Source organism: Massilia sp. AB1 (assembly GCF_018119385.1).
GTDB lineage: Bacteria > Pseudomonadota > Gammaproteobacteria > Burkholderiales > Burkholderiaceae_D > Telluria.
This window is the reverse complement of the sequence record NZ_JAGKSG010000008.1, coordinates 56,263-113,933: the sequence shown is the minus strand read 5'-3', so window position 1 is coordinate 113,933 and position 57,671 is coordinate 56,263. Positions and strand designations below refer to the sequence as shown.

Genomic DNA, 57,671 nt, shown 5'->3' with positions numbered 1-57,671 from the left:
TCACCATGCCCGAGCCGGAAAAGGAAAAGCGCGAATCGGGCAAGGTCATCGACCTGGTCGCCCTGCTCCAGGCCAGCCTGGGCAAGAAGCCCGGCAAGGCGGCCAGCGCGGACGATGACGACGACGACGAACCGCCGCCGCGCAAGTCGCGCAAGCCCGAGGCCGAGCAAGAGGAGGAGGAAACCCCGCGTCCCCGCAAGGCGCCTGCGCACAGCACCGAGCGCGTGGCAGCCAAGCGCACGACGGCTTCGAAATCGGCCGCCAAGCCGGCCGCGAAGAAGGCCACAGCGAAAGCAGCTCCCGCCGCCAAGGCGCCGGCGCGCCGCAGGAAGGCCGCCTGAAGGATGGATGGATTCATCGACTTCCTGCAATGGCCCGCCATGGCGGTGACCCTGTTCGCCGCCTACCTGATCGGCTCCAAGCGCGCGGAGCGGCGCGTGTTCGGCTTCTCCATGTTCATCCTCAGTAATGTGCTGTGGATCGTATGGGGCGTCCACGACGAGGCCTGGGCCCTGATCGCGCTGCAGGCGGCGCTGATGGTGACCAACATCCGCGGCATCTTCAAGAACGAGCAGTGAGGTGCTAACACTTTGCCGCTCATCTGTATTGTAAAAACCTATCGAAATAATTAAATCAATTAGCTTTTTCTTTCTGGCACCACCGCCTAGAATCTCTTTCATTGACGTTCACACATCAACGAGGAGATTTCCGCATGACCCAGCCCCGCCTGACCACCGCTTCCGGCATCCCGGTCGACGACAACCAGAATTCGCTGAGCGCCGGCGCCCGCGGCCCGCTGCTGCTGCAGGACTTCCACCTGATCGAAAAGCTCCAGCACTTCAACCGCGAGCGCATTCCCGAGCGCGTGGTCCACGCCAAGGGCTCAGGCGCCTACGGCAGCTTCACCGTCACCCACGACATCCGCCACTTCACCAAGGCCGCGCTGTTCGCGGAGCTCGGCAAGCAGACCCCGGTCTTCCTGCGCTTCTCGACCGTCGGCGGCGAGAAAGGCAGCGCCGACACGGAGCGCGATCCGCGCGGCTTCGCCCTGCGCTTCTACACCGAAGAAGGCAACTGGGACCTGGTGGGCAACAACACGCCGGTGTTCTTTATCAAGGATCCGATCAACTTCCCGGACTTCATCCACACCCAGAAGCGCGACCCGCAGACCAACCTCAAGTCGGCCAACATGATGTTCGACTTCTGGAGCAAGGCGCCGGAGAGCCTGCACCAGGTGACGATCCTGTTTTCCGATCGCGGCACGCCGGACGGCTACCGCCACATGGACGGCTTCGGCAGCCATACCTACAGCCTGATCAACGCCGGCGGCGAACGCCATTACGTGAAGTGGCACTTCAAGACCCGCCAGGGCATCAGGAACCTGAGCGCGGCTGAAAGCCAGCGTATCGCCGGCACCGACCCGGACCACGCCCAGCGCGACCTGTTCGAGGCGATCGCGCGCGGCGACTTCCCGCAGTGGGACGTCAAGCTGCAGGTGGCGAGCGAGCAGCAGCTGGCCGAGTGGAGCCAGCGCACCGGCTGGAATCCCTTCGACCTGACCAAGGTCTGGCCGCATGGCGACTTCCCGCTGCTGCCGGTGGGCGTGCTGGAGCTGAACCGCAATCCGGCCAACTACCACGCCGAGGTCGAGCAGGCCGCGTTCTCGCCGGCCAATGTGGTGCCCGGCATGGGCTACTCGCCGGACAAGATGCTGCAGGGGCGCCTGTTCGCCTACCACGACGCGCAGCTGTATCGCGTGGGTACCAATCACCAGCACCTGCCGGTAAACGCCCCGCGCTGCCCCTTCCACAACCACCAGCGCGACGGCGCGATGGCGATCGCCAACGGCGGCGCGGCGCGCAACTACCACACGCTGGACGCCGTGGGGCACGGCGCCACGGGCATGGGACACGGTGAACGCGAGCTTGCCATCGAAGGCAATGCGGGACGCTTCGATTTCCGCGGACGGGAAGACGACTTCACCCAGGCCGGTAACCTGTTCCGCCTGATGACGGCCCAGGAACGCCAGAACCTGTGCGACAACCTGGCCGGTCCGCTGAGCCAGGTGGATGCGGAGATCCTGGAGCGCCAGCTGGGGCATTTCGACAAGGCGGACCCGGCGTATGGACGCGGGGTACGGACGTCGCTCAAGGCTCTTGGTCGAAACGTCGACTAACCGTCACGCTGGGCTGTTTCACTCGCCTGGCCTCTAAACCGTCGTCCCGGCTTAGGCCGGGATGACGTGTTTTAGCTGCGGGGGATGGAAGCAGGTTGGTGTTCGTGGGCTCTTACGGCTCGAACCCCATCTTCTTCATCGCCTTCGCCAGGGTCTTCGCCGCCTTAGAATACCCCTCCCACGGCGTATTTCCCTTGTCCAGGCGCGTGTGCGCGTTCGTGATATCCCACTGCGTGCTCGACTTCAGTCCTTCCAGCTCGTCCCAGGCCAGCGGCACCGAGATGCCCAGTCCCGGCCGCACGCGCGCCGACCAGGCGCACACCGTGGTCGCGCCCTGCCCGTTGCGCAGGTAGTCGATGAAGATCTTGCCCACCCGGTTCTTCGGCCCGCTCTTGAACGCGAAGCGCTCCGGGAACACCGTGGCAAGATGCTTCACGATGGCCTGCGAGAAGCTCTTCACCGTATCCCAGTCGTAGCCGCCCTTGACCGGCACCACGACGTGCAGGCCCTTGCCGCCGCTGGTCTTCAGGAAGGACGGCAGCCCGAGTTCGTCGAGGAAGGCGTGCATCAGCTGCGCCGCCTCCTGCATCGTGTGCCACTCCACGCCCTCGCCCGGGTCGAGGTCGAACACCATCCGGTCCGGCGTCTCATAGGCCTTGCGCGTGGCGTTCTGGGTGTGGATCTCGACCACGTTCCACTGCGCCGCCGACAAGATGCCCTGGACGCTCGCGATCTCCAGGAAAGGCTGGTGCTCCGGGTCGAGCTCCTGCGGCATGTGCTTCACGCCCGGCATCTTGGCGACGTCGGCGTGCTTCTGGAAGAACAGCTCCCCGCCCACGCCCTCCGGCGCGCGCACCAGCGACACCGGCCGCGCCTTCAGGTGCTCCATCATCAGTTCGCCCACCAGCGCGTAGTAGCGGATCAGGTCCAGCTTGGTCGAGCCGGTCTGCTTGTCGATCACGCGCTCTGGATTGGTCACCTTCATGGTGGCGGGCAGCTTGCTGGTCACGCTTTCCTTCATGTCCTTCTCCTTGTCGGCGGCCGGCTCGGCCGCCATGTGCTTCGGCACTTCGCGCGTGATGTTCTTCGCCGGCTTGTCCTTGCGCAGCCCCTGGAACACGGGATGGCGGATCGAGCCGGTCGCCGTCCATTCGGAGAAACTCACCTCCGCCACTAGGGTCGGCTTGACCCAGTGGTGCTTGCGGCCCGGTACGGAGCGCGGCGGGAAGGGGCTGTCATCGGTGCGCAGCTTTTCAAGTTGCGCGCTGATCGACTTCAGCGAGGAGTGGTTGAAGCCCGATCCGACATTACCGACATAGCGCAGCACCCCGTTCTCGTCGTGGGTGCCGAGCAGCAGGGAGCCGACGCCGGTGCGCGAACCCTTCGGGTCGGTGAAGCCGCCGATCACGAATTCCTGGCGCAGGCCGCATTTGAGCTTGATCCATTCCGGCGAGCGCGCCGACACGTAGCGCGAGCTGCGCCGCTTGCCGATCACGCCTTCCAGGCCGATGCGGCAGGCGGCCACCACCAGTTCTTCCGGATTGGTGCCGAATTCGGCCGAGAAACGCACCCGGCCTTCCTCATGGCCCTTCAGTGCTTTTTCCAGCAGCGCGCGCCGCTCGACCAGGGGCACGTCGCGCAGGTCGTAGCCGTCGAAGTAAGGCGCGTCGAACAGGAAGTACAGGATCTCGGCGCCGCGCGTGCCGTCGAAGGCCAGCTGCAGCATGCCGAAGTTCGGCTTGCCGTTCTCGTCGTGCACGACGATCTCGCCGTCGTACCAGCCGTCCGGCAGCTGCATGCGCTCGATCTCTTCCTTGAGCGGCAGCAGGCGGTCGGTCCAGTCGTTGTCGTTGCGCGTGATCAGGCTGACCACGCCTTGCTCGATCCGGGCCAGCATGCGGTAGCCGTCGAACTTGACCTCGAACACCCAATCCTCGGGGTCGGGCGGCGGCGCATCGACCAGGGTCGCCAGTTCCGGCTTGAAGTGTGCGGGCAGCGCGGCTTTCACGGCGCCCTCCGGCATATCCGTGGCGCCGCGCTTTTTCGCCGGCGCCTTCTTTGCCGCGCCCTTTGCCGCGCTCCTGGTCGCGCTCTTTGCCGCCGGGGCCGCCTTCCTGGCGGCCGTGCGCTTGGGCGGCGGCGCTTCCTCCTCTTCTTCCTTCAGCGCCTCGACCTTGCGCTCGGCCGGCCGCTCCGGCATGGGCAGCGCTTTCACGCTGTCGGGCATTTCGTCGACCACCGAGAATTCCTCGCTGGAGCGCATGTACTCGTCCTTCTCCTTGATCAGCAGCCAGGGTTCCTGGCGGTCGTCCTCGTGGCCCTTCAGGCGCACCAGGGTCCAGCGCCCGTGCATCTTATGCCCGTGCATTTCGAACTTGATGCTGCCTTTCGCGAAGCCTTTGTGCGGATCCTCCAGCGGCGTCCAGGTGCCCTTGTCCCAGATGATGACCTTGCCGGCGCCATACTGTTTCTCGGGAATGGTGCCTTCAAAATCCGAGTACGAGATCGGATGGTCCTCGACGTGCACGGCCATGCGCTTGTCGCGCGAATCGTAGCTGGGACCCTTGGGAACTGCCCAGCTTTTCATCGTGCCGTCCAATTCCAGACGGAAATCATAATGCAGGCGCGATGCCCAATGCTTCTGGATAACGAAGGTCAAGGCGTCGGCACTGGCCTCGCCGCCTTCGGCGGGCTCCGACGTAATCGCGAAATTGCGCTTGGCTTTATAGAGTTTGAGCGCGTCAGGCATGGTGGCAACCTCCCCGGCAATCCGATGTCCTGAGTCTAGGGCGGTGAACCCGGCGCGACTGTTCGGCAGCGAACCTAGCCTGCAGCAACATGGGATCAGGGCATTTGTAAGCGGATGTAAATGCGTGATCAACGCGTCAACCGTGCGCCAAACCTCCACGTTGATAGCTCAGTAACACGGGAAACACCTCCCACCTTGTCATCCACCAAAACGAAGGAAAGACACTATGAGCAAAATCGTCGCTACCCTGATTGCCGGCCTGTTCGCTACTTCCGTGTTCGCCCAGACTCCCGCTGCCACCAGCACCAGCACCACCACGCCGGAAGCCAAGGCAGAAGCCAAAGCCGAGAAGAAAGAGGCGAAGGCCGAGGCCAAGCACGACAAGAAAGTGGCTGCGGCGGACGCCAAGGCCGCGAAGGCCGAAGCCAAGGCCGACAAGGCGGATGCGAAGGTAGAAAAAGCTGCCGAGAAGGCGGATGCCAAGGTCGAGAAGACCGCCGAGAAAGCCGACGCCAAGATCGAGAAGACCCACGCAAAAGCTGAAGCGAAGGCAGACAAAGTCGCTGCCAAGACCGAAGCACAACACAAATAACAATCCCCGAGAGCTCAAGCCCCCCTCGCTCGAGCCCCGCCATATTTGACGAAGACAGGCCCGCCCTGTCTTCGCCCCTCTTTTTCCCGATGGCTAGCGCCAGCGCACGTGTTCTACAATGCGGTTTTGCCCGCTGCGAAAGGACACCATGCACCGTATCGTCTTCCTCGACCGCGACAGCCTGATCGCGAACGTACGCCCGCCCGCTTTCGCCCACGCATGGCAGGACCATGCAGCGACCGCCGAGCACGAAGTGGTCGAGCGCCTGCAGGGAGCGACGATCGCCATCACCAACAAGGTACCCTTGCGCGCCGCCGCCCTCGCCCAGCTGCCGGACTTGAAGATGGTCGCGATTGCCGCCACAGGCTCCGACAACGTCGACCTCGCGGCCTGCCGCGAGCGCGGCATCGTGGTATCGAACATCCGCAACTATTCCACCGTTTCGGTGCCGGAGCATTGCTTCGCGCTGCTGCTGGCGCTGCGCCGCAACCTGCGCGCCTACATCGCCGACGTCGAGGCCGGCCAATGGGAACGCTCGACACGCTTCTGCCTGCTCGACCATCCGATCGGCGACCTGGCCGGCAGCCGGCTCGGCATCGTCGGCTACGGCGCGCTCGGCAAGCAGGTGGCCCACCTGGCGCGCGCCTTCGGCATGGAAGTGTGCGCGACCTCGCGCTCGCCCATCGGCGACAGCGGCGTGATACAGCTCGAACTCGACGAGCTGCTGCGCACCTCCAGCGTGGTCAGCCTGCACCTGCCGCTGACGGAGCAGACCCGCCACCTGATCGGCGCGCGCGAACTGGGGCTGATGCGGCGCGACGCGCTCCTGATCAACACCGCGCGCGGCGGCCTGGTCGACGAAGCCGCGCTGGCCGAAGCGCTTCAGGCGGGGACGATCGCCGGCGCCGGCTTCGATGTGCTGAGCAAGGAACCGCCGGTGCCGGACAACCCGCTGCTGCGCCTGCGCCTGCCGAACTTCATCCTGACGCCGCACGTGGCCTGGGCCAGCGGCGGCGCCATGCAGCGGCTTGCGGACATGCTGGTCGACAATATCGAGGCCTGGGCGGCCGGGCAAGCGCGCAACGTGCTCTAAGCTGGAGCGACAGGGCGTCCTGCCGCGCGCTCAGGCAGGCGTGGCCTCATCGGCGGCGCGCGCTTCCGGAGCGCAAAGGGGCAGCTCGATCACGAAGGCCGTCCCCTGCCCGATTTCGCTCTCGACGCGGATCGTGCCGCCGAGCAGCGAGGTAAGGATGTTGTAGGCGATGTTCAGCCCCAGGCCGGTACCGCCCTGCCCCATCCGCGTTGTGAAGAAGGGATCGAAGATGCGCGCCAGGTGCTCCTGTGCGATCCCGCGCCCATCGTCGCGGAATTCGATCCGCACCATCGACTCCACCTGCACGGCCGACAGCCTCATCGTGCCACCCGGCTGCTCGAAAGCATGCAGCATCGCATTGTTGATGAAGTTGATGATCACCTGACCCAAGGGTCCTGGGAAGCCATCCATCACGATGCCCGGCGGCACCTCCACCACCAGCCTGTGGCCGGCCAGCCGCACCGTATTCATCATGGTGGCCGCAATCTCGTGGCAGGCCTGGGCCAGGTGGAAGCGGCGGCGCTGGGCGCTCGCCTGGTCGACCGAGACCTGGCGGAAGCTGCTCACCAGTTCGGCCGCGTTGTGCAGGCTGCGCACGATCAGGTCCGATGCCTCGGTGGACGCCGCCATGTACTCGGCCAGGTCGGAACGCTTGAGCTGGGCCTGCTCGAAACGCGTGGCCACCGCATGGGTCTTTTCCTGCAGCGTGCTGGCCATCAGCAGGCTGTTGCCGATCGGCGTATTCAGCTCGTGCGCCACGCCGGCCACCAGGGAGCCGAGCGAGGCCAGCTTTTCGTGCGACGCCAGCTGGGCCTGGGTCTCCTTGAGCTGCTGGTAGGCGCGCGCATTGTCGATCGCCACGCCTACGTAGGCGGCGAGGGTCTCGAGCATATCGAGATGCACCTGGCCGTAGGCATGCAGCTCCGGACTCTGCACAGTCACGGCGCCGATCACCCGCTCGCCCACCGTCACCGGCACGCACAAGAGCGAACCTTGCATCGGGGCGGCCGCCTGGACGGTCGCGCTGTCCGACCCCAGGATCGTCGGCAGCTCGGCTGCCAGATCGCCCACCAGGATTTCACGCGCGCCATCCATGCACCAGGCCACCAGCTCGCGCCGCGGATCGTCCGGGACTTCATGGCCCGGCAAGCGCTGGCCGTCTGCAACCGCGAACGGGAAGCCGATCACCCCGCGCTGGGGCTGGCGCAAAGCCACGGCGAAACCGCGCGCGTCCATCAGGGCGCCCACATGCTCGTACAAGGTACGCATGATCGCCTCGCTGTCGAGGTTGGCCGTCAGCAGGCGGCCGATATCGGACAGCAGCGCGATGTCGCGGTGTGCCCTTTCCACCACCTCTTTCTGGCGTTCGACCTCGCGCTTGCCACGTTCGGCCGCATTCTTTTGCAGCAGCAATTCCGCGGTACGCGCGCCGACTTCGTGTTCCAGCAGCACCTTTTGCCGCACCAGCACCCGTACGCGGAAGCGGTATATCAGGTAGGACAGTGTCAGCACCGTGATGACCGCCAGGGCGCGGAACCACCAGGTCTTCCAGAACGGCGGCGTGATGTGGATCGTGAGGGTGGCCGCCTCCTGGCTCCACAGGCCATCCTTGTTGCTGGCCCGCACCCGGAACACGTAGGGCCCCGGATCGAGGTTGGTATAGGTGGCGAAGCGGCGGCGCGCATCGGTGTCGACCCAGCCCTGGTCGAAGCCCTCCAGCTGGTAGGCGTAGCGGTTGCCCTGCGGGTCCGCGAAATGCAGGCCGGCGAATTCGAGTGCGAATACCGAGTCGCGGTAAGACAGCGTGATCTCCTTCTTGCCGCCCAGGCTGTCCGCGCGCGAGCGGTTCAGCACCAGCAGGTCGGTGATCACCGGCACCGGCGGATACGGATTGTCGCGCACCGCTTCGGGGCGGAAGGAACTCATGCCGTTGATGCCGCCGAAGTGCAGCTGGCCGTCCGGGCTGCGCCAGCCGGAACCGACGAAATAGGAACCGTCGATCAGCCCGTCCTTGGAAGTGTAGTTCTTGATCTGGCCGCTGACCGGGTCGAGCCGCGTGATGCCGACCGTGGTGCTGACCCACAGGACGCCGGTCGCGTCTTCCAGCACGGCGCCGATCGGCAGCGCCTCCTGGCCCTTGGCGAAGGGATAGAAGCGGAAGCGCGTGCGGCCGCCGGCGGTTTCCATCTTGTGCAGGCCGCCCGCGGTGCCGATCCACAGATCGCCGCGCGACGACTCCTTCAGGTAGTACACGCGGCTGTGGCGCAGGCTGTCCGGATCCCGGGGATCGTGGCGGAAGCGGGTGAACACGCCGGTTCGGCGGTCGAAGCGCTCCAGGCCGGTCTCGGTGCCGATCCAGATGATGCCCTGGCGGTCCTCGAGCACCGTGAAGCCGTAGTTGTCGCCCAGGCTGGTGGGATCGTCGGGATCGTGGCGCCAGCTGCGCGAGATGTTGGAACCGGGCGGCAGCGCCGACAGGCCGCCGCGCGTGACCACCCATAGCGTGCCGTCGCGCCCTTCGGCGATCGCCTGGACGAAGTTGGCCGCCGGTCCCGGTCCCAGCGCCACCTGCCCCATGCGCCCCTGCGCGTCGCGCCAGGCCAGGCCCATGGGGGTGCCGATCCACAGCCGGCCACGGGCGCGCGCCAGCGAGGTGACCACATCGCTGGGCAGGCGCTCGTCACGCTGCGGCTGGACGCGGCCGCTGGCACGGTCCAGGTGCAGCAGGCCGGCGCCGGTGGTGCCCAGCCACAGCCCGGCGGCGCCGTCGTCGACGATGGCGCGCACCCTGGTCCGGCCCAGGCCCTGGCTGTCGCCGTAGCGCGTGAAGCCGCCGCTGGCCAGGTCGGTGCGGTTCACGCCGCCGTAATAAGTGCCGACCCAGAGCGTGCCGGTCCGGTCCACCAGGACCGCCGGCACCTGGTTGTCCGACAGGCTGTGCTGGTCATTCTCGACATGGCTCCAGGAATCGAAGCGCCCGGTGGCCGGGTCGCGCCACTTGAGGCCTTCGCTGTCGGTGCCGACCCATAGCTGGGCGCCGCTGTCGTGGTACAGGCTGATGATGCGCACGTCCTGCATGCCTTCGGCGGGGCCGAGGTGCTGGCGCTGCGGACTGCCCTCCCCCAGGCGCCAGGCTTCGAGGCCTGCGGCGGTGCCGATCCAGAGCGTCTCGCGCGGGCCCATGGAGAGAGTCAGCACCGTGTTGCGCAGGGCGTCGTGCGCCGGTTCGACGGCAAAGTGCGTGAAGCGCCCGCTTGCCGGGTCGAGCCTGTCCAGGCCCGCTTCGGTACCGACCCACAGCTGGCCGCGGCCGTCGGTGGCAAGCGAGGTGACGCGGTTGTCGCGCAGGCTGGAGGGGTCGTCGGGATCGTTGCGGTAGGCGCGGAAGCGCTTGCTGGCGGGATCGAAATGCAGCAGGCCGTCGCTGGTCGCCAGCCACAAGGCGCCCTTGGGCGCAGCGGCGATGGCGTTCACGGAGCGATTGCCGCGGCGTTCCAGGTCGTCGGGCGGCACGAAGCGCTCGAAGCGGGCGCTGCGCGCATCGAAGCGCGCGAGGCCGCCCTTGGTGCCGAACCACAGGCGGCCGTCGGCATCCTCGAAGGAGGCGGAGACAAAATTGTCCGGCAGGCTGGAAGAATCGTTGGGGTCGTTGCGGTAGACCGTCATGCGGTAGCCGTCGTAACGGTTCAGGCCGGCCTGGGTGCCGAACCACATGAAGCCCTGGCGGTCCTGCAGCATGGTGAGGGCCGATTGCTGCGACAGCCCTTCTTCGATCGACAGGTGCTCGAAGCGCAGGCTGCGCTGGGTGGCGCCGGCCGCCGTGGCCAGCAGCGCCAGCAGCAGGCAAAGCGCCAGTCCCGGCAGGAGGCGATGCAGGCCGACGCGCGCGGCCCTGGTGAATCCCGACATAGTATTCCGTTCTTGAAACCCGTTCGCCTAATCTACCAGAGGCGATGAAGGCTGAGAAAGAAAATGAGACTTCCGGAAATAAAATGTCGCTGCTATAATGCGTGCCTCGGGCGGCTGTAGCTCAGCTGGATAGAGTACTTGGCTACGAACCAAGGGGTCGTGGGTTCGATTCCTGCCAGCCGCGCCAGAATATGAGGGACCAGATTGAAAAATCTGGTCCCTTTTTTCGTTTTGGCCCACCATGTCCGCTGTCCGTTTTCGCCTTTTCCGCGTGCGATTCCGGCACAAAACTGCGGAGAATGGCGATGAACCTTTGCCAAGATGCGTGTACGCCGCTATAATGCGTGCATCGGGCGGCTGTAGCTCAGCTGGATAGAGTACTTGGCTACGAACCAAGGGGTCGTGGGTTCGATTCCTGCCAGCCGCGCCAGAATATGAGGGACCAGATTGAGAGATCTGGTCCCTTTTTTCATCCCCACCCCGATTTGCGTCGCCCTCCAATAGATCGCTATCCAGCGAGAAGTCGAGCACGCTCTGGGCGCAGTCCTCTGCTCCGGTTTCGTCATGAAACCCGTAGCGAACTTCAAAAAGTTGCGCTTGACCAAGGTCGGCATGTCGCTTTAGACAACGATTGCTTCCCCCAAACATCGACTGCACAAGTGAAGCAAGAATGGCGGACTCACATATCGCAAGGAGAACGCCATGAGCACTGCCGGAGTGCCTATTCAACCGAGGGAATCGCGCGGCTACTTCATGCTGCCCCAGGCGCCGAACAAGCAGGGTATTACGTATATGGAACCCTGCACTATGTTCCCGGAACAGGCGCCCAGGCGCAGTTTGCCCACCCTAATCTGCTCAGCGTGATCTTCAAAGTCGAGCGCGAAGGGCAGGCGATCTGCGACCGCAAATTCGGGATTGGGAACATCAGCATTGCCGGCGGTGCCAAGTTCGACAAGCATGCAACCCACCGCAAAGGCATCGAAATGGATTGCCGTCCGGTCCGCAAGGACCACCTGACCGGCCAAGCAGCCCGCTGTTCGTTCCATGATAAAGCGCTCTACGATCGCGCCGCCACAATCAATTTGATTCAGCTTTTTGTCGAGCATCCATGGGTCAAACTAGTGTTTTTCAACGACCCTGAAGTGCAGATGGCTCTGGGCGGCCGGGTAAGGAGCTGCCCGGGTCACAACGATCACTTCCATGTCGAACTCTTGAAAGGATTTGCATCGTGAACGCGCGCCTGATAATGACCGCCGTCGTGGGAATCCTCGCCATCCATGCGTACGCGCAGCCGGCCAAGACCAAACCGGAAGCCTGGGACGGCAGACCCAAACCGCTCAGAGGCGATTATCAGGTGTACGGCGGGACGCTGTCCGAAGGGATTCCACCTACGAGCAAAAACAGGAAGGTCGCATTCATGTTCATCGGGCCACTAGCGAAGCAGCTGTTCGGCCAGATTGGTCCTGACACGAAAGTCTCTTGCAGCGATGCCGAAGGATATCGTGAACGGCGAAGGGGTGATCTCACATGTACCCAAGATCAGGACGGATACAGTTGCTATTTTGGATTGGACGTCCCGACCGGCAAGAGCACACACGGATCGATCTGCTGATTGTCCGATGTCGCTGACGAACTGTCGGCAATCCCTGCGGCATGCGGCCAACACCGAGTTTGGCAGGTAATCCACGATGAGCCTTTGCAAGACGCGCGCGCGCCGTTATAATGCGTGCATCGGGCGGCTGTAGCTCAGCTGGATAGAGTACTTGGCTACGAACCAAGGGGTCGTGGGTTCGATTCCTGCCAGCCGCGCCAGAATATGAGGGACCAGATTGAAAAATCTGGTCCCTTTTTTCATTTCCGGCCCTGCCCCTCCCCTTCGCCGACCGCGGCATTGCGATACACACGCCAACGCTCCGGTGCTCCAGGAGACGCCAATCCGGGCCGGGGCTTTGCCAAACCAGAACATGCTGCTATAATGCGTGCTTCGGGCGGCTGTAGCTCAGCTGGATAGAGTACTTGGCTACGAACCAAGGGGTCGTGGGTTCGATTCCTGCCAGCCGCGCCAGTTATACCTAAAATGGCTCAGAAGAGATTCTGAGCCATTTTTCTTTTCGAGCTCAGAATATTCATTCTTTCAGCTCTTCCGCGCAGCCCGTCTTTGCGCCCGCTCAGCAATATCGCCGATTTACTCGTCATCCATTGGCGTTCGCTCAATAAGATGCTGACAACTCCCGTTTGCTCAGCACCAGACTCGCCCTCCTCTTCCTGTAGGACTGGCCTGACATAATTCATGCAATTAGGCCGTTTTTTGCTCCTCATCAACGTAATCGGCGCAGCTTCTCCTATGAAGTGCGCCCCTCTCGCATAGCCGAGCGGAAATTTGTTGACGATTGGAATGTAGCGCCCGTGTTGCGCACTGAACGGCGTGTGTCCGTGCTTTTCCATGCTCTTTTGATAGCATGGAGTTCCCCGATTCTTGAAACCCAAGCTGCAGGACGCGGCTGATTCTATGCGAGGAAAGAAATGAAAAAATCTCTGATTGCTGCAATTGTGTTGGCTTCCGCTTCGTTCGGTTCGTCGGCTGTGATGGCACAGGATGTTGTCGGCAATTCGCCTCAGGAACTCAACCTGATCGACAACAGCGCTTTCTTTGGTGATACCTTTGCCGCCGGCAACGAAGGCAACACCTTCGCTGACCGCTTCACCTTCACGGTGGACGGCACCACTGCCCTGAATCTGGATGCAATCATCTCGTCGATCAGCCGTACCGCAGACACCGGCCTGGACATCACCGGCCTGGCTCTGTATGGCGAAGGCGACACCCTGATCACCAACGGTTCCTCGATGATGAGTGGCGAAATGGATGTCTGGAGCATCTCCAGCGACAACCTGGCTGCCGGCGACTACTACCTGCAAGTCAGCGGTAACCTGGTGGGCGACACCGGCGCAAGCTTCGGCGGCGCCGTGATGCTGGCTCCGGTTCCGGAACCGGAAACCTACGGCATGATGCTGGGCGGCCTCGGCGTCCTGGGCTTCCTGGCACGCCGCCGCAAGGCTAAACAGGCGTAACAGCAGCCTGGTTTGAGTTGGGACGGAAGCGCAACATGCGCTTCCGTTTTTTTTCGTCCGTACGTAGCGAGGGAATGGCCGGACGCCCCGCCGCGGGACGCCCGGCAGGCGGGATCAGGTGCGCAGCTTCTTGATGATGCTGCGGTTCCCCAGGATCTCTTCGATCTGCTCGAAGCGCACCGGCTTGACCATGTGGTGGTCGAAGCCCGCCTCGAAGGCCAGCTGGCGGTCCTTTTCCTGGCCCCAGCCGGTAACGGCGATCAAGACCGTCATCGCGCCGCAGGACAGCTTGCGGATGCCGCGCGCCAGGTCGTAGCCCGACATGTGCGGCAGGCCGATGTCCAGGAAGGCGTAGTCCGGGCAGAAACGGGCCGCCGCCGCCAGCGCATCGGGGCCGTTGTGGGTGATCACCACGCTGTGCCCCATCGCCGTCAGCAGCGCGCCGATGCTGTTGACGAAGTCGACGTTGTCGTCCGCCAGCAGGATGCGGTAGCTCTCGGTGCTGATGAAGGTCGCCGGGGTCGGCTTGGTCAGCGGCTCCGGATCGACCACGATCGGCAGGCGCACCACGAAGCGGCTGCCGTGCCCCAGGCCTTCGCTGTGCGCGCTGATGGTGCCGCCGTGCAGCTCGACCAGCTTGCGCGCCAGCGACAGGCCGACGCCCAGGCCCGCATTGCTGCGCTCCAGGGTCGAATCGACCTGCACGAACATCTCGAACACCGAGTCCAGCATGTTCGGCGCCAGGCCGATGCCGGTATCGGCCACTTCCAGCACCAGGGTCTTGTCCTCGACCCAGCCCTTGAGCTCCACCTTGCCGCCGCGGTTGGTGTACTTGGCGGCATTGTTCAGCAGGTTCGACAGGATCTGCGCCAGGCGCGTGGCGTCGCCGTGCAGGAACACCGGGCGGTCCGGTAGGTCCAGCACCAGCTCGTGACCGTGCAGCTCGATGTAGGAACGCACCACTTCGAGCGCATCGTTGACCACCGCCTTGAGTTCGACGCGGCCCATCTTGATGGTGAACTTGCCGGTATTGATGCGCGAGACGTCCAGCAGGTCGTCCACCAGGCGCACCATCTGGCGCAGCTGGCGTTCCATGATGTCGGTGGCGCGCTGGGTGGCCGCCGCGTCGCCGCTGCGGATGCGCAGGATGTCCAGGCCGGTGCGGATCGGCGCCAGCGGATTGCGCAGCTCGTGCGCCAGGGTGGCCAGGAATTCGTCCTTGCGGCGGTCGGCCACGATCAGGGCCTGCTCGGCGCGCTGGCGCACTTCCATCTCGTGTTCCAGGGTGCGGTTGGCGGTCTGCAGCGCTTCCGAGCGGCGCCCGATCTCGGCCAGCATGTCGTTGAAGGCTTCCACCAGCACGCCGATCTCGCCCTTGTTGTTGCCCGGCACGCGCAGGCTGAAGTCGCGCCTCAGCATCACCTGGCGCGCCACATTGGTCACCGCCTCCAGCGGCCGCGTGATCGAGGCCTGCAGGCGCGAGGCGACCAGGGCCGCGATCACCAGGGCGGCCAGCAGAACGCCGCCCAGGATGGCGCCATAGTTCAGCATGCGGTCCAGCAGCCCGTAGCGCGAACGCACGTAGACGCTGCCGAGGATCTCGCCGTTCTCGACGATGTTGCGGAAGATGTGCAGGTCGTCCTGCTCGATGCGGTAGCCGGGCGCCTCGGGCTTGGCCGGGAACACCGCCTCCACGCCCGGCTGGGCGTAGGTGGCGAAGCGCTCCCCGTTGGCGGTGTACACGGCGGCGGCCACGATCTGCGGGCGCAGGCGCAGCAGGCGCAGGTTCTGGGTGGCGCCGGTGACGTCGTTGAAGGACACCGCCGGCGCGGTCACGCTGGCGACGATGTCGGCCTGGGTGGTGAGGTCCTCGACCCAGTAGCGCTGGAAGGTGCGCAGGTCGAGCAGCAGCATGGCGACTCCCGCCGACAGCAGCGCCACCACGGTGGTCGCCACCGCCATCAGGATCAGTTTGCTGCGGACGGAGCCGGTATCGTGCATGGGCATCACGGGGCTCCTTTCTGTACCCGGTTCGCCACCGTCAGCAGGCGCGAACTCAGTTTGACGTTGTTCTTTTCGGCGGCGTCGAGCGAGACGTCGAAGCGCACCCGTTCGTCGACGATGCGGAAATTAATGACGCTGCCGCAATGCTGGGGATTGGTGCACTCGGTGACGGTCAGCAAGGCCGAGGGCGCGGCACGCATCAGCCGGCCCACCCGCGCCGGGTCGGTGCCGGCGATGAACAGCAGGTGCACCGGGATCTGGGTGTCCTGCTCGCGGAACTGGCGTACCACAATCGTGCGTCCGCCGATCATGCGGCCCGCCGCGATGCGCGCCAGTTCCGCCGCCATCTCGTCCGAGCCGACCACGCCAATGGTCAGGGGCGCGGCGCCGTCGGCGAAGGCCTGGGGCGGAAACTCCGCGTAGCCGAGGAATTTATACAGGAAGGCGGCCTTCACGCGCCGTTCGAGCACGCCTGAAGAAGGCGTGTCGGCGCTCGCGGGCGGCGTGGGCAGCAGCGCCAGCAGGGGCAGCGCCAGCAGCATGGCCGCCAGGCGGCGGTGCGGCCGCACCGGCGCCGCCAGGGCGCGGCTGCGCTGTTTCACTGCGTCGTCGAAGGTAGAAAAAATCATGAAGTCCATTGACCAGTCACACGCGGCATGACGTCCCTGGCCGGCCGGATCCCGGCCACTTCCACGGCGACGACATCTGTTTCGACCGCATGATAGCCCGGCATGGGCAGTTGTGGCGTTCGCGCGACGTGCGACAGTGTGGAGCGATGCGTGGTGGTCAAGCGTAGCGGCGACCCTGGGCACATGGGCCGGGCGTGGAACAGCGGCGCGACTCCGGCGCAGTTGGGCAGCGTGTTGGTAGGCATAGTTGCCATCGTAGAACATTTTTGCATGCGCACCAAGCGTGCACTGCTATCGTGCATTGCTTCGCCGCCACAAGATACAACAAACGATGTCACTCAGCCATTATTTGAATAATTGATGACCGTCATTGCAAAGATAAATTGGACTGATTTACCGCAATGCAGCATCATGCTTCCTGTCTCCTCTATTCTCCTCCAAGGAAATAGATTCAGCCCGCTTCGCAGAAGCGGGCTTTTTTTTGCCCGTCGCCCGGGCAGCGGCCGGCCAGGCGCGCACGCTTCGATGCACCGGCGCCCGGGCATTTGGTGTAGGATTCATAAAGTTTTCGTTCCTACAACACACCGCCCATGTTCGAGACCGACAAGACCGCTCGCAGCACCGCGTCCTACGACTGGTCCGCAAGCGCCCTGGGCGAGACCGCGCGCTGGCCGCTGGGCCTGCGCGTCGCCGCCGATCTCCTCCTGAACGCGCCCCTCCCCGGCCTGCTGGTATGGGGACGCGAAATGGTCCTGCTGTTCAACGAGACCTACGGCGCCCTGGCTGGTCCGGGCTACGGCCGGGTCCCGGGCGGCAACGTGCCGCCGGTGATGCCGCCGCCCCTGGCCGCGGCCGGCGATGCCCTCACCCGCGCCTGGAACGGCGAACCGGTCGTCCTGAACGGCCTCGCCCTGTCCTTCCGCCATCCCGAAGGCCCGCGCGAAGAGCGCTGCGACATGCGCCTGACGCCGGTGCGCGACGAATCCGGCGAGGTGCGCGGCGTGCTGCTGCTGCTGGCCCCGGCCACCCCGGCCGCCGTGGAAGAACCCGCCGCGGGCGGCGCGCTGCAGATCCTGGTGGTGGAGGACAACCTCGATTCCCAGTACCTGGTGTGCGAGATGCTCAGGGCCTTCGGCCACGAGGCGGACGGCGTCGGTCATCCTGACGACGCCCTGGCCCTGCTCGGGCGCCAGCGCTACGACCTGCTGTTCACGGACGTCAGCCTGCCCGGCATGTCGGGCGTCGACCTGGCGCGCCGCGCCATCCAGGACCAGCCCGGCCTCCGCGTGATCTTCGCTTCCGGCTACGGCGACACCCTGCTGCGCCACCTGGATTTCCCTTACCTGTCGCTCCAGAAGCCGTACGAACTGGACCAGTTGCAGGATGCGCTCGCCAAGGTGGCGGGCATGCCGGCGGCGCGCGCGTGACAAGCGTGTGGGCCGGCCCCGCTCGGCTGGACTACAATGTCCGACGGACCCTGCCCCGCCGCATGCGGCGCGGCTTCGCCCAAGGCATTCGATGATGATTCCTACTGAGCCCATCGGCAGCATCCCCCGTCCGCCCGCGCTGGTTGCGGCGCTGGCCGCGGCCCTGCGCGATCCCGCCGGCCAGCCCCGGCTTGCGAGCCTGATCGACGAGGCCGTGCGCGCCACGATCGCCGACTTCGAAGCCACCGGCTCGCCGGTGATCAGCGACGGCGAGCAGGCCAAGGTCGAGAATTTCTGGAGCTACCCCGTCTACGGCGCGCCGAACACGGCGCCGGACGGCTTTCGCATCCCGCTCCCGAACGGCCATGGACAACGCATGCCGCGCCTGGTGCGCGGTCCCTTCCGCTACCAGCGCTACGCCGACGACTACCTGCGCGCGGCGCGCCGCCACGCCACCCAGCCGGTCAAGCAGGCGGTGATCTCGCCTTCGGCGCTGGCGCTGATGTACCCGGTCGAGGGCCTGCCCGGCTACCCGCGCGAACAATTCCTCGACGACCTGGTGCGCGAACACGAGACCGAGCTGCGGCGCTGCCTGGAGGCCGGCGCGCACAAGGTGCAGATCGATTTCGCCGAAGCCCACCTGGCGATGCAGCTCGATCCCGGCGGCGCCCTGCTGGCCAGCTTCATCGACCTGAACAACCTGGCCCTGGGCCGCTTTTCGCCGGAAGAACGCGCCCTGATCGGCGTGCACATGTCGGCCACCGGATGGAGCGAGCGCCAATCCGACATGGCGCGCGGCTCCATGGCGGGCTACGCCGAGCTGATCCCGGCCGTGCTCGAACTGCGCGCCGGGAACTTCTACCTGGCCCTGGCCGGCAGCAGCGAACCGGAACGCATCCTGCGCGCCGTGCGCGAGCATGCGCGCGCGGACCAGCGCATCTTCGTCGGCGTCACCGACCCGCACGATCCGCGCATCGAGACCCCGGAACTGGTGCGCGACCGCATCCTGCGCGCCGCCGAATACATCGATCCGGAACGCCTCGGCACCACCGACGACGCGGGCTTCGCGCCTTTCTTCGACGACGCCAGCATCAGCCGCGCCACCGCCTTCGCCAAGATCCGGGCGCGGGTCGAGGGCACGCGTTTGGCGTCCGCCATCCTGGAAACGGCCTGCCTGGAAAGCGCCGCCGCGGGAGGAGCAGCGTGAGCGACGAGCGCGACGAACTCGACGCGATGCGCGCCGTCGCCCTGGCCAACGCCAGCAGCGTGCTGGCCGCGCGCCAGCGCGCCGAGGAAGAACTGATCGCGGCCAAGGAAGCCCTGCGCCAGGCCAACGAGCGCATGGAGAACATGCTCGAGAGCCTGACCGACGGGTTCTGCGCGGTCGACCGCGACTGGCGCATCACCTATATCAACGGCCGCGCGCTGGAGATGGCGGCGCCGCTGAACAAGAGCCGCGGCGGCCTGGTGGGACGCAACCTGTGGGACGAGTTCGAGGACCTGCACGGCACCTCGGTGGCCGCCGACTGCCGCCGCGCCATGGACGAGCGCCAGACCATCACCCGCGAGTTCTATTACAAACGCCTGCAGTGCTGGCTCGACATGCGCATCTATCCCTCGCCGGACGGCCTGACGCTCTACTTCCAGGACATCACCCAGCGCAAGCAGGACCAGCAGGCCCTGGTCGAGAACAACACCCGCCTCCAGGTGGCGCTGGCCGCCGGGCGCCTGGGCGACTGGCGCTGGGACGCGGCCCAGGACCGCATCAGCTTCGGCGCGCGCGCGGCCGAGATCCTGGGCCTGCCGGCCGAGGAGGCGCTCGACTGGCCGGCCCTGCGCACCCGGCTCGAACGCGACGACCGCGCACGCCTGCGCCACGCGGTGCTGGACGCCTTCGCGGCGCGCACCGACCTGGACATCGAATGCCGGGTGCGCGGCGCCGCCGGCGAGGAGCGCTGGATCACCCTGGTCGGCCGGCCCGACTACGGCGCCAGCGGCCAGGAGAGCATGCGCGGCATGAGCGGCGTGGTGCAGGACATCAGCACCCGCAAGCAGGCCGAGGACACCCTGCGCCAGAGCGAGGAAATGCTGCGCGCCCTGGCCAACACCATTCCCCAGCTGGCCTGGATGGCGGACGCCGACGGCGCCATCGTCTGGTTCAACGAGCGCTGGTTCGACTACACCGGCAGCACGCCCGAGGAAGCGCGCGGCTGGGGCTGGCAAAAGATGGTCGACCCGGCGGTGCTGGAAGCGATGCTCGAGCACTGGCAGGAATCGGTGCGCACCGGCGCGCCCTTCGAGATGGAATTCCCGCTGCGCGGCGCGGACGGCAGCTACCGCTGGTTCCTGAGCCGCGTGGAAGCGGTGCGCGACCGCGAAGGCCGCGTGGTGCGCTGGTTCGGCACCAATACCGACGTCGACCAGGTCAAGCGCGCCGAGCAGGCGCTGCGCGAGGAATCGCACGTGCTCGAACTGCTCAACAGCACCGGCAGCGTCCTGGCCTCCACGCGCGACCTGCGGGCGCTGCTGCGCGCCGCCACCGACGCCGCCAGCGGCGTGTGCGGGGCCCGCTTCGCCGCCTTCTTCTACCACGGCGGCAGCGATCACGAAGACGGCACCCTGTTCTCGCTCTCGACCCTGGCCGGTTCCACCACGGCCGAATTCCAGGCCCTGGGCGAAGCGCATGCGGCCGCCCTGTTCGGCCCCGGCCTGCGCAGCCAGGACCTGGTGCGCGTGGCCGACATCGCCGGCGACCCGCGCTACGCCGGCAGCGCGCCGCACTTCGGCCTGCCGCCCGGGCATCCGGCGGTGCGCAGCTACATGGCGGTGCCGGTAGTGGCGCGTTCCGGCGAGCTGCTGGGGACCATGTTCTTCGGCCACCCGGAACCAGGCGTGTTCGGCGAGCGCAGCGAGCGCATCGTGCGCGGCATCGCGGCCCAGGCCGCGATCGCCCTCGACAACGCCCGCCTGTACGACGCCACCCGCCGCGCCGCCGAGGAACGCAAGGTGCTGCTCGAGAACGAGCGCGAAGCGCGCGCGGAGGCGGAGCGCACCAGCCAGATGAAGGACGAATTCCTGGCCACCCTGTCGCACGAGCTGCGCACGCCGCTGTCGGCGATCCTGGGCTGGTCCCAGGTGCTGCGGCGCGGCAGCCGCGACCAGGCCGACCTGCAGCGCGGCCTGCAGACCATCGAACGCAACGCGCGCGCCCAGGCCCAGCTGATCGAAGACCTGCTCGACATGAGCCGCATCACCTCGGGCCAGGTGCTGCTCGACATGCAGGTGCTGGCCCCGGGCTCCTTCATCGACGCCGCCATCGAGACGGTGCGTCCCGCCCTCGAGGCCAAGCACATCCACCTGGAGCGGCGCTACGCCCCCGACGCCGGCATGGTGGCGGGCGACCCGGGGCGCCTGCAGCAGGTGATCTGGAACCTGCTGTCGAATGCGATCAAGTTCACGCCGCGCGACGGCATCGTGGCGGTCGAAGTGGCCCGGCGCGACGACCAGGTGGCGATCACGGTGCGCGACAACGGCGCCGGCATCCGCCCCGAATTCATCACGCACGTGTTCGAGCGCTTCCGCCAGGCCGACGCCTCGATGACGCGCCGCCACGGCGGACTCGGCCTGGGCCTGGCGATCGTCAAGCACCTGGTCGAGCAGCATGGCGGCACGGTGCGCGCCGAGAGCGCCGGCGAAGGCATGGGCGCCAGCTTCACGGTGGAGCTGCCGGTGGCCCAGGCGGCGCGCCCAGGGACTCGCCAGGGACGTGCGCCGGATGCGGCGCAGGCGGGCATGGCGATGCCGGCGCCCCTCCCCGCGCAGTTGCCGGATTCCGCACCGGCGGAAGCCATGGTGCGCGACCTGACCGGCCTGTCGGTGCTGGTGGTGGACGACGACCGCGACGCACGCGAGCTGATCGCCCGCATCCTGGGCGATTGCCACGCCAGCGTGCGCATCGCCCCGAGCGCGCGCGAGGCCTTCGCGATGCTGCGCGAGCAGCCGCCGGACCTGTTGATCAGCGACCTGGGCATGCCGGAGGTCGACGGCCTGGAACTGCTGACCTGGGTGCGCCAGCTGCCGCGCGACGCCGGCGGCCTGACCCCGGCCATCGCCCTGACCGCTTTCGCCCGCTCGGAAGACCGCTTGAAGGCGCTGGAAGCCGGATTTTCGGCCCATATTTCGAAGCCCGTGGAGCCCAGCGAGTTGATTTCCGCCATCGGAATCGTGGTAGATCCAACGGCGCCGATGATGGCGGCCTCGGCGCGCGGACAAGGTCGCTGACCTTCCTACCGCGACACGCGGCGCTGTCCTACAAGAAATTTTGAGAGGTTTGCTAGACTATACAGAGATGGGTAAAGCCCGATTCCGGTAAGAAAGGAATTGCTTTCCAGTATCGCAGGAAGAGATAAGCATGCCGAGTAGACAAGACATTTTGAACGCCAAAATCCTCGTGGTGGACGACTCGCCCGACAATATCGAGCTGATGGAAGAGATATTGCGCGAGGAAGGCTACACCGACGTCAGTTCGACCATGCTGCCGGAACAGGTCTGCCCGCTGCACCGCGAGCACAACTACGACCTGATCCTGCTGGACCTGCAGATGCCGGGCCTGAACGGTTTCCAGGTCATGAAGGGGCTGAAGGAGATCGAACATGGCGGCTACCTGCCGGTCCTGGCCCTGACCGCCCAGCCGAGCTTCAAGATCGCCGCCCTGGAGGCGGGCGCACGCGACTTCATCAGCAAGCCTTTCGACTTGCTCGAAGTGCACAAGCGCATCCACAACATGCTCGAAGTGCGCCTGCTCTATAAAGAGCTGGCCCAGTACAGCCGCGCCCAGCAGGAACTGGCCCTGCACGACGCCCTCACCGGCCTGCCCAACCGCCGCCTGCTGGAAGACCGCATCGAAACGGCCCTGCAGCACGCCAACCGCGGACACGCCAAGGCCGCCGTCATGTACCTGGACCTGGACGGCTTCAAGGCGATCAACGACACCTACGGCCACGCCTACGGGGACGAGATCCTCAAGATGGTGTCGCAGCGCCTGCTGTCGAACTCGCGCAAGGAAGACACCGTCGCGCGCCTCGGCGGCGACGAATTCATGGTGGTGCTGGGCGACATCCACAGCCTGGCCGACGCCCAGGGACCGGCCGCCAAGCTGGTCGAGGCGCTCTCCGAGCCCTTCTTCATCAACGACCTCACCCTGCGCCTGTCGACCTCGATCGGCATCAGCATCTATCCGGACGACGCCGAATCGGTGGACGCCCTGATCAGCATCGCCGACTACGCGCTGTACGAGGCCAAGCGCGCGGGCAAGAACCGCTTCTGCTCGCCGGCCGCGAACCGCGAAAAGGCGGCGGCGGTCAAGCCGCCGGTGCCGGCCGCCCCTGCGGTCGAAATGGCGCCGCATCGTTAATTCCACAAAGGCCCGGCGCTCTGCCGGGCCACACCTGTCTCCTCTCGGCCAGACCTCCCCGCAAACCGCAGTGCAAATACAACAAAGGCCACGAAGTGTTGCTTCGTGGCCCCCCTTCGAATGACGGAGAAAACCGCCGTGTCAGCGATTCCCCTCGCCTTCGCCGCGCTGCAGGTAGCCGGTGCGGATCGCGCTGTTGCCCAGGGCTTCCTGGTTATGGGCTTCGATCGCGCTGGCGCCCTGGTGGTCGGTGCTGGCCTCGACCTTGTCCGGCGCCACCTCGATGCGGGTGATGCCGGCATCGACCGAGATCGGATCGCTGGCCGGGAAGGTCATCTCGACGGCGTCGTCGAGCAGGGTTTCCTCGGCCTCTTCCTTGCTCGACAGGCCCTCGCAGCCGGCCAGCGCCTTGATCGCGATGGCGTAGTTGACGAGCTTCGACCCGGCGAGGTCGCCGATGGTCTTGATACCCAGCGCTTCGAGCGCCGAGGCTTCCTTGTCGCTGATGCCCTTCAGGGCCGTGAGCGGCGCATCCACCAACGCGCGGAACGACTGGCCGTGGAATGCTTGATTGACGATGGTGTCGATATTCATGTCTTGTCCTCTCTAGTAGGCGCCCCTGTCCTCAACGATACGGTTGAACAGGACACGCCTTGACTATGGCATACACCCCTCGCCTGCGTATGTGCGGCAGCGTACACGCACCCCCGCGCACGATTGATTCTTTTGCTTTTTTGCACTTTATACCGCGTGATATCATGGCTCATTTCATCACGAATTTTTCTTTAGCGAAACAAGGCCCTCTGCTATGCTTCGCTGAAGCAAGCATTACATTAGAGACATAGGCATCAGGAACCATCGTGGCCACCACCGACAAACCCAAGATCCTGGTCGTCAATGACGACGCCGCCAGCCTCCTTGCGCTGACGAGTCTGCTCGACCAATGGGCTGAAGAAAGCAATTACACGGTGCTGTCCGCACGTTCCGGACAGGAAGCGCTGCGCCAGGTCCTCTTGCACGATTTCGCCGTCATCCTGCTGGACGTGAACATGCCGGGCATGGACGGTTTCGAGACCGCCGAGGCGATCCACCAGCGTCCGCGCTCGGCCGACATCCCGATCATCTTCGTCACCGCCTTCCTGGCGGACGAGATCGACCGCCTCAAGGCCTACCAGCGCGGCGCCGCCGACTTCCTGTTCACGCCGGTGATTCCGCAGATCCTCCACGCCAAGGTCTCGGTCTTCGTGACCCTGGCGATGAAGAACGAACAGCTCAAGCGCCAGGCCGAAAAACTGTCCCAGCGCACCACCGAACTGACCGCCACCAACCGCCGCCTCGTGCGCGAGATGGAAGAGCGGCGCGACGCCGAGCGCAAGAGCCATGCGAAGGACGAATTCCTGGCCATGCTGGGCCACGAGCTGCGTAATCCGCTGTCGGCGATCAGCAGCGCCTCCGCCCTGATCGGCCTGCCGGGCGCCAGCGGCGAGACCGTCGGCCGCGCCAAGCAGATCATCCAGCGCCAGAGCCAGCACCTGTCGCGCATCGTCGACGACCTGCTCGACCTGTCTCGCGCCATGTCGGGAAAGATCCTGCTGTCGCGCCAGCCGACCGACCTGGCCAACCTGGTGGCGTCCTGCCTCGAGACCTTCCGCGCCACCGGACGCACGGCGGGCTACCGCATCGCGGTCGATCTCAGCCCAGGCTGGGTCGACGGCGACCCGACCCGCCTGGAACAGATCGTCTCCAACCTGCTCGACAACGCCCTTAAATACACGCCCAGCGGCGGCAGCATCGACATCGGCCTGGGCCGCGAGGGCGAGGACGTGGTCCTGAGCGTGCGCGATTCGGGCGTCGGCATCCCGTCCGAGCTGCTGCCGCACGTGTTCGACGTCTTCGTGCAGGGCGCGATCTCGATCGACCGCTCGCAGGGCGGCCTGGGCATCGGCCTGTCGCTGGTGCGGCGCCTGATCGAACTGCACGGCGGCAGCGTCAGCGCGGACAGCTCCGGCGCCGGCAACGGCAGTACCTTCGTGATCCGCCTGCCGCGCACCGAGCCGGTGCTGCAGAGCGCGCCGCAGGAGGACGCCCGCAACGACGGCGCGGGCAAGCCCTCAGTGCTGCTGATCGAAGACAATGAAGATGGCCGCGAGATGATGGCGACCATGCTGGCCGCCCACGGCTATCCGGTGTTCCAGGCCGGCGACGGCCTGGCGGGCGTGGCCGCCGCCACGGCGCACCGGCCGGAGGCGGCCCTGGTCGACATCGGCCTGCCCGGCATCGACGGCTACGAAGTGGCGCGCCGCCTGCGCGCCGACCCGGCCACCCAGTCGATCAAGCTGATCGCGCTGACGGGCTACGGCCTGGCCGAAGACCAGCGCCGCGTGTTCGAGGCGGGCTTCGACCTGCACCTGGTCAAGCCGGTCAACATCGACCGCCTGCTCGAGGCCCTGAACCTGCCTAGCGAGCAGTCGGCCGCGGCCTGACGCGGCGGCCCGTGCCGCGGCTTGCGCCCGGCACGGACAGCAGGATCAGCTCGAGGCCATGATCTCGTCGCCGCGCGCCTTCATCTCCTGGCCGAGCGTCTCCAGGTCCAGTCCCATCTTGCGGACCTTGGGGAACATCTCCTTCTCTTCTTCCTCGACGTGGTGCTCGATCATCTCGCCGAGCACCTTGACCTTGGCGTCGTAGAGCTCCTCGTCCGGGTCCATTTCCTGGATCTGGGCGATCAGGTCCTTGGCCGAAGCGTGTTCGACGATAGCTTCTTCGACCATCTCCTCGGCTTCCTTCGAGCGTTCGCGCACGTCCGGGTAGAAAATCTCTTCTTCGATCATGGTGTGCATGACCAGGTTCTGGCAGATCTTGTCGGCGATTTTCTTCTTGCCGGCCTTGGCGCGGTCGCCCAGCTCTTCGAATTCCTTGAACATGGCGGTGACCTCCTTGTGCTGCGAGGTCAGGAGCGCGATCGCGTCTTGCTGTTGTTTGGTCGTCATTAAAACCCCCGATGATGTTGTTTATTTGCACTACACTTGGTCTGGCGGCGCTGCGGCCACGGATTCCAGCTTCGCCTACAACAGCCCGGCAGTATGTGCGGAGCCGCACGCTGCCGCCGCTCCGGCGCGCATCCCGCCCGCGCGCCGTCGCCGCGCCAACTGTTGTATGATTTGGGAAATATTCAACCGAGCCAACGATGACCGAACCGGCCCATCCGCACTCCGACCGGGAACTCGCACTCCTGGCCGCGGCGCGCACCGCTGACCTGACAGAAATGCTGGCTTACCTCGCTTCCTGCTGGGACGAGGAGAAGCGCCTGCTGGCGCGCCGGCTGCACGACAGCCTGGGCTCGTCGATGACGGCCCTGACCATGCACCTTGCATTGCTGAGCCAGCATATCCCGCCCGAGAACAAGGCGATGCGCGACCGCAGCGCCCAGATGAAGCAGCTGCTGGCGACCATCATCGAGACCAACCGCAAGATGCAGCTCGAGCTGTGGAACGACAAGCTGGAGTTCCTGGGCCTGCACGCGGCCCTGGCCGAACTGGTCCCGGCCTTCGGCGCCGAGCACGGGCTTACCGCGCGCACCAGCCTGCCGGACGAGGACGGCCACTACAGCCGCACCCAGGGCGTGGTCCTATTGCGCTGCGCCGAGGAAGGCCTGCGCAATGCCAGCACCCATGGCAAGGCGAGCGAAGTCGAGGTGATCCTGGACGACGACGGCGAGCAGGTGATGCTGACCGTGCGCGACAACGGCCTTGGTCCCCACGACTGCGACGGCGCCATGCATTCACTGGATTGCCACGGCCTGCGCCTGTTGCGCGAGCGCGCCCGCTACCTGGGCGGCGAGCTGGTGCTGGCGCGCGGCGAATCGGGCGGCGCGCTGCTGCGCATGACGCTGCCGCGCGAGGTTCAGGCCGCGTGAGACTTTGTATCGGCGCTAGAGTCTACTCACTGCCTTTCATTTGCTAGCAGTAAAACCGTCGCACCGGCGAAGGCCGGTGCCCAAGTTGTTTGCGCAATCGAGACGCGTGCAAACTTAGGTTCCGGCCGAGGGGGACGCCGAGTCCCGGAACGACGGTTTTGGGGTTAGTGGTGAATCGAGCCAAACACTCCCTAGTGCAGCTTGACCAGCGGCGTGCTGCGCCGAATGAGGAAGCGCGCCACCGCCAGCAAACCCGTACGCAGCGATCCCAGCACCGCGCGATGATGCATCAGGTGCAGGCTGGCATACATGGCGCGCGCCAGGGTCCCCTGCACGAACCAGCTGGCCCCGCGCAGCGATCCCATCAAACTGCCCACGCTGGTGCTCTGCCCGACCGACACCAGCGAACCGTAATCCTTGTAGATATAGGGCTTGTCCATCGGCGCCTGCCCTTTGGCCTGGCGCAGGAAAGTTGCGACCAGATAGTCCGCCTGCTGGTGCGCGGCCTGTGCGCGCGGCGGCACCGGCTGGCCGTTGCCGTCCAGGCAGGCGGCGCAGTCGCCCAGCGCATACACGCCCGCCACGCCCTTCACCCGCAATTGCGCGTCCACCTCGATCTGCCCGCCCTTGGCGGTCGGTAGCCCCAGTGAGCCGAGCAGTTCCGGCGCGCGGATACCGGCCGCCCACACGCACAGGTCGGACGGATAGACATTGCCGTCCTTGTCCATCACGCGGTCGCGCTCGATCGCGGTGACGCGGCAATTGGTGACCACCTTGATCCCGCGCTTGCGCAGCAGGTCGAGCGCGGCGCCGGAGACCTTCTCGGGCAGCGGCGCCAGGATGCGCGGCGCGCCTTCGAGGATGGTGATGCGCACGTCGCGCCGCCCGTCCAGGGCATTGAAGCCGTAGTTGGCGTAGGCGCCGGAAGCCTCGCGCAGTTCGGCAGCCAACTCCACGCCGGTGGCGCCGCCGCCGATGATTACCACGTCCAGGCCGGCGTCCTTTCCTTCCTCGCGCTGCTGCTCGACGGCCAGCATCAGGCGCAGCATGCGCAGGCGGAACTGCTCCGCGTCCTCGGTGGCGTTCAGGGAAATGGTGTGTTCGCGCGCCCCCGGCACGCCGAAATAGTTGGAGGTGCTGCCCACCGCGATGACCAGCGAGCCATACGAAAGTCGCCGGTCAGGCAGAATTTCCTCGTTGTCGCTGGCGGCGCGCACGGCGCCGATGGAGATCGTCCGGGACGCGGCGTCCATGCCGGTCATCGGGCCGAAGACGAAATTGAAGCCGTTGTCGTGCGCCAGCATCGGGTACGACAGGCCTTCCTGGTGGATGTCGAGGGTGCCCGCCGCCACTTCGTGCAGCGAAGGCTTCCAGATATGGTAAAGGCGGCTGTCGACCAGCGTCACCTTGGACGGTCCGAGTTTGCGGCCCAGTTTGCAGGCCAGTTCCAGCCCGCCTGCCCCTCCACCCACGATCACGATCTCGCTGCGCAAGCTTGCCTCCATCATGGCGCCCGGTCCGGCTGGGCGCCGGAAGTGGGCAATGTGGCAATCTTACTACGCTTGCAAAAAACGGCGCGGCGGCTTGAACCGCGCCGTAGAGGACTCAGTCGTGGCCGCGGCCGTGACCCTTGCCGTTGCCATGGCCCTTGCCGTGGCCGTTGCCATGACCGCCGCCGTGGCCGTTGCCATGGTGCTCATAACGCGGTTCTTCGTAGCGCACCGGCGCCGGTGCATACACGCGGGTCTCGCGGTAGCGCGGCACCACCTCGCGGTTGTACCACTCGTCGCGCACGAACATCACCGGCTGGCCGCAGGCGCCGTAGTGCTTGCAGTGCTTCTTCCAGTTCTTGCGGTGGCCCGGCGGCACACGCAGGTAGATCGGCTCGGCGCGGTAGTGACGGCGCTCCTCAATGATCACCGGCTGGGCGTAGACCACCTGCGGACGGGCGAAGTCGCCGATGTCGATGCGGCCGTAAAAGCCGGGCTGGCCGATGCTGACGCTGACGCCAGTCTGGGCCATCGCAGGGAGGGCGGCGGCCAGCAGGGCTGCGCCGATGATCAGTTGTTTCATGGTGGTCTCACAAAAGAAAAATGTTGTGAGACGAACTTTACCATCTGCAACGTTTTCGACTGTGTTCGCCAGGCCACATTCTTACAGTCTGTCGAGTTTGTCACACTCGGTTACATTTCCCAGGGGCGGCTTGTGGTGACACGCGGGTCGACTACTCGTCCTTCGCTTCTTCCGGTGGCGGGCCAGACGACGCGCTCGTGTTCTGGTTGGCGAAGTTAGACTTGAACACGAGGGGCTTCTGGGCGCATTCGCTGCGGTGCGCGACGATCTGCTCGAGCGCGTAAGACATGCCGCCCATCGTCGGGCGAAAGCTGGCGACGCGGGATTCTTGCGCAGCACGCGCTTCCCATTCGTGGCGGCCGGCACGAATCTCTTGGAGATTTCCATGCCCATCGAACGGCCCTGGACAGTGATGGTCTTTCCGGCCAGAACGGCCAGCTCGGCCTTCATGTACTCGGAAACCATAGTTGCTGCGGTTGTCATTGGACGCTCCTTGATCTGAGCGCCCAACACTACCTTTGGCACAGTCCCATTTCTAGGGAGAAATGAGACTGGTGAGGTGTCTCGACAAAGCACGCCGCTATGCAGAACGGTTAATCGGTTCCATGATCAAACATTTAAAGAGATTTCTCTTGAAAGAAGCGTGTAAGCTTCTTGTATTGACATTGAGAAAATTCCCAGGAGGCAACATGCAAACTAACTTTAGGCGCACATTTGCGCGCTCTATATTTTGATGGTCATTAGCAATAAGTACTGTATTTGCAGGGGAGAAAATTACCAAAATACCTGACGCTTCTAATGTTAAAAAAGCATCGGTCGCCCTGTCAATTCTTGGGTCCATGACCCGAAAGCAGATAACAGAACAAGATATGCTAAAGGACAATGGTTGTAGTTTTAGCACTTCCAATCCTCAAAGGATTTCGGAACTTGTCGAAATCTTACGCACACACACTGCAGAAGACCCCGAAGGCGTCAAAAAGATTTCATTACGAAATATGGTCTACCTAGACTTGACCGATGGTTCAAGAGTTAAGTTTTTCTTTGGCCAACCAGAGTCCAAGGGCAACAATGTCTTCGGCACCATGAATACTGGAAAATCGGATAGTTATGTTGCGTTGCGCACCAATACCACGCTCGTAAATGAACTACGAGACTGGGCTTCAGAGCTAACTGCACCAAGAATCCCGCCCCACTTAGCTTGCTTAACCGAAGCACCTGTTTACGAAACCAATAATTAACTTACAATTAGAAAGGAATTCACATGGGACGAATTATAGCGCTGAATCCCGGCGGAGAAAACGATCATAAATTGACTCACGCCCTAAACTAGATAATGAATACTCAGGCAGGGGCTGACCTGTCTTGGCAAGTCTACAATTCCCCCCGAGATGTTTATATTCTCTTTATTAAAGAGGGTGAAAATTACCAGTTCACAAGCTATAAGACTTGGGACGACAAACTTCAGTTACCTGATGTAATTCGTTGGGATCCAAGCAGCGCGCTACAGGTCAGACAACCAGATACCACCATCGGTGCGCAATCACCAGCGCTTGGGCTGGCACATGAATTAATTCATTTTAGAGATAGAATCGGTACCTTGTACGGCGAAGAAATGACTACGTACGAAGAAATTAAATTAGCACAAGAACTTGGAGAGCCAATTCGTCAGACATATTCGGCTACCAAATTTAGCGTTGCCGTTACAAATACCACCGCTAGCTCGACGGGCAAAATATGGAAAGCCACCGATGGAGCTGGCCATATCATTTTTGGTCCGGCCTTCAATTCTGCGGACACCTCCGTGACAGTATCTAACATAAGCGAAGCTGGTGCTGGTGGCAGTTTTGAAAATATGTGGTGGGAGCCGGTCTACTCTAGTGGAGCAGAAATATTCTTCACACCTAAAAGACCCGGCGGTTATTGGAACCCGCAAATATATCCTGAAATGGTAGCTCCTTCTACGGACATTTATATTAGTGGTGACGAGCAAGCCTCCGTTTCGACGGACGGATATGCTGAGGTCGTCGGAATGTCCAATATCCATCTAGTCTCATATTAAAAGATCCAATAATTCTAGAGTCATACTGGAAATGCTCGCCTAACTGAGAATGCTGGTGAGCATTCAATCTCCTTTGATGAAGCGATAGAATTGGGATCGGCTGATGTTGTATTCAACCATTAGCTCCTTCCGGTTCCGGCCGTTATACTTGGCACGAATCTCAACCGCCCGGGCCTCAGCGTCCACGTTGTACTTCTTGATGTAGACCTCCTGGCCAGACCCAAGTTTTCAATGAAAAATGCCAATCAGCTTAACTGACTGGCATTAGGTTACATCTGCCTTTCACATATGGCGAAACAAGGCCATGAAGGGCTGGCTGACGGATAAGGTCTCCGGGCGGTTCTTCAGGCGGATGGTGCCGCGCCCGGTCTCGTCGCGCGTCACCGCCGCCACCGCGCGCAGGTTGACGATAGTGGAGCGGTGCACTTGCTTGAACATGGTCGGGTCGAGCACCTCCAGCAGGTCGCGGATCGGCTTCCTCAGCAGGGCCTCGCCGTCGGCCGTCATCACCACGGTGTACTTGGAGTCGGCCTGGAAGTAGGCGACGTCGTCCACCAGGATCAGGCGCGTTTCCACCCCGCGGCTGGCGGTCAGCCACACCAGGGGCTCGGCGCGCGGCGCCGGGGTCGCCACCGAGGCGACGCCAGCCAGGCGTTCCAGCAGCGCGGCTAGCTGGCCGTTGTCCTGGCTGCCCCGGGCGAGGCGCTCGCGCACCCGGCCAACGGTTGCCGCCAGGCGTTCGCGCGCGACCGGCTTGAGCAGGTAGTCGACGGCGCCGCGCTCGAAGGCGTCGATGGCGTACTGGTCGTAGGCGGTGACGAATACCACCTCGGTGCGCACGCCGGCGTCCAGCATGGCGGTGGCGACTTCCAGTCCGGACAGGCCGGGCATGCGGATGTCCAGGAAGGCGATGTCGGGCTTGTGGGCGGCAATCGCCTCCAGGGCGCTGCCGCCGTCCTCGCAGGCGGCGGCGATCTCGAGTTCGGGCCAGACCGAGGCCAGCTGCGCCACCAGCGACTCGCGCAGCAGGGCCTCGTCTTCGGCGATCACACATCTGATGGGCGAATTAGGCATTCTGGATTCCTCCGCCTTGCACCGCGAGGGGCACCGTGATGGTGGCAGCGACGCCGCTCGGGAAATTCGACACGATCGAGAACGAGGCGGCCGAACCGTAGGCCAGGCGCAGGCGTTCGCGCACATTGCGCAGGCCGATGCCCGTGCCGCCGCCTTCGGCCGTGAAGCCGCGCCCGTCGTCGGCCACCGTCACCGCCACCGTGCTGTCCACGGCGCGGGCCAGGACCCACACGGTGCCGCCGCCCGGCTTGGGCTCGATGCCGTGCTTGATCGCGTTCTCCACCAGGGTCTGCAGCATCATGGTCGGGAACAGCACGTTCTTGAGCGCGTCCGGCACGTCGAGCTGGAGGTTCAGCCGCGAACCCATGCGGATCTTGAGGATGTCGAGGTAGGCGCGCACCCGTTCCAGCTCCTCGCCCAGGGTCGAGGGCACGTCCTCGGTGCGCGGCAGCGAATGGCGCAGGTAGGAGATCAGGTTGCCCAGCATCTCGTCGGCGCGCGCCGGGTCGCTGCGGGTCAGCACCTGGGCGCTGGCCAGGGTGTTGTACAGGAAGTGGGGCTCGACCTGGGCGTGCAGCAGGTTCAGGCGCGCCACCGTCAATTCCTTCTCGGTGACGGTCTGGTGCACCTTGGCCTGCTCGCTGCGGCGGCGCTCGGCCACGCGGCGCGTGATGGCGCGGACGATGGCTTCGGCGTTTTCCAGGTTGGTGCCGTGGTCGACCAGGAACCAGTCGGTCCAGGCGGGGCCTTCCGGTTCGCAGATCAGGGTCACGCTGCCGGCATCGTCGCCATTGGGCGTGACCGTGGCCAGGATCTGGTTGTGGCGGGTCGACAGGTGCTCCAGCGCCCAGCCGTAGGCCGACTGGCTGCCGTAGGGATCGATGCGCTGCACCTTGGCCCGCACCTGCAGGCTGTCGCGGGCGCTGTCGGCGATGACCGAGCCGGGCAGCTCGCGGATGGCGGCGTCGATCATGTCGAAGGCTTCGCCGGCCTCGAAGGGAATCTCGATCTGGCGGCGCTGGCGGTTGGACAAGGTACTGCGGTTGAGCTCTCCCGCCACCAGGCGTACCCGGCGCACGTGCGAGAACGCGACCGACAGCACCCAGGCGCCCAGCAGGAAGCCGAACAGCACGATATACCCTTCCATGTGGATATCGAACTGCTCCAGCCAGGCTTCGTGCATGGTGATGAAGATGGCCATGTAGGCCGCGACCCATGCCAGCAGCAGCCGGCCGAGGTGAAATGTACTAGAGATCATGGTAGTCCTTCCATCGTGATTGGCATGGCCAGCATAGCCAGAACAATCATTGCCAAGTGACATTATGCGACGGAGTCGGGTATGGGCCGACGAAACCTGCCCGGTCGGCGATAAAAAAATACCCGGATCGACTGTTGCGCGCCCGCCCCACAGGCCTTCGTGCAGGCGGCCTCGACCGCTACAATGCCGGGTTTTGCAACAAGAGAATCGATTATGTCGCGTCTGACCACCTTCCGCGCAGCCCTCGGCTGCACCGCCCTGCTCGGCTTCGCCGCCCTTCCCGCCCACGCCCAGATCGGCATCACCCTTGACGCCGGCAGCACCGGCGCCGGCGTCCACCTGGTGGCGCCGCTGGGCCAGTCCTTCAATGCCCGCCTCGGCGCCAACTATATCGGCTACGACTTCGAGCAGCGTTCCGGCGAGATCGACTACCAGCTCGACGGCAAGCTGCAGACCGTCGACCTCCTGGTCGACTGGTATCCGGGTGCGGGCAGCTTCCGCATCACCGGCGGCGCGGTCTACAACGGCAACCGCTTCGATGCCGTCGGCAACGCCGACCGCGCCGGCACCTACACCATCGACGGCAGGCAATACATTGCGCGCGACGTCGGCACCATCAACGGCACCGTCAGCTTCCGCAAGGCTGCGCCCTACCTGGGCATCGGCTGGGGCAATGCGCTGAACGCCGACAAGCGCCTGAACTTCAGCGCCGAGCTCGGCGCCTTCTACCAGGGCAAGGCGCGCACCAAGCTCGAGAGCGTCAACTGCGCCGCCGGAACCGCGCTGTGCAGCGCCCTGGCGCGCGACCTCAAGGCCGAGGAATTGCGTCTGTCCGAGGACGCTTCGGACTACAAGTTCTTCCCGGTATTGCGCGCCAGCGTTTCTTACCGTTTTTGACACGTTTTTCGATACATATCTTCGGTAGAAGCGTATGATGGAGCCATTCCACGGAGGCTCCATCATGCAACCCCGCCATGTCGTGACCGCTGCGCTTGCCCTCGCCTGCCTGGCCCTGTCCGGCTGCCGCGAGCATAACGAGCCGGTCAAGCCGATCGCCGACTTCTCGGTCGTGATCGCCGTGGGCTGAGGCGCCGCCGCCGGCCCTGCCCCGTCCGCAAACGTTCGCCTTGCCGGCCGCGGCAAGGTAAACTACGGCTTATCCATATTTAGCCGAAAGTTCCCCTGTTCATGTCGTTCGCATCCCTGGGCTTGATCGACCAGATCCTCGCCACCCTCGACACCCTCGATTACCACACCCCGACCGCCGTCCAGCAGCAAGCCATTCCCGCCGTCCTGGGCGGAAAGGACGTGATGGCGGCCGCCCAGACCGGCACCGGCAAGACCGCCGGCTTCACCCTGCCGCTGCTGCAGCGCCTGGTGAAGAGCTCGGGCAAGGTGTCGAGCAATGCCGTCCGCGCGCTGATCCTGGTGCCGACCCGCGAACTGGCCGAACAGGTACACGAGAGCGTGCGCACCTATTCCCAGGGCCTGGAACTGCGCTCGCTGGCGGCCTACGGCGGGGTCAGCATCAATCCGCAGATGATGGCGCTGCGCAAGGGCATCGACGTGCTGGTGGCCACGCCAGGCCGCCTGCTCGACCTGCACCGGCAGAACGCTGTGCGCTTCAATGAGGTGAAGGTGCTGGTGCTGGACGAGGCCGACCGCATGCTCGACCTCGGGTTCTCAAAAGAACTCGACCAGCTGTTCGCGGTGCTGCCCAAGAAGCGCCAGACCCTGCTGTTTTCGGCCACCTTCTCCGACCAGATCCGCGCCATGGCCAACCGCCTGCTGCGCGAACCGGTGCGCATCGAGGCGACGCCACGCAATACCACGGTGTCGGCGGTCAAGCAGTGGCTGGTGCCGGTCGATAAGAAGCGCAAGCCTGAGCTCTTCGTTCACCTGCTCAAGAAGCACGCCTGGCCCCAGGTGCTGGCCTTCGCCAAGACCCGCAAGGGCGTGGACGAGCTGGTCGGCCTGCTGCAGGCCAAGCGCATCGACGCCGACTCGATCCACGGCGACAAGCCGCAGCCTGCGCGGCTGCGTGCGCTGGAGCGTTTCAAGGCAGGCGAAGTGAAGGTGCTGGTGGCGACCGATGTGGCGGCGCGCGGGCTTGATATCGAGGATTTACCGGCGGTGGTGAATGTCGACCTGCCGATCGTGGCGGAAGACTATGTGCATCGCACCGGCCGTACCGGGCGCGCAGGGGCGTCGGGCGAGGCGGTGTCGCTGGTGTGTGCGGACGAGATCGACCAGTTGGCGGCGATCGAGGCGCTGATCAGGCAGGTGATCAAACGGGAAGAGGAAGGGGGGTTCGCGCCGGATCACCGCGTGCCGGAGACGGCGCCGGGCGGGCAGATCGTGAAGAAGCCCAAGAAGCCGAAGAAGCCGAAGGGCGATTCGCCTGTAGTGACCGAGGACGTGCGCTTCCGTAGGTAAGGCGCTGCACGTCAGTCCCGCAGCTTCAACACGTCGTTCCGGCGAAGGCCGGAACCTAAGTTCGTAGCGCAGCCGGTATGCATACAAACTTGGGTTCCGGCCTTCGCCGGAACGACGGTTTCACGGTTAGCGGGAGAACACTGTCAGTGACGTTTCACGCCTCCGGCACGTGGATCTTCTCCTTGATGTGCTTCAGGCTCGCCACGATGGTGAAGGTCATGATCACCAGCAGCGACCACGAACTCCACTTGCTCAAATGGACCACCGACCACGCCCCCAGCTGGTTCGGATAGCGCCACACGCCCCAGAAGGTGCCGATGTTCTCGGCCAGCCAGATGAAGAAACCGATCAGCACAAACGCCAGCAGCAGCGGCATCTGGCGGTCGCGGTCCAGCGGCCGGAAGGTCACCATGGTGCGCGAATACAGGCCCAGCGCGCAGGCGGCCAGGTACCAGCGGTAGTCGCCGATGTAGTGGTGGGTGAAGAAGTTCGCGTAGATCAGGATCGCGATGGTGGCCGCCATCCAGTACGGCGGGTGGTGGCGCACGCGCAGGTCGAGCAGGCGCCAGGACTGGATCATGTAGCTGCCGATGGTCGCATACATGAAGCCCGAGAACAGCGGCACGCCGAAGATCTTGGTATAGGCGAAGTCCGGATAGCTCCAGGACTGGATGCTGGACGACACCTTGAAGGCCTCGAGCGCGAAGCCGACAACGTGGAACAGGCACACCGCCTTGAGTTCGTCCCAGGTCTCCAGCTTGGCCCAGACCATCCACAGCTGCAGGCCGATCGCGATCACCAGCAGCACGTCGTAGCGCGGGATGCCGAAGACGCCGGCGCGCGGCGTGAGCAGCATCGCGAACAGGAACAGGCCCACGAACAGGCAGGCGCGCGCCTCCTTGATGCCGAAGTAGAGGAATTCCAGCGCCCAGCGGCGCAGGCGTTCGATCTGCCGGGGCCGGGCGTCCATCAGGTAATTGTCGATCGCGGTCAGCATCTTTCCATCCTGTTCTTGAAGCAGGAGCAAGCATAGCATCCCGGGCGGCGAGGAAGTAAGCAGCTAGCGCAGCGGCAGCCGCATCTGGCGGATGCCCTCCTCCCCGATTTTCACTTCGAAGCCCAGCTTCTTCACCATGGCCACGATGCGCGAGTTCTGCGGCAGGGCCTCACCCACGATCTCGCGCGTGCCGCGCACGCGGCAATAGGCGATCAGCTTTTCCATCATGATGCGGCCCAGGCCCATGCCTTTCAGGTCGGAGCGCACCGTGACCGCGAACTCGGCGCTGATGTTGTCCGGGTCGGCCACCACCCTGCCCACCGCCAGGGTCTCGGGCACACCCTCGGCATTCGGGCGCGTAGCGATGAAGGCCATCTCGCGGTCGTAGTCGATCTGGGTAAAGCGCGCCAACTGCGAAGGCTGGAGCTCGCGGATGCGCACGAACATGCGGTAGCGGATGTCGTCCGGCGTCAGCGCGTCGAAGAAGGCCAGGTGGGCCGGGCCGTCCTCCGGACGAATGGGACGCAGCAGCAGCTTCTGGCCCTGCCACTCGATGGTCTCCTCCAGCTCGCGCGGATACGGCCGGATCGCCAGCCGGTCCAGGGTGCTGCCAGAGCGGTCGGCCATGGCCAGGCGCATGCGTGCATCCAGCACCACCGCGCCATTGCTGTCGACGATCAGGGGATTGATGTCCAGCTCCGCGATCTCGGGAATGTCGGACACCATGCGCGACACCTGCACCAGGGCGGCCAGGATCGCGTCCAGGTTGGCCGGCGGGCGGTTGCGGTAGCCGGCCAGCAGGCGCGCCACGCGGGTGCGGTCGACCAGGTCGCGCGCCAGCACCAGGTTCAACGGAGGAAGGCCCACCGCATGGTCGCCGGTCACCTCCACCGCCACCCCGCCCTGGCCGAACACGATCACCGGCCCGAATACCGCATCCAGCGCGGCGCCCACGATCAGTTCATGGGCGTGCGAACGGCGACACATGGTCTGCACCGAGTACCCCTCGAAGCGGGCCTTCGGGAAGACCTCGCCGAGCCGGCGCCGCATGCGCAACGCGGCGGCGCGCACCGCTTCCTCGGAATCGAGGTCCAGCGCCACGCCGCCGAAGTCGGACTTGTGCATCACGTCCGGGGTCAGGATCTTGACGGCCACCGGAAAACCAAGGGCGCGGGCGCTGGCGACCGCCTCCTCGGCGTCGCGCGCCGCCCGGGTCTCGACCAACGCCATGCCGTAGTTGCGCAGGATGGCCTTGGTTTCCGGGTCGGACAGCAGGTAGCGCCCGCCGGCCAGGGCTTCGCGCACCAGGGCGCGCGCCGCCGCGCGGTCCGGCGCCACGGTGCCGGTCATCGAAGGCGGCACCTCCATCAAGAGGTTCTGGTTGCGCCGGTAGTTCACCAGCTGCAGGAAGCCGGCGACGGCGTCCTCCGGCGTGCGGTAGGCCGGCATGCGCGCGCCCGCGGCGATGGTGCGCGCCTCCGCCACCGAGGCGCCGCCCAGCCAGCAGGACAGCACGGTGCGCGAGGCGGCGCTCGCCACCGGCGCGATGGCCTCGGCCACCGCGCGGCTATCGACGGTGGCGGTCGGAGAATGCACGACCAGCACCGCGTCGGTTTGCGGATCCTGCAGCAAGATCTCCAGGGCCTGCTTGTAGCGCTCGGGCGGCGCGCCGCCGAACAGGTTCACGGGATTGCCCTTGCCCCAGCCGGCAGGCAGCAGCGCGTCGAGCCTGGCCACCGTTTCCTCGCCAAGCGCGGCGGCCACCCCGCCGCCATAGGCCAGGGCGTCGAGAGCCAGTACGCCCGGTCCCGCCCCATTGCTGACGATGACCAGGCGCTCGCCGTGCAGTGGCTTGGCATAGGCCAGGGTTTCCACCGCCGCGAACAGCTGCTCGGTGGTGTACACGCGCAGCATGCCGGCGCGGCGGATGGCGGCGTCGAACACCTCGTCGGCGCTGGCTAGGGCGCCGCTCTCGCTGGCGGCGGCACGCGCGGAGCCGTTCTCCGTGAGCTCGCGGCGGGCCTTCAGCACCAGCACCGGCTTGCTGCGCGCCGCCGCGCGCGCGGCCGACATGAACTTGCGCGCATAGCGCAGGTTCTCCACATAGAGCAGGATGGCCGAGGTGCCGCCGTCGCTGGCCAGGTAGTCCAGGGTGTCGCCCAGGTCGACGTCGCTGGAGTCGCCCAGCGCGATGAAGCGCGAAAAGCCGATGCCGCGCGTGCGCGCCCAGTCCAGCACCCCGGTCATCAGGGAGCCGGACTGCGACACGAAGGCGATCCGCCCGGGCAGCGCGCCGCTGTGGGCGACGCTGGCGTTCAGGCCCAGGGCGGGCGCCAGCAGGCCGGCGCTGTTCGGGCCCAGGAGGCGCAGCAGATAGGGATGGGCGGCGTCCAGCGCCGCCTGGCGCAGGCTGCGGCCGCGCAGGTCCTTGGCCTGGGCCAGGCCGGCGCTCAGGATGATGGCCGCGCGGGTGCCCAATTCGCCCAGCTGGCGCACCAGTTGCGGCACGGTGGCGGGCGGGGTGCAGATCACGGCCAGGTCCGGCGCGGCAGGCAGCTCGCTCACCGAGGCGTAGCAGCGCCGGCCGGCCAGCTGCTCGTACTTCGGATTGACCGGGTAGAGCTGGCCGCGGAAGCCCCCTTCCTGCAGATTGTTCAGCAAGGTGGCGCCCAGGCTGCCCACCCGCTCCGAAGCGCCGATCAGCGCCACCGAACGCGGCGCGAACAGACGTTCCAGGTTGCGGACGCTCATGCCTGCCCCGCCCCGGCCCGGGTAACGCCGGATTTGGCGGGAGAATACCTTGCCCGAAGCATGCGCGACTCCTTTCCTGAGCTAATCAAGGGCGCCGGAGGAGGCGCAACGCAAGCATAGCGCCGCTGGACGCGGCGGCGCGCACAGGATCAGCGCACCAGCAGCCGGCGGTCGCGCAGCGCGTCGCTGGCCGGCAAGGCGCGCAGCGCCGGCGAACGCGCCAGCAGCTCGCGCATCAGGCCATCGGCCAGCAAGGGGGTATGGCGGCGCAGCGCGACGGCGTCGAGACTGGCCTCGCCCACATAGGCGCGCAGGATCAGCGCCTCGGGAAGATCGCGCAGGCCCACGATCACGGCGCTCTCCGGCCAGGCGGGCGGCGCGGCGGATAAGAAGCGCAGCCGGAATTGCGGGTCGAGCAGCACGGTGCCGTTGAGGAAGCGGTCGACGCCGACGTCGAACAGCACCTGCCGGATGACCTCGGCCGCGCGTCCGGCCACTTCCTGCTGGGTCTTCCGGCGGCGGGGCCTGAACAGGCGCGTCAGCATTTCCACGGCAAGCTTTCCTGGTGATGAAGGTGCGCGGATGCTAGCAGGATGTTAACAATTTGGCAATCACTCCATGAAACCATCTGTTGCATGTTTGCCGCGCTAGGTACAGGCCTGGCGCAGCAGCTCGATTAGTTGCTGCGGCGCGACCGGCTTGGTCAGGTGCTCGTTGAAGCCCGCCTCGAAGGAGGCCAGGCGGTCTTCCTTGCGTCCCCGCCCCGTCACCGCCACCAGGAAAGGCCTGGGCACACGGCGCGACAGCACCTGGGCCACTTCCAGCCCGCTCATTTCAGGCATGCCGAGATCCAGCACCGCGATCCGGGCCGGGCGCGCATTGAACAGGCGCAGCGCCTGGGCGCCGTCGTGCGCCACCTGGACGCTCGCTCCTTCCGAGCGCAGCAGCCAGGCCAGCGATTCGGCGGCGTCGGCATTGTCGTCTGCGATCAGGATGTCGCAGCACAGCGTGCCTTCCGCGCTCGCCGGCGCCGGTTCGCCGGCGGCGGCCTCCATGCCGGTGTCGAGCGGCAGGCGTATGGTGAAGCTCGCCCCCTTGCCGGGGCCCTCGCTGGCGGCCGTGATCGCGCCGCCGTGGAGCTCGACCAGGCCCTTGGCCAGGGACAGGCCGATGCCGAGCCCGCCCTGGGCCAGGTGGCTGGCGCTGGCCACCTGCACGAAGGGGTCGAACACGCGCTCGAGCATCTCCGGCTCCAGGCCCACGCCGTTGTCGCGCACCGTCACCTCGGCCATGCCGTCCGCCGCCTTGAGCGCGATCTCGATCACGCCGCAGGCCGGCGTGTACTTGGCCGCATTGTTGATCAGGTTGGCCAGCACCTGGGTCAGGCGCAGCGCGTCCGCGTCCACCCATTGCGGTTCGGCGCACAGGTCGAGCTGCACCTGGTGGCGCCCGGCCTCGATCAGCGGCATGCTGGTCTGCAGGGTGTCGCGGATCAGGCGTCCCAGCTCCACCCGCGCGCGCCGCAGCTCGATCTTGCCGCGGCTGATGCGCGAGACGTCGAGCAGGTCGTCCAGCAGGCGCGACATCTGGGCCGTCTGGCGGCTGACCATGGCGGCGATCCACTCGATGCGGTCCGGCTGCAGCTGCTTGCTGCGCAGGAGCGAGGCCGCGTTGGCGATCGGCGCCAGCGGGTTGCGCAGCTCGTGCGCCAGGGTGGCGATGTAGACGTCCTTGCGCTTGTCGGCTTCCTTGAGCGCGTCCATGGCCTGTTCGCGCTCGCTCACGTCCAGCACCAGCGAGAAGCCGGTCACGATCTCGCCGTGCTCGTCGTGCAGCACCGAGTTGTACCACTCGCAGCACAACACGCGCCCGTCGCGCGTGCGGTTGCGGTTGTTCGACTTGACGTACTTGGTGGCCGAATCGACCAGGCGCGTGACCACCTCCGTGACCTTGGCCGCGTCTTCCTCGTGGATGAACGGCACCGCATCGATGCGCTGGCCGATCGCCTCCGCGGCGCGCCAGCCGAACAGCTCCTCGGCGCGCCGGTTCCACAGCTTGATCCGGAAGTCGCGGTCCCATTCGATCACGGCCAGCGGCGTGTGCTCGATCAGGTAGCGGGTCTGGTCGAGCGCGCGCGCCAGGGCGGCGCTGGCCTCGGTGCGTTCGGTGATGTCGTCCAGTACCACCACGGCCGCCGCCAGTTCGGTCGCGCCGTCGCGCAGCTGGGCGCCGCTGACCGCGTACACGCGCCGCGCTTCGCCAGAACTGGTTTCCAGCATCGCGTCGCGAAAGGTCTGGCCTTCGATGGCGCGCCGCACCGGCTCGCCGATCAGGGACAGCATGGTGGCCGGCCCCAGCCCGGCCTCGCCTTTCGCGTCCGCTGGAACGAAGTGCTGGGCCATGCGCATGGCCTGGTCGTTGGCCATCACGCAGCGGCCTTCGCGGTCGACGATCAGGACGCCGTCCGGGAGCTGGCGCAGCACCGTGCCGAGCAGGCTTTGCCACTGGGCGCGGGCGCGCGTGTCGACCATCTCGTGGAAGGTGGCCTGAAGGCGCGCGTGCAGGCCGATGTTGTCCTTGGCCAGCGCCCCCAGCACGAACAGCGAAGCCGCCAGCCCATACATGCGTCCCGCATAGAAACCGAGGTCGTAGCGTGCGCCATTGAGCACGCCGGACAGCGCCACCTCGAACACCCAGGACGCCATCGCCACCGTCAGCCAGACGTCGAGCACGCTGCGCGGGCGCTTGCGCGCCGTGGTCCACAGGGTCCACAGCGACAGCACCAGGATGGCGGCGCTCAGCCAGCGGTACAGCGGCAGGTAGCGCGAGCCTTCCATCAGGGCCGGCAGGTAGAGGGCGCCCGAGGTCGACATCATGAGCAGGCTCGCCACGAACAAGGCCGTCAGCAGGCCGCCCAGGCGCATGAAGTGGGCCGGCAGCGCGCTGCGGTAAGGCACTGTATAGCCGAGCACGAACAGCGGGTACAGCAGGTGCCAGGCGATGTTCAGCCAGGGCGCGGTCTGGGCATTCCCGCCCAGCATGCCGTGGTCGAAGAACAGGCCGGGAAAGGTCAGCATGTGGGCCACCGCGATCAGCGCGGTGAACAGGTAGCCGAGGGAGAGGATGCCGAGCGCCAGCGAGCGCCCGGTATGCAGATGTCCCAGCAGGAGTATGCCGGTGAGCAGGTTGCTAGCCACCAGCACCGACTGGTACATGGGGAGGAATTCCGGCGCCACCGGCAGCGGCGTGCCGGCCGCCGGGGCCAGGATGGCGAACAGGAGCGCGAGGATGACAAGAACGCCGATGACGTTGCGCAGCTGCGAGCGCGTGGGCGGGTGTTTCGCCAGGTCGGTCGGTTCTGCCAGCACGCCATCTCGCATTGCTTGTCCCAGGAAGCCGCCGGCAATGCCCGGCGGTAGTCGTATCGGTTCAGCTCGTCATGCGGTCTTGCCTTGTTCAGTTTCTATCAAAATATAACGTAATTGATACCGGCGGTACAGATTTTTTGACCTGATATCGCTATCGCCGCCGGCACCTGATCAGGCAGCCGAACGTGCGCTGACCGGATAGCCGGCCGCGTCGATGGCGGCGGCGATCTGCTCCAGGTCGGCCTGGCTGTCGATGCGCACCTTCTTGGTCGGCAGGTCGATGGCGACCTTGGCGTCCTGGTCGACGTCCTGGACCGACTTGGTGACGCGGCCGACGCAGTGGCCGCAGCTCATGCCTTCCACGGTGAGTTCATACATGGTGTTTCCTCCTTGTTGGTAGGGCGCGGCGGCCCCGGTGGTGATTGAAATCGGTGCTTCGGCATGCATACGCGCGGCCGGCTCCCAGCGGCGCAGCAGCAGCGCGTTGGCGACCACGCTCACGGAACTGAGCGCCATCGCGGCGCCGGCCAGGACCGGATTGAGCAGGCCGAAGGCGGCCAGCGGCACGCCGATCAGGTTGTAGACGAAGGCCCAGCCCAGGTTCTGGCGGATCTTCCGGTAGCTGCGCTGCGACACGGCGATGGCGTCCGGCACCAGGCCGGGATCGCCGCGCATCAGGGTCACGCCGGCCGTATGCATGGCGACGTCGGTGCCGCCGGCCATGGCCATGCCGACATCGGCCGCGGCCAGCGCCGGCGCGTCGTTGATGCCGTCGCCGACCATGGCGACCTTTTTCCCGTCCTGGCGCAGCAGCTCGACCACTCTCGCCTTGTCGGCCGGGAGCACCTCGGCGTGGAAGCGCGCGATGCCCAGCTGGGCCGCCACCGCCTGCGCGGCGCCCTGGTTGTCCCCGGTCAGCATCACGGGTTCCACACCCATGGCCTTGAGACGCGCCACGGCTGCCTGCGCGCCGGGCTTGAGGCGGTCGCCGAAGGCCAGCAGACCCAGTACCTTCACCCGTTCTCCGCGCCGCTCGGCCAGCCAGGACACGGTGCGCCCTGCCTGTTCGTGGGCCGCCGCAGTCTCCAGGCCGTCGCGCACGCCCAGTTCTTCCATCAGGCGGCGGTTACCCAGGAAGACGCTGGCGCCGTCGACCTCGGCGCGCACGCCGCGTCCCGGCAGGGCCGCCGCCTCGCTGGCTTCCATCAGATGCAGGCCACGCTCCGCCGCCGCTTCGGCCACGGCGCGCGCCAGCGGGTGGGCGCTGTACTGCTGCACCGCCCAGGCCAGCTGCAGCACCGCCGCCCCGTCGCCGCCTTCCACCGCCGCCACCGCCGGTTTGCCCTCGGTCAGGGTGCCGGTCTTGTCGAACACGACGACGTCCACCGCATGCGCGGTTTCCAGCGCTTCGGCGTCCTTGATCAGGATGCCGTGGCGCGCCGCCGCGCCGGTGCCGACCATGATCGCGGTCGGCGTGGCCAGGCCCAGCGCACAGGGGCAGGCGATCACCTGCACCGCCACCGCGTTGAGCAGCGCCTGCTGCCAGTCGCCGGTGAGCAGGCCCCATCCAATCAAGGTAAGCAGCGAGATGAGCAGGACGACCGGCACGAACACCGCGCTGACGCGGTCGACCAGGCGCTGGATCGGCGCCTTCACCGCCTGCGCATCCTCCACCATGCGGATGATCTGCGACAGCATCGACTCCGCGCCGACCGCCGTCGCCCGCACCAGCAGCAAGCCTTCGCCATTGACCGCGCCGCCGGTCGCCTTGTCGCCTGCCCTCTTCGCCACCGGCAGGCTCTCGCCGGTCAGCAGCGACTCGTCCAGGTGGCTGGCGCCCTCCTCGACCAGGCCGTCGGCCGGCAGGCGTTCGCCCGGCAGCACCACCATCAGGTCGCCCTTGGCCAGTTCGGCCAGCGGCACGCGAAGCTCGCGCCCGTCCCTGCGCACCAGGGCGGAACTAGCGCGCAGCGCTTCCAGCGCCTCGATCGCCTGCACCGTCTGGCGCTTGGCGCGGCCTTCCAGCCATTTGCCCAGCAGGACCAGGGTGATGACGACCGCCGACGATTCGAAGTACAGGTGGGCATGGCCGCCGTGCGACAGCAGCAGGTAGAGCGAGAGGCCGTAGGCGGCGCTGGTGCCGATCGCCACCAGCAAGTCCATGTTGCCGCTGAAGGCGCGCAAGGCCTTCCAGCCGGCGCGGTAGAAGCGCGCGCCGAGCCAGAACTGGACCGGGGTCGCCAGCAGCAGCTGGATCCAGCCGGGCAGCATCCAATCCATGCCGAACAGCTGGCCGGCCATCGGCGCCACCAGCGGAATGCTCAGCAGCGCCGCGGCAGCCACCGGCCACCAGGACGGCAGGCCGCCCTTGCCAGCCGCCTCGGGCGCAATCGCCGGTGCGCCCTCTTCCACCTCGGCGGCTTCGTAACCGGCCGCCTGCACCGCCTCGCGCAGCGCCTCGGGCGCGGCGGCGCCGTGCACGGTCGCTTTCTCCGTCGCCAGGTTGACGCTGGCGCTTTCCACGCCCGGCACCGCCTGCAGCGCCTTTTCGACCCGCGCCACGCAGGACGCGCAGGTCATGCCGCCGATGCGCAGGGTCGTGTCGCGGCTTTCTACTTCGGTATCCATATGCTTTCTCCTCGATCACATATGGACAGCATATTCCTTCCCACGATGGGAAGGTCAAGGGCTTTGTTGAACAACTTCCGGCTGGGCTTCCGGCCTGATGCAGCCGCGCCCGGCACGCTTGGCCTCGTACATGCGCTGGTCGGCCTCGCGGATCAGCGCCTCGGGGCCCAGGCCGGCGCCCGGCGGGCACAGGGCGATGCCGACGCTGGCCCCGACCTGGACCTGGGTATTCCACAGGCTGGCCGGCTCGGACAGGACGTCGATCAGCTTGGCGGCGACGGCGTGCGCGTCCATCCTGGTCTCGCCCAGGTCTTCGAGCACCACGGTGAACTCGTCGCCCGCAAGGCGGAACACGCTGTCGGTCTTGCGCACCGCGGCGCGCAGGCGGTCGGCGAGCACCCGCAGCAGGGCGTCGCCCGCATCGTGGCCGAATTCGTCATTGATGGCCTTGAAGCCGTCCAGGTCGAGGAACAGCAGGCCCATGGTGCGGCCGCTGCGGCCGGCGCGCGACTGCACCACCGGCAGGGCTTCCATCAGCGCGCGCCGGTTCGGCAGGCCGGTCAGCAGGTCGTGGCGGCTTTCGTATTCGCGCCGCGCCTCGGCTTCCTTGCGCTCCGTAATGTCGTGCAGGAAGGCGCTGAACAGCGGCTCGCCGTCGATGTCGAGGGCCCGCAGCCGCAGCTCCACCATCAGGCGGCTGCCGTCGCGCCGCACGGCGGGCAGTTCCAGGCGGCGGTCGACCACCTTCGCCACCCCGGTCGACAGGTAGCGCCGCATGCCGGCCTGGTGGGCGCCCGCCAGCTCGGGCGGGATGATCAGGCGTTCCAGCGTGGCGCCGAGCGCCTCTTCCGCGCTCCAGCCGAAAGTCTCCTCGGCCTGGCGGTTCCAGGCCGTGACCCGGCCGTGGCGGTCGAGGCTGATGTAAGCGTCGTAGGCGTTCTCGATCACGGTGCGCAGCTGGACCTCGCGCGCGCGCAGGTCCTGCTCGGCCTGGCGCTGGCGCTGGATGGCTTCCTGCAGCGCGCGCGTGCGCTCGTCGACCCGCCGTTCGAGGTCGGCGTGCAGCGCGGCCACCTCTTGCTCCGCCCGCTTCTGGGCGTCGATGTCCTTGACCACCGCGACGTTGTACTCGTGCTCGCCGCTCGGCCCCAGCTTGCGCGAGACATCGACCTGGATCCAGACCAGGCTGCCGTCCTTGCGCACATAGCGTTTCTGGCGGGTCAAGCGTTCGATCTCGCCGGCGTGCAGGCGCCGGATCAGTTCGGCGTCCTCGGCGCGATCGGGCGGATAAGTGATTTCCGGGAAGCGGATCCCCAGCAGCTCCTGCTCGGTATAGCCGAGGATCTGGCACAGGGCCGGGTTGACACTGACCCAGGTCCCGTCGGGCAAGACCAGGGCGATGCCGACCACGGCCGCCTCGAACACCGCGCGGAAGCGCGCCTCGCTCGCGCCGAGCACCTCGCCCGTGCGCGCCAGCTGGTCGCGCGCCACCGCCAGCCGTTCGCGGTAGCGGACTTCCTCGGTGATGATCGCGGCCAGGTCGGCCAGCACCGCCAGGTCCTCGTCGCCGAGCTCCCTCGGCTGGGTGTCGACCACGCATAGGGTGCCGATCGCCAGCTCCGCGCCGGTGCGGATCGGCACGCCCGCGTAGAAGCGGATATTCGGCGCCCCGGTGACCAGCGGGTTGCTGCGGAAACGCTCGTCCTGGGTCGCATCCGGCACCACGAGCGGCGCGTCGTGGAGGATCGCGTGGGCGCAGAATGCGAGCTCGCGCGGGGTTTCCGTCTCGTCGAGTCCGACGCGCGACTTGAACCACTGGCGCTCGGCATCGATCAGGGTGAACAGCGCCATCGGCACGCCCAGCAGCCTGCTCGCCAGCCGCGTGACGCGGTCGAACAGCGGCTCGGCGGGCGTGTCGAGCAGGGCCAGGGCGTGCAGCAGCGCCAGGCGTTCGGCTTCGTCGGACGGCAAAGGAGCGGCAGGCATGTCGTCGTTTTGGCGTGAAGTGAAAGGGGCGGCAGCCACAGCGGCGCTGCGTGGGAACCACTGTATCAGATGTCCCCGCCGCTTCAAGACAATGGCCGATGTCTGAATGTGACTTGCAAAAGCAATATTTCGTTACAATCTTACAGTCAGGAATTTATATACTGTCTGCGGTCATCACAGTTTCCGCCACACATGCGCACCCTGCCTTTCTTCCTTGCCGCCGCCCTGCTCTCCGGCCCATCCCATGCCTTCGATGCCATGGGCGCCGCCACCGCCGCAGCAGCAGCAGCAGCGGGCGACACCGCAGCCGCTTCCATTCGTGACGCCGAACGCAAGCGCGCGGCAGCGGTGGCGAGCGGCGACATCGACACCTTGCGCAAGCTGATCGGCGGCGAGTACTACCATGTAGAGAGCAACGGCCGGGTGCGTACCAAGACCGAATTCCTGCAGGCGCTGATGCGCAACGAATTCAGAATGAGCGGCTACGGCCTGGACGACATGGAAATCACCGTGCTCGGCAACGGCCGCGCCGCCGTGGTTACCGGGCGCTTCCACGCCCGGATGCAAAGCCTGAACGCGCTGCGCCAGTTCCGCGGGCGCTACGTGCGGGTCTGGACCCTGCAGCCGGACGGCTGGCGCAACACCCTGCACCAGAGCACCGAGATCCGCCCGGCGGGCATCCCCGCCCCGGATGCGCGCCCGCTGCCCCTTCAGTAACGCCTGCCAGGCTGCTATGGAGGGGGCCCCGTCGCCGTCTGAAGAAATGGCCTGATGTAAATATTGCTTGCCAACACGCATACACATGGACAAAAATCCCCGCGTACATACGACACGAGGCGGGGGCGATGCGCATGGCGGACGACAGGGAAATCGCGGTGCTCGAACAGCAGGCGCTGCAGGCGGACGGACGGGGCGACCGGGGGCGTGCGCTCCAGTACTGGGAAACCATCCTCGCCCGCGCCCCCGGCCACCCGCGCGCCCTGCGCGCCCTGCGCGCCCTCGCCCACGATGCCTTCAGCGCCGGCCGACTGCCGCAGGCGCGCGCGCTGCTCGAGCGCCTGGTCCGGGCCGACGGCCGCGACAAGCAGCAATGGCTCAACCTGGCCGTGCTCTGCCTGGCGCAGAAGGACGAGGACGGCGAGGAAGCGGCGCTGAGCGGCGCCCTGACACTCGATCCCTACGACCTGGTGGCGCTGGTGCTGCGCAGCCGCCTCTACATCCGCCAGGGCAAGCGCCAGGCGGCCGCCGGCGCCTGCGCCGCGGTGGCCGCCGTGGCGCCGCCGCTGCACACGCTGCCTGCCGACCTGCAGCCGGCGGTACGCGAGGCGCTCGACTGGCATGCCGCCTACAACCGCGAGTTCGGCGATTTCCTCGACGCCTTCCTGGCGCCCCAGTTGCGCGAGCTGCAAGGCGCAGACCTGCAACGCTTCCGCGACTCGCTCGACATCATGACCGGCCGCAAGCGGCGCTACGACTCCCAGCCCGCCCTGTTCCACTACCAGGGCCTGGCGCCGGTCAGCTTCTTCCCGCGCAGCGCGTTTCCCTGGCTGGATGCGCTGGAGGCGGCCACCGCCGACATCCGGTCCGAGTTCCTGGCGGTGCTGGCCCGGGAAGAAGGCTTTGCGCCGTATATCAACTATACCGAAGACCAGCCACTGAACCAGTGGGCCGGCCTCAACAAGTCGCTCGACTGGAGCGCCTACCACCTGATCGACAAGGGCAAGCCGGTCGCCGGGCACGCCGAGCGCTGTCCGCGCACGATGGAAGCGCTGCGCGGCGCGCCCCAGCCCGACCAGCCGGGGCGCACGCCGAGCGCCATGTTCTCCGTGCTCAAGCCACGCACCCGCATTCCGCCGCATACCGGAGTCAGCAATGTGCGCCTGGTGACCCACCTGCCCCTGATCGTGCCGCCCGGCTGCGGCTTCCGGGTCGGGAACGACACCCGCGCGTGGGAGCCCGGCAAGGCCTGGGTGTTCGACGACACCATCGAGCACGAGGCCTGGAACGACAGCGCGCAGTTGCGCGTGGTCCTGATCTTCGACATCTGGCATCCGCAGCTGTCGGCGGCGGAGCGGGCCATGATCACGGCGATGACGGCGGGGATCAACCAGTTCACCCAGACGGCAGGCGGGTTCGCGCTCTAAGCGGGATCACGCGGACTTGATCTATCGCAGATCTCCGTAGCCGCCCGGTGCTCTTGCGCGGCGCTGCCCAAACTTCGTCCCCGGCGATGAGTCAAACGGTCGGGTGATCGCTCGGTGGCCCCTGCTTCAGCTCAGGGGATCCGTCGGAAGCGTCTCGCCACACCTCTTGCCTTCGGACCATACGCACCATCGGGAGAACGAACATGCAGACGAAGCTGATCCTGTTGCTATCCCTGTCCTTGACGCTCGGGGCTGGCGCCGCCGCTGCCGTTCCTTCCGAGTGCGACAACGTGCTGCTCACTAAAAACATCTCCCGCGCCAGGCAAAGCAACCAGGTCTTCAGCGCCTGGCTGAGTTTGATCGATGTGTCCAACTATGGAAAGATCAAGCAGGATGCGAGTGCGGACGTACCCGGCTATTTTTCGGGAGACTACCAAAGCTTCGATGAAAAGCGCCGGCGCTATCTCAACCAGCAGGCAAGCACTTTCACGAGCAGCAACGCCAGGGAAACCTTGTCCAGCAGTCTGCCTGAACAGGCCATTCCGGCCTGGCGGGCTTGTGTCGCCTCGCATTCGAGCGGCTTGTTCGCCTATCCCGTCAGAGGCACCCGAAAATCGGTGGACGTCGTGGTGGGCTGGCGCCATCCGCCCGGCCTGGCCAATCCCGGCAAGCTCGAAGTCGCGGTCAACGGGCGTACCCTGGACGCCGCCTTCCCTTCCAATTTTGAAGGAAAAAAAAACTATCGCGGTGCCGCGCGACGGGGAAGAAATCGTCGGCAATGTCAACGCGACGGTGGGAGGGGCGAGCTATACCGCGGCCTTCCACGTTCCGTCCTATGTCGCACCGAAGCCGCCGCGCTTGTGCGGCAGCGGATCCCGGCGGATCGAGGCGAAGAATGGGGACGGTGCGGCCGCTCAATTGCTGATTCCACCCAGCGACTGCGACCGGCAAATTCGCGTGGGTGGCGTAGCCGGCGCTGTCTACGAGACGCCGGGCGACCCGTGGGTGAAGGTCTCGATGGATACGGGGGACGGCACGGCGCCCGCCCAAGCGCAAAATGGCGTCGCAGCCTCGGGTATCACCTATGCCAGCGTAACGCGGGAGCTTTTCCTACGTGCCGGCGAGGAGCGGCGAATCACGGTCAAGCATGAGAACTTCCGGGCGCGCGCCGCGGAAACCTCGGCATGGGCGGAGGTGCCTACGCCTGAGTCGCGTGACTGCGGTTTGGATGCGCGCGGCATCACGTTCGCGCCCGCCTCGCGGCGGTCCGGCCACCTTTTCCCCCTTACTGGCATTGCGGCTTTGCCCGTTGCCAGGCCGATCGCAGGTTCTACCGCCTGTCGAACAGTCGGCATGGAGCTGTTGATCCTTCCAGTGAGTAGCAATGCACCGGCCTACGGCCGGCGGCTGGCGGCTGATGGCTGATGGCTGGTGGCTGGTGGCTGGTGGCTGGTGGCTACTAGCCAACGGTCTACGGCTCGCGGCGCATTTCATACAGCCGAACCGCATTTCACATCGTAATATTCTCAACCCTCTGCGACACCCGCCGATATCTCGTTTCGCAAAATTCCTTCCCGCATCCCGAAACCAAGCACGTAAGTGCTTGATATTTCGGCGATAAGTTTTATGTCATATGTCTTATATAAGACATGAAATCTTCTTCTGACCTGTCTTATCATGAACTCATGCGAACACGCCCCGGGCCTGCTCGGCAGCTCGGGAAAGCGCAGACGATTTCAATCACCACTCAGGAGCTCGACATGTCCCAGTACCAGAACGATATCCAGTCCCTCATCCGCCTCAAGGAACAGGCAGGCAGCGGCTGGGCCGCCATCAATCCCGAGTCTGCCGCCCGCATGCGCGCCCAGAACCGCTTCAAGACCGGCCTGGACATCGCTCGCTACACCGCCGGCATCATGCGCCGGGACATGGCCGCCTACGATGCCGATCCGTCCAAGTACACGCAGTCGCTGGGCTGCTGGCACGGTTTCATCGGCCAGCAGAAGATGATCTCTATTAAGAAGCACTTCGCCAGTACCGAACGCCGCTACCTCTACCTGTCGGGCTGGATGGTCGCCGCACTGCGTTCGGAATTCGGCCCGCTGCCGGACCAGTCGATGCACGAGAAGACCGCGGTCGCCTCGCTGATCAAGGAGCTGTACACCTTCCTGCGCCAGGCCGATGCCCGCGAACTGGGCGGCCTGTTCCGCCAGCTGGACGCCGCCGACACCGCGGACGCGCGCGCCGCGATCCAGGACAAGATCGACAACTTCCTCACCCACGTGGTGCCGATCATCGCCGACATCGACGCCGGCTTCGGCAACGCCGAGGCGACCTACCTGATGGCCAAGCAGATGATCGAGGCGGGCGCCTGCTGCATCCAGATCGAAAACCAGGTGTCGGACGAGAAGCAGTGCGGCCACCAGGACGGCAAGGTCACCGTGCCGCACGAGGACTTCCTGGCCAAGATCCGCGCCGTGCGCTACGCCTTCCTGGAGCTGGGCGTGGACGACGGCGTCATCGTCGCGCGTACCGACTCGCTGGGCGCCGGCCTGACCAAGCAGATCGCCTTCACCCGCGAGCCGGGTGACCTGGGCGACCAGTACAACAGCTTCCTGGACGCCGAGGAAATCGCCGCCGGCGACCTGAACAACGGCGACGTGATCATCAAGCGCGACGGCAAACTGCTGCGCCCGAAACGCCTGCCAAGCAACCTGTTCCAGTTCCGCGAAGGCACCGGCGAGGCGCGCTGCGTCCTGGATTGCATCACCTCGCTGCAGAACGGCGCCGACCTGCTGTGGATCGAAACCGAGAAACCGCACATCGCCCAGATCGGGGGCATGGTCAGCGAGATCCGCAAGGTCATCCCGAACGCCAAGCTGGTCTATAACAACAGCCCGTCCTTCAACTGGACCCTGAACTTCCGCCAGCAGGTGTTCGATGCCATGAAGGCCCGCGGCGAGGACGTCTCGGCCTACGAGCGCGGCCAGCTGATGAGCGCCGAGTACGACGATTCGGCCCTGGCGCGCGAAGCGGACGAGCGCATCCGCACCTTCCAGGCCGACGCGGCCCGCGAAGCCGGCATCTTCCACCACCTGATCACCCTGCCGACCTACCACACCGCCGCGCTGTCGACTGACAACCTGGCCAAGGAATACTTCGGCGAACAGGGCATGCTGGGCTACGTGGCCGGCGTGCAGCGCAAGGAAATCCGCCAGGGCATCGCCTGCGTCAAGCACCAGAACATGTCCGGTTCGGACATCGGCGACGACCACAAGGAGTACTTCAGCGGCGAAGCGGCGCTGAAGGCCGGCGGCAAGCACAACACGATGAACCAGTTCTAAGCAAGGAGCGCCGCCGGCCGGCGCTTCTGCGCTTGCCCGGCGGCGCTTGTTCGTTCGACAGCGATACCGATAGCAAGTCAAGGGAATAGCCATGAAAATTGGTATACCGGCGGAATCACGTCCGGCGGAAACGCGGGTGGCAGCCACACCCGAAACAGTCAAGAAGCTCGCAGCCAGACATCATGTGATCGTTGAGTCGGGCGCAGGCCTGCAGGCGGCGATCACCGACGATGCATTCAGGGCAGCCGGCGCCATCGTCGGGACAGCCGCCGATGCCCTTGGGGCCGATGTAGTACTCAAGGTGCGCGCACCGAATCCGCAGGAACGCACACAAATGAAACCCGACGCAGTACTGGTCGGAATGCTGGACCCTTTCGATACCGGCAACCTGGCCGCCATGGCCGACAGCGGCCTGTTTGCCTTCGCCCTGGAGGCGGCGCCGCGCATCACCCGGGCGCAGTCGATGGACGTGCTCTCCTCCCAGGCCAACATCGCCGGCTACAAGGCCGTGATGCTGGCCGCGAACACCTACCAGCGCTTCATGCCCATGCTGATGACCGCCGCCGGCACCGTCAAGGCCGCACGCGTGCTGATCATGGGTGTCGGTGTGGCCGGTTTGCAGGCCATCGCCACCGCCAAGCGCCTGGGCGCCGTGATCGAGGCGTCCGACGTGCGTCCGCCGGTCAAGGAACAGGTGGAGTCGCTGGGCGCCAAGTTCATCGACGTGCCCTACCTCACCGAGGAGGAGCGCGAAATCGCCAAGGGTGAAGGCGGCTACGCCCGTCCGATGCCCGCGGACTGGATGCGGCGCCAGGCCGAACTGGTGCACGAGCGCGCCAAGCTGGCCGACATCATCGTCACCACGGCGCTGATCCCGGGCCGCAAGGCGCCGGTCCTGATCTCCGAGGATACCGTCAAGGCGATGAAACCCGGCTCGGTAATCGTCGACATGGCCGTGGCCCAGGGCGGCAACTGCCCGCTGACCGAACTCGGCAAGACCGTGGTCAAGCACGGCGTGCACATCATCGGCCAGCCCGACCTGGCGACGCTCGTCGCAGCCGACGCCTCCGCGCTGTACGCCCGCAACGTGCTGGATTTCCTCAAGCTGATCATCGACAAGGACGGCAAGCTCGTCGTCGACCGCGAGGACGAGATCATCAAAGCCACGCTGGTCTGCGCCGGCCGGGAAGTCCTGCATGGCCGCATGAAGGCGGCTGCATAAAGACAAGAAGGAAGCAAACGGGGAGTTCTTATGGAAGTCAGTCATACCATCATCAACCTCATCATCTTCGTGCTGGCCGTCTACGTCGGCTACCACGTGGTCTGGACCGTCACCCCGGCCCTGCACACGCCGCTGATGGCCGTCACCAACGCCGTTTCCGCCATCATCATCGTCGGCGCCATGCTGGCCGCCGCCCTCACCGAAGGCGTCACCGGCCAGGTGGCAGGCACCGTCGCGGTGGCCCTGGCCGCCGTGAACGTATTCGGCGGCTTCATGGTCACCCAGCGCATGCTGGAGATGTTCAAGAAGAAGGACAGCAATGCCAAAGCAGGTGCGAAGTCATGAGCGCCATCTCCATGAACATGGTCACCCTGCTCTACCTGATGGCTTCGATCTGCTTCATCCAGGCCTTGAAGGGCCTGTCTTCACCTGCCAGCGCGCGCATGGGTAACGCATTCGGCATGGCCGGCATGGGCATTGCCGTCCTGACCACCGTGACCCTGATCGTCAAGCTGCAGGCAATGCTGTCCACCGGCGGCTTCGGCTTCGGCCTGGTGCTGCTGGGCATGGCGGTGGGCGGAGGCATCGGCGCCATCGCCGCCCGCAAGGTCGAGATGACCAAGATGCCGGAACTCGTCGCGGCGATGCACTCGCTGATCGGCCTGGCCGCGGTGTGCATCGCGGTGGCCGCCGTCTCCGAGCCCTGGGCCTTCAACATCGCCACCCGCACCACGCCGCTGCCCTTCGGGAACCGGCTGGAGCTGTTCATCGGTACCTTCGTGGGCGCGGTGACCTTTTCGGGCTCGGTGATCGCCTTCGGCAAGCTGTCGGGCAAATACAAGTTCCGCCTGTTCCAGGGCGCGCCGGTGCGCTTCGCCGGGCAGCACATCCTGAACCTCGTGCTGGCCATCGCCATCATCGGGCTCGGCCTGGCGTTCTGCTTCGCCGAAGGCGTGGAGCCGGCGTGGGAACCCTTCATCCTCATGGCGGCGCTGTCCTTCATCCTGGGCGTCCTGATCATCATCCCGATCGGCGGCGCCGACATGCCGGTGGTGGTGTCGATGCTGAACTCGTATTCGGGCTGGGCGGCCGCAGGCATCGGCTTCTCGCTGAATAACTCGATGCTGATCATCGCCGGCTCGCTGGTGGGTTCGAGCGGCGCCATCCTGTCGTACATCATGTGCAAGGCGATGAACCGTTCCTTCTTCAACGTGATCCTGGGTGGCTTCGGCGGCGAAGCCTCCGTTGAAGCGGGCGGCGCCAAGGAACAGCGCCCGGTCAAGGCCGGGTCGGCCGACGACGCGAGCTTCGTCATGGCCAATGCCGAGTCCGTGATCATCGTCCCCGGCTACGGCCTGGCGGTGGCGCGCGCGCAGCATTCTCTCAAGGAGCTGGTGGAGAAGCTGACCCACAAGGGCGTCTCGGTGCGCTACGCGATCCACCCGGTGGCGGGCCGCATGCCCGGCCACATGAACGTGCTGCTGGCCGAAGCCGAAGTGCTCTACGACCAGGTGTTCGAGATGGAGGACATCAACGCCGAGTTCGGCCAGACTGACGTGGTGCTGGTGCTGGGCGCGAATGACGTCGTGAACCCGGCGGCCAAGGATCCGAAGTCGCCCATCGCCGGCATGCCGATCCTGGAGGCGTACAAGGCCAAGAGCATCATCGTCAACAAGCGCTCGATGGCTTCCGGTTATGCGGGGCTGGACAACGACTTGTTCTACCAGCCGAACACGATGATGGTGTTTGGTGACGCCAAGAAGGTCATCGAAGACATGGTCAAGGCAGTAGATTGAGTTAGGGAATGCAAGGATCGCGGACCGGCATGCGCATGCATGGCCTTCCCGTATTCCGCAATCGCCTCCTGCGCGCGGGCGTCCTGTATCTTGATATTTGCGTGGATGCGGCCGCCGTCCAGGATTGGCAGGCGCGATTAGAGGTCGCGCTTTGCCACCCCGGCGCGCCTCAGGGCGGGGACGAGCCCGCGGCCGGCCAAGCTCAGTGCCCGTCGGCGCGGCGTGCGCGCACCATCTGCTCGAAATCGCGTCCGCGCAGGGGACGGCTGAAGTAATACCCCTGGACTTCGTCGCAGCCCCGGCCCAGCAGGTAGTCCCACTGGGCCCGGGTTTCGACGCCCTCGGCGATGACGCGCAGCCCCAGCTCGTGCGAGAGTGAAATCATGGCCGCCACCATGGCCGAGCTGCTGGCGTCGTTGCCGATGTCGCGCACGAAGGACTGGTCGATCTTCAGCACATCCACCGGAAAGCGCTTCAGGTAGGACAGGCTGGAGTAGCCGGTGCCGAAATCGTCGATCGACAGGTGCACACCCATTGCCTTGAGCGCGCGCATGGTCGCCACCGCCGTGTCGACATCCTCCATCATCAGGCTCTCGGTGAGTTCGATCTCCAGGCTGGTGGACGGCAGCGCCGTCTCGCGCAGGATCTGGGCGATCAGTTCGGGCAGCCCGGCATCCCTGAACTGGCGCGACGACAGGTTGACGGCCACGCGCAGGGGCCCGAGGCCGGCGCGCTGCCAGGCCGCCGCCTGCGCGCAGGCGGCGCGCAGCACCCAGGTGCCGAGCGGGACGATCAGGCCGGTCTCCTCGGCCAGCGAGATAAAGCGGTCGGGCCGCATCATGCCCATCTGCGGATGGCGCCAGCGGACCAGCGCTTCCATGCCGATCACGGCGCCGCTGGCCAGGTCGACCTGGGGCTGGTAGTGCAGCTCGAACTCCTCCGCATTCATCGCATGGCGCATCGCGTCCACCATGGCCAGGCGCTCGCGCGCGCGTTCGTTCATGCTCGGCAGGTAGAAGCGGACCGTATTGCGCCCGCTTTCCTTGGCGCGATACATCGCGATTTGCGCATACTTGACCAGGCTGTCGGCATCGCCGCCGTCGCCCGGATAGCCGGCGATGCCGGCGCTGCAGGTCAGGAACACGCGCTGGCCGTCTTCGCTGAAGGGTTCGGCGATCGCCGCCAGCACCTTGGCCACCGTGGCCGCGGCGTGGCGCTCGTCGGCGCGGTTCTCGAACAGCAGGACGAACTCGTCGTCGCCGGTACGGGCGACGGTATCGGTGGGCCCGACCGCGGCCAGCATGCGCTCGCCGGCCTGGCGCAGCAGGCGGTCCCCGGCGGCCGCGCCCAGGCTGTCGTTGACGTGCTTGAAGTAATCCAGGTCGAGCACGGCCACCCACACCGGGGCGGCGTCCGCGCGCGCGAACGCCAGCGCGCGGTCGATGCGGTCGGCCAGCGCCACGCGGTTCGGCAGGCCCGTCAGCATGTCGTGGCGCGCACGGTGTTCCAGTGCGGCCTCGTACTGCTTGGCGGTCGTGACATCGTATTCGAAGATGAC

45 protein-coding genes, 4 tRNA genes and 1 pseudogene (2 of these 50 only partly in view) are annotated in these 57,671 nt (G+C 65.9%); 30 read left to right on the top strand and 20 right to left on the bottom strand.

Annotation, left to right across the window (positions count from 1 at the left end; all coding sequences use genetic code 11):
• From J8847_RS07290 to J8847_RS07280, 3 genes are all read left to right on the top strand, one after another.
• Positions 1-341, top strand: the 3' portion of a protein-coding gene (locus J8847_RS07290; protein WP_211524018.1) for a Ku protein. The gene continues 703 nt to the left of window position 1, outside the view; the window shows 341 of its 1,044 coding nt (coding positions 704-1,044); its start codon lies off the left edge, out of view; the stop codon is at positions 339-341.
• A gap of 3 nt (positions 342-344) precedes the next feature.
• Entirely contained in the window at positions 345-578 is a 234-nt protein-coding gene (locus J8847_RS07285; RefSeq protein WP_211524017.1) for a hypothetical protein, read from the top strand.
• A gap of 134 nt (positions 579-712) precedes the next feature.
• Positions 713-2,176, top strand: coding sequence for a catalase (locus tag J8847_RS07280; RefSeq protein WP_211524016.1), 1,464 nt, complete (start codon positions 713-715; stop codon positions 2,174-2,176).
• A gap of 112 nt (positions 2,177-2,288) precedes the next feature.
• On the opposite strand, the gene ligD is transcribed toward J8847_RS07280, so the two are convergent.
• Positions 2,289-4,925 (bottom strand): DNA ligase D, encoded by a 2,637-nt coding sequence (ligD, locus tag J8847_RS07275; protein WP_211524015.1) that lies wholly within the window; start codon positions 4,923-4,925, stop codon positions 2,289-2,291.
• A 226-nt stretch (positions 4,926-5,151) separates the two neighbouring features.
• Here ligD and J8847_RS07270 point away from each other — a divergent pair, with 226 nt between their 5' ends.
• Positions 5,152-5,517, top strand: coding sequence for a hypothetical protein (locus tag J8847_RS07270; RefSeq protein WP_211524014.1), 366 nt, complete (start codon positions 5,152-5,154; stop codon positions 5,515-5,517).
• A 148-nt stretch (positions 5,518-5,665) separates the two neighbouring features.
• Positions 5,666-6,610, top strand: a complete 945-nt coding sequence (locus tag J8847_RS07265; protein ID WP_211524013.1) for a D-2-hydroxyacid dehydrogenase — start codon at positions 5,666-5,668, stop codon at positions 6,608-6,610.
• 30 nt (positions 6,611-6,640) lie between these two features.
• On the opposite strand, the gene J8847_RS07260 is transcribed toward J8847_RS07265, so the two are convergent.
• Entirely contained in the window at positions 6,641-10,519 is a 3,879-nt protein-coding gene (locus J8847_RS07260) for a two-component regulator propeller domain-containing protein (protein WP_211524012.1), read from the bottom strand.
• Positions 10,520-10,629: 110 nt separating this feature from the next.
• On the opposite strand from J8847_RS07260, the gene J8847_RS07255 reads away from it, so the two are divergent.
• The 6 genes from J8847_RS07255 to J8847_RS07230 all read left to right on the top strand — a co-directional run bounded on the left by J8847_RS07255 (position 10,630) and on the right by J8847_RS07230 (position 12,584).
• Positions 10,630-10,706: transfer RNA gene (locus J8847_RS07255), tRNA-Arg, on the top strand.
• A 166-nt stretch (positions 10,707-10,872) separates the two neighbouring features.
• Positions 10,873-10,949 (top strand) — tRNA-Arg (locus J8847_RS07250).
• Between the two features lie 229 nt (positions 10,950-11,178).
• Positions 11,179-11,751, top strand: a complete 573-nt coding sequence (locus J8847_RS07245) for a penicillin-insensitive murein endopeptidase (RefSeq protein WP_211524011.1) — start codon at positions 11,179-11,181, stop codon at positions 11,749-11,751.
• Positions 11,748-12,131 (top strand): hypothetical protein, encoded by a 384-nt coding sequence (locus tag J8847_RS07240; RefSeq protein WP_211524010.1) that lies wholly within the window; start codon positions 11,748-11,750, stop codon positions 12,129-12,131. The genes J8847_RS07245 and J8847_RS07240 overlap by 4 nt, the downstream gene beginning before the upstream one ends.
• A 123-nt stretch (positions 12,132-12,254) precedes the next feature.
• Positions 12,255-12,331 (top strand) — tRNA-Arg (locus J8847_RS07235).
• A gap of 176 nt (positions 12,332-12,507) precedes the next feature.
• A tRNA-Arg gene (locus J8847_RS07230) sits at positions 12,508-12,584 on the top strand.
• Between the two features lie 17 nt (positions 12,585-12,601).
• On the opposite strand, the gene J8847_RS07225 is transcribed toward J8847_RS07230, so the two are convergent.
• On the bottom strand, positions 12,602-12,964 hold the full coding sequence (locus tag J8847_RS07225) for a hypothetical protein (RefSeq protein WP_211524009.1): 363 nt from the start codon (positions 12,962-12,964) through the stop codon (positions 12,602-12,604).
• A gap of 78 nt (positions 12,965-13,042) precedes the next feature.
• Here J8847_RS07225 and J8847_RS07220 point away from each other — a divergent pair, with 78 nt between their 5' ends.
• Positions 13,043-13,588 (top strand): FxDxF family PEP-CTERM protein, encoded by a 546-nt coding sequence (locus tag J8847_RS07220; RefSeq protein WP_211524008.1) that lies wholly within the window; start codon positions 13,043-13,045, stop codon positions 13,586-13,588.
• A gap of 114 nt (positions 13,589-13,702) precedes the next feature.
• Here J8847_RS07220 and J8847_RS07215 read toward each other — a convergent pair whose 3' ends face one another.
• Together J8847_RS07215 and J8847_RS07210 are read right to left on the bottom strand one after the other, a co-directional pair.
• Positions 13,703-15,595: an ATP-binding protein gene (locus tag J8847_RS07215; protein WP_211524007.1), complete on the bottom strand. Its 1,893-nt coding sequence runs from the start codon at positions 15,593-15,595 to the stop codon at positions 13,703-13,705.
• The gene (locus J8847_RS07210) at positions 15,595-16,221 is read right to left on the bottom strand and encodes a YfiR family protein (protein ID WP_211524006.1); all 627 of its coding nucleotides are present in this window, start codon (positions 16,219-16,221) and stop codon (positions 15,595-15,597) included. The genes J8847_RS07215 and J8847_RS07210 overlap by 1 nt, the downstream gene beginning before the upstream one ends.
• 590 nt (positions 16,222-16,811) lie before the next feature.
• Here J8847_RS07210 and J8847_RS24100 point away from each other — a divergent pair.
• The 4 genes from J8847_RS24100 to J8847_RS07190 all read left to right on the top strand — a co-directional run bounded on the left by J8847_RS24100 (position 16,812) and on the right by J8847_RS07190 (position 23,061).
• Positions 16,812-17,648: a response regulator gene (locus J8847_RS24100; protein WP_229512597.1), complete on the top strand. Its 837-nt coding sequence runs from the start codon at positions 16,812-16,814 to the stop codon at positions 17,646-17,648.
• Positions 17,649-17,739: 91 nt separating this feature from the next.
• Positions 17,740-18,855, top strand: a complete 1,116-nt coding sequence (locus J8847_RS07200) for a 5-methyltetrahydropteroyltriglutamate--homocysteine methyltransferase (protein WP_211524005.1) — start codon at positions 17,740-17,742, stop codon at positions 18,853-18,855.
• A complete protein-coding gene (locus tag J8847_RS07195) occupies positions 18,852-21,929 on the top strand; it encodes an ATP-binding protein (RefSeq protein ID WP_373999849.1) in 3,078 nt (1,025 codons plus the stop codon). The genes J8847_RS07200 and J8847_RS07195 overlap by 4 nt, the downstream gene beginning before the upstream one ends.
• A 130-nt stretch (positions 21,930-22,059) precedes the next feature.
• The gene (locus tag J8847_RS07190; RefSeq protein ID WP_211524004.1) at positions 22,060-23,061 is read left to right on the top strand and encodes a diguanylate cyclase domain-containing protein; all 1,002 of its coding nucleotides are present in this window, start codon (positions 22,060-22,062) and stop codon (positions 23,059-23,061) included.
• A 141-nt stretch (positions 23,062-23,202) separates the two neighbouring features.
• On the opposite strand, the gene J8847_RS07185 is transcribed toward J8847_RS07190, so the two are convergent.
• Entirely contained in the window at positions 23,203-23,655 is a 453-nt protein-coding gene (locus J8847_RS07185) for a hypothetical protein (RefSeq protein ID WP_229429640.1), read from the bottom strand.
• 266 nt (positions 23,656-23,921) lie between these two features.
• Between J8847_RS07185 and J8847_RS07180 the strand changes: the two genes are divergently transcribed.
• Positions 23,922-25,544 (top strand): response regulator, encoded by a 1,623-nt coding sequence (locus J8847_RS07180; protein ID WP_211524003.1) that lies wholly within the window; start codon positions 23,922-23,924, stop codon positions 25,542-25,544.
• Positions 25,545-25,589: 45 nt separating this feature from the next.
• Here the strand turns inward: J8847_RS07180 and J8847_RS07175 are convergent, their stop codons facing one another.
• Positions 25,590-26,051, bottom strand: coding sequence for a hemerythrin domain-containing protein (locus tag J8847_RS07175; protein WP_211524002.1), 462 nt, complete (start codon positions 26,049-26,051; stop codon positions 25,590-25,592).
• 197 nt (positions 26,052-26,248) lie between these two features.
• Here J8847_RS07175 and J8847_RS07170 point away from each other — a divergent pair, with 197 nt between their 5' ends.
• Positions 26,249-26,977: a sensor histidine kinase gene (locus J8847_RS07170; protein WP_211524001.1), complete on the top strand. Its 729-nt coding sequence runs from the start codon at positions 26,249-26,251 to the stop codon at positions 26,975-26,977.
• 191 nt (positions 26,978-27,168) lie between these two features.
• On the opposite strand, the gene J8847_RS07165 is transcribed toward J8847_RS07170, so the two are convergent.
• The 3 genes from J8847_RS07165 to J8847_RS07155 form a co-directional block, all read right to left on the bottom strand.
• Complete coding sequence (locus J8847_RS07165) at positions 27,169-28,485, bottom strand: NAD(P)/FAD-dependent oxidoreductase (protein ID WP_373999848.1); 1,317 nt, start codon at positions 28,483-28,485, stop codon at positions 27,169-27,171.
• 97 nt (positions 28,486-28,582) lie between these two features.
• On the bottom strand, positions 28,583-29,050 hold the full coding sequence (locus J8847_RS07160) for a hypothetical protein (RefSeq protein WP_211524000.1): 468 nt from the start codon (positions 29,048-29,050) through the stop codon (positions 28,583-28,585).
• Between the two features lie 151 nt (positions 29,051-29,201).
• Positions 29,202-29,339, bottom strand: a complete 138-nt coding sequence (locus tag J8847_RS07155; protein ID WP_211523999.1) for a hypothetical protein — start codon at positions 29,337-29,339, stop codon at positions 29,202-29,204.
• Between the two features lie 550 nt (positions 29,340-29,889).
• On the opposite strand from J8847_RS07155, the gene J8847_RS07150 reads away from it, so the two are divergent.
• Positions 29,890-30,288 carry a hypothetical protein gene (locus J8847_RS07150; RefSeq protein WP_211523998.1) on the top strand — a complete coding sequence of 133 codons (399 nt, stop codon included), beginning with the start codon at positions 29,890-29,892 and terminating at the stop codon, positions 30,286-30,288.
• A gap of 95 nt (positions 30,289-30,383) precedes the next feature.
• The gene (locus tag J8847_RS07145) at positions 30,384-31,109 is read left to right on the top strand and encodes a hypothetical protein (RefSeq protein WP_211523997.1); all 726 of its coding nucleotides are present in this window, start codon (positions 30,384-30,386) and stop codon (positions 31,107-31,109) included.
• A 63-nt stretch (positions 31,110-31,172) separates the two neighbouring features.
• Here J8847_RS07145 and J8847_RS24500 read toward each other — a convergent pair.
• The 3 genes and pseudogenes from J8847_RS24500 to J8847_RS07130 form a co-directional block, all read right to left on the bottom strand.
• Positions 31,173-31,316, bottom strand: a pseudogene (locus tag J8847_RS24500) (hypothetical protein); the annotation flags it as partial.
• 75 nt (positions 31,317-31,391) lie between these two features.
• The gene (locus J8847_RS07135; RefSeq protein ID WP_211523995.1) at positions 31,392-32,183 is read right to left on the bottom strand and encodes a LytTR family DNA-binding domain-containing protein; all 792 of its coding nucleotides are present in this window, start codon (positions 32,181-32,183) and stop codon (positions 31,392-31,394) included.
• Complete coding sequence (locus J8847_RS07130; protein ID WP_211523994.1) at positions 32,176-33,441, bottom strand: sensor histidine kinase; 1,266 nt, start codon at positions 33,439-33,441, stop codon at positions 32,176-32,178. The genes J8847_RS07135 and J8847_RS07130 overlap by 8 nt, the downstream gene beginning before the upstream one ends.
• A gap of 213 nt (positions 33,442-33,654) precedes the next feature.
• Between J8847_RS07130 and J8847_RS07125 the strand changes: the two genes are divergently transcribed.
• From J8847_RS07125 to J8847_RS07120, 3 genes are all read left to right on the top strand, one after another.
• Positions 33,655-34,338 carry a hypothetical protein gene (locus J8847_RS07125; RefSeq protein ID WP_211523993.1) on the top strand — a complete coding sequence of 228 codons (684 nt, stop codon included), beginning with the start codon at positions 33,655-33,657 and terminating at the stop codon, positions 34,336-34,338.
• Between the two features lie 64 nt (positions 34,339-34,402).
• Entirely contained in the window at positions 34,403-34,528 is a 126-nt protein-coding gene (locus tag J8847_RS24320) for a hypothetical protein (RefSeq protein WP_267875453.1), read from the top strand.
• Positions 34,529-34,629: 101 nt separating this feature from the next.
• Positions 34,630-35,877, top strand: a complete 1,248-nt coding sequence (locus tag J8847_RS07120) for a DEAD/DEAH box helicase (protein ID WP_211523992.1) — start codon at positions 34,630-34,632, stop codon at positions 35,875-35,877.
• Between the two features lie 154 nt (positions 35,878-36,031).
• On the opposite strand, the gene J8847_RS07115 is transcribed toward J8847_RS07120, so the two are convergent.
• The 6 genes from J8847_RS07115 to J8847_RS07090 form a co-directional block, all read right to left on the bottom strand.
• A complete protein-coding gene (locus J8847_RS07115) occupies positions 36,032-36,847 on the bottom strand; it encodes a DUF817 domain-containing protein (protein ID WP_373888779.1) in 816 nt (271 codons plus the stop codon).
• A 90-nt stretch (positions 36,848-36,937) separates the two neighbouring features.
• Positions 36,938-39,625, bottom strand: coding sequence for a bifunctional acetate--CoA ligase family protein/GNAT family N-acetyltransferase (locus tag J8847_RS07110; protein WP_211523990.1), 2,688 nt, complete (start codon positions 39,623-39,625; stop codon positions 36,938-36,940).
• A gap of 149 nt (positions 39,626-39,774) precedes the next feature.
• Positions 39,775-40,176 carry a hypothetical protein gene (locus J8847_RS07105; RefSeq protein ID WP_211523989.1) on the bottom strand — a complete coding sequence of 134 codons (402 nt, stop codon included), beginning with the start codon at positions 40,174-40,176 and terminating at the stop codon, positions 39,775-39,777.
• 96 nt (positions 40,177-40,272) lie between these two features.
• Positions 40,273-42,993 carry an ATP-binding protein gene (locus J8847_RS07100; RefSeq protein WP_211523988.1) on the bottom strand — a complete coding sequence of 907 codons (2,721 nt, stop codon included), beginning with the start codon at positions 42,991-42,993 and terminating at the stop codon, positions 40,273-40,275.
• 171 nt (positions 42,994-43,164) lie between these two features.
• The gene (locus J8847_RS07095; protein WP_211523987.1) at positions 43,165-45,621 is read right to left on the bottom strand and encodes a heavy metal translocating P-type ATPase; all 2,457 of its coding nucleotides are present in this window, start codon (positions 45,619-45,621) and stop codon (positions 43,165-43,167) included.
• 54 nt (positions 45,622-45,675) lie between these two features.
• Entirely contained in the window at positions 45,676-47,607 is a 1,932-nt protein-coding gene (locus tag J8847_RS07090; RefSeq protein ID WP_211523986.1) for a PAS domain S-box protein, read from the bottom strand.
• A 192-nt stretch (positions 47,608-47,799) separates the two neighbouring features.
• Here J8847_RS07090 and J8847_RS07085 point away from each other — a divergent pair, with 192 nt between their 5' ends.
• The 7 genes from J8847_RS07085 (at position 47,800) to J8847_RS07055 (ending at position 56,113) form a co-directional block, all read left to right on the top strand.
• On the top strand, positions 47,800-48,324 hold the full coding sequence (locus tag J8847_RS07085) for a nuclear transport factor 2 family protein (protein ID WP_211523985.1): 525 nt from the start codon (positions 47,800-47,802) through the stop codon (positions 48,322-48,324).
• 134 nt (positions 48,325-48,458) lie between these two features.
• The gene (locus J8847_RS07080) at positions 48,459-49,751 is read left to right on the top strand and encodes an aspartyl/asparaginyl beta-hydroxylase domain-containing protein (RefSeq protein ID WP_229512595.1); all 1,293 of its coding nucleotides are present in this window, start codon (positions 48,459-48,461) and stop codon (positions 49,749-49,751) included.
• 723 nt (positions 49,752-50,474) lie between these two features.
• Positions 50,475-51,176, top strand: a complete 702-nt coding sequence (locus tag J8847_RS07075) for a hypothetical protein (protein WP_211523983.1) — start codon at positions 50,475-50,477, stop codon at positions 51,174-51,176.
• Between the two features lie 335 nt (positions 51,177-51,511).
• Positions 51,512-53,095, top strand: a complete 1,584-nt coding sequence (locus J8847_RS07070) for an isocitrate lyase (protein ID WP_211523982.1) — start codon at positions 51,512-51,514, stop codon at positions 53,093-53,095.
• Positions 53,096-53,186: 91 nt separating this feature from the next.
• A complete protein-coding gene (locus J8847_RS07065) occupies positions 53,187-54,317 on the top strand; it encodes a Re/Si-specific NAD(P)(+) transhydrogenase subunit alpha (RefSeq protein ID WP_211523981.1) in 1,131 nt (376 codons plus the stop codon).
• 30 nt (positions 54,318-54,347) lie between these two features.
• Positions 54,348-54,662 carry an NAD(P) transhydrogenase subunit alpha gene (locus tag J8847_RS07060; RefSeq protein WP_211523980.1) on the top strand — a complete coding sequence of 105 codons (315 nt, stop codon included), beginning with the start codon at positions 54,348-54,350 and terminating at the stop codon, positions 54,660-54,662.
• Positions 54,659-56,113: an NAD(P)(+) transhydrogenase (Re/Si-specific) subunit beta gene (locus J8847_RS07055; protein ID WP_211523979.1), complete on the top strand. Its 1,455-nt coding sequence runs from the start codon at positions 54,659-54,661 to the stop codon at positions 56,111-56,113. Before J8847_RS07060 ends, J8847_RS07055 begins: the two co-directional genes overlap by 4 nt.
• 202 nt (positions 56,114-56,315) lie before the next feature.
• Here the strand turns inward: J8847_RS07055 and J8847_RS07050 are convergent, their stop codons facing one another.
• Positions 56,316-57,671, bottom strand: partial view of an EAL domain-containing protein gene (locus tag J8847_RS07050; RefSeq protein ID WP_211523978.1) — the 3' portion only. It continues 489 nt past the right edge of the window; only the last 1,356 of its 1,845 coding nucleotides appear in the window; its start codon lies beyond the right edge, outside the window — the gene reads right to left on this strand; the stop codon is at positions 56,316-56,318.

Excerpts from the sequence above, each read along its gene's own strand:
- J8847_RS24320 (WP_267875453.1), top strand. The coding sequence starts at position 34,403 with ATGCAACCCCGCCATGTCGTGACCGCTGCGCTTGCCCTCGCCTGCCTG.
- J8847_RS07090 (WP_211523986.1), bottom strand. The coding sequence starts at position 47,607 with ATGCCTGCCGCTCCTTTGCCGTCCGACGAAGCCGAACGCCTGGCGCTG.
- J8847_RS07270 (WP_211524014.1), top strand. The coding sequence starts at position 5,152 with ATGAGCAAAATCGTCGCTACCCTGATTGCCGGCCTGTTCGCTACTTCC.
- J8847_RS07175 (WP_211524002.1), bottom strand. The coding sequence starts at position 26,051 with ATGACGACCAAACAACAGCAAGACGCGATCGCGCTCCTGACCTCGCAG.
- J8847_RS07065 (WP_211523981.1), top strand. The coding sequence starts at position 53,187 with ATGAAAATTGGTATACCGGCGGAATCACGTCCGGCGGAAACGCGGGTG.
- J8847_RS07190 (WP_211524004.1), top strand. The coding sequence starts at position 22,060 with ATGCCGAGTAGACAAGACATTTTGAACGCCAAAATCCTCGTGGTGGAC.
- J8847_RS07185 (WP_229429640.1), bottom strand. The coding sequence starts at position 23,655 with ATGAATATCGACACCATCGTCAATCAAGCATTCCACGGCCAGTCGTTC.
- J8847_RS07095 (WP_211523987.1), bottom strand. The coding sequence starts at position 45,621 with ATGGATACCGAAGTAGAAAGCCGCGACACGACCCTGCGCATCGGCGGC.
- J8847_RS07135 (WP_211523995.1), bottom strand. The coding sequence starts at position 32,183 with ATGCCTAATTCGCCCATCAGATGTGTGATCGCCGAAGACGAGGCCCTG.
- J8847_RS07070 (WP_211523982.1), top strand. The coding sequence starts at position 51,512 with ATGTCCCAGTACCAGAACGATATCCAGTCCCTCATCCGCCTCAAGGAA.
- J8847_RS07115 (WP_373888779.1), bottom strand. The coding sequence starts at position 36,847 with ATGGACGCCCGGCCCCGGCAGATCGAACGCCTGCGCCGCTGGGCGCTG.
- J8847_RS07215 (WP_211524007.1), bottom strand. The coding sequence starts at position 15,595 with ATGCCCATGCACGATACCGGCTCCGTCCGCAGCAAACTGATCCTGATG.
- J8847_RS07055 (WP_211523979.1), top strand. The coding sequence starts at position 54,659 with ATGAGCGCCATCTCCATGAACATGGTCACCCTGCTCTACCTGATGGCT.
- J8847_RS07125 (WP_211523993.1), top strand. The coding sequence starts at position 33,655 with ATGTCGCGTCTGACCACCTTCCGCGCAGCCCTCGGCTGCACCGCCCTG.
- J8847_RS07225 (WP_211524009.1), bottom strand. The coding sequence starts at position 12,964 with ATGGAAAAGCACGGACACACGCCGTTCAGTGCGCAACACGGGCGCTAC.
- ligD (WP_211524015.1), bottom strand. The coding sequence starts at position 4,925 with ATGCCTGACGCGCTCAAACTCTATAAAGCCAAGCGCAATTTCGCGATT.
- J8847_RS07085 (WP_211523985.1), top strand. The coding sequence starts at position 47,800 with ATGCGCACCCTGCCTTTCTTCCTTGCCGCCGCCCTGCTCTCCGGCCCA.
- J8847_RS07080 (WP_229512595.1), top strand. The coding sequence starts at position 48,459 with ATGGCGGACGACAGGGAAATCGCGGTGCTCGAACAGCAGGCGCTGCAG.
- J8847_RS07280 (WP_211524016.1), top strand. The coding sequence starts at position 713 with ATGACCCAGCCCCGCCTGACCACCGCTTCCGGCATCCCGGTCGACGAC.
- J8847_RS07170 (WP_211524001.1), top strand. The coding sequence starts at position 26,249 with ATGACCGAACCGGCCCATCCGCACTCCGACCGGGAACTCGCACTCCTG.
- J8847_RS24100 (WP_229512597.1), top strand. The coding sequence starts at position 16,812 with ATGTTCGAGACCGACAAGACCGCTCGCAGCACCGCGTCCTACGACTGG.
- J8847_RS07120 (WP_211523992.1), top strand. The coding sequence starts at position 34,630 with ATGTCGTTCGCATCCCTGGGCTTGATCGACCAGATCCTCGCCACCCTC.
- J8847_RS07060 (WP_211523980.1), top strand. The coding sequence starts at position 54,348 with ATGGAAGTCAGTCATACCATCATCAACCTCATCATCTTCGTGCTGGCC.
- J8847_RS07150 (WP_211523998.1), top strand. The coding sequence starts at position 29,890 with ATGACCCGAAAGCAGATAACAGAACAAGATATGCTAAAGGACAATGGT.
- J8847_RS07145 (WP_211523997.1), top strand. The coding sequence starts at position 30,384 with ATGAATACTCAGGCAGGGGCTGACCTGTCTTGGCAAGTCTACAATTCC.
- J8847_RS07265 (WP_211524013.1), top strand. The coding sequence starts at position 5,666 with ATGCACCGTATCGTCTTCCTCGACCGCGACAGCCTGATCGCGAACGTA.
- J8847_RS07260 (WP_211524012.1), bottom strand. The coding sequence starts at position 10,519 with ATGTCGGGATTCACCAGGGCCGCGCGCGTCGGCCTGCATCGCCTCCTG.
- J8847_RS07210 (WP_211524006.1), bottom strand. The coding sequence starts at position 16,221 with ATGATTTTTTCTACCTTCGACGACGCAGTGAAACAGCGCAGCCGCGCC.
- J8847_RS07130 (WP_211523994.1), bottom strand. The coding sequence starts at position 33,441 with ATGATCTCTAGTACATTTCACCTCGGCCGGCTGCTGCTGGCATGGGTC.
- J8847_RS07165 (WP_373999848.1), bottom strand. The coding sequence starts at position 28,485 with ATGATGGAGGCAAGCTTGCGCAGCGAGATCGTGATCGTGGGTGGAGGG.
- J8847_RS07160 (WP_211524000.1), bottom strand. The coding sequence starts at position 29,050 with ATGAAACAACTGATCATCGGCGCAGCCCTGCTGGCCGCCGCCCTCCCT.
- J8847_RS07220 (WP_211524008.1), top strand. The coding sequence starts at position 13,043 with ATGAAAAAATCTCTGATTGCTGCAATTGTGTTGGCTTCCGCTTCGTTC.
- J8847_RS07285 (WP_211524017.1), top strand. The coding sequence starts at position 345 with ATGGATGGATTCATCGACTTCCTGCAATGGCCCGCCATGGCGGTGACC.
- J8847_RS07110 (WP_211523990.1), bottom strand. The coding sequence starts at position 39,625 with ATGAGCGTCCGCAACCTGGAACGTCTGTTCGCGCCGCGTTCGGTGGCG.
- J8847_RS07155 (WP_211523999.1), bottom strand. The coding sequence starts at position 29,339 with ATGTCTTACGCGCTCGAGCAGATCGTCGCGCACCGCAGCGAATGCGCC.
- J8847_RS07200 (WP_211524005.1), top strand. The coding sequence starts at position 17,740 with ATGATGATTCCTACTGAGCCCATCGGCAGCATCCCCCGTCCGCCCGCG.